This window comes from Paenibacillus polymyxa (assembly GCF_018614975.1).
GTDB lineage: Bacteria > Bacillota > Bacilli > Paenibacillales > Paenibacillaceae > Paenibacillus > Paenibacillus polymyxa_E.
Map to the genome: position 1 here is coordinate 115,343 of NZ_JAGGNR010000012.1, position 57,671 is coordinate 173,013.

Annotated in this window: 56 protein-coding genes (1 of these 56 cut by a window edge); 43 read left to right on the plus strand and 13 right to left on the minus strand. The window is 45.4% G+C overall.

Annotated elements, in window-relative coordinates:
• Positions 1-180: 180 nt before the first annotated feature.
• From J7E78_RS11425 to J7E78_RS11435, 3 genes are all read left to right on the plus strand, one after another.
• Entirely contained in the window at positions 181-693 is a 513-nt protein-coding gene (locus tag J7E78_RS11425) for a pilus assembly protein (RefSeq protein WP_215076317.1), read from the plus strand.
• A gap of 85 nt (positions 694-778) precedes the next feature.
• Entirely contained in the window at positions 779-1,306 is a 528-nt protein-coding gene (locus tag J7E78_RS11430) for a hypothetical protein (RefSeq protein WP_215076318.1), read from the plus strand.
• A 79-nt stretch (positions 1,307-1,385) separates the two neighbouring features.
• Positions 1,386-1,589, plus strand: a complete 204-nt coding sequence (locus J7E78_RS11435) for a hypothetical protein (protein ID WP_047843932.1) — start codon at positions 1,386-1,388, stop codon at positions 1,587-1,589.
• A gap of 106 nt (positions 1,590-1,695) precedes the next feature.
• On the opposite strand, the gene J7E78_RS11440 is transcribed toward J7E78_RS11435, so the two are convergent.
• Positions 1,696-1,914, minus strand: coding sequence for a hypothetical protein (locus J7E78_RS11440; RefSeq protein WP_215076319.1), 219 nt, complete (start codon positions 1,912-1,914; stop codon positions 1,696-1,698).
• Between the two features lie 150 nt (positions 1,915-2,064).
• On the opposite strand from J7E78_RS11440, the gene J7E78_RS11445 reads away from it, so the two are divergent.
• Positions 2,065-2,490, plus strand: coding sequence for a hypothetical protein (locus J7E78_RS11445; protein WP_215076320.1), 426 nt, complete (start codon positions 2,065-2,067; stop codon positions 2,488-2,490).
• A gap of 153 nt (positions 2,491-2,643) precedes the next feature.
• Here J7E78_RS11445 and J7E78_RS11450 read toward each other — a convergent pair whose 3' ends face one another.
• Positions 2,644-3,018 carry an iron-sulfur cluster biosynthesis family protein gene (locus J7E78_RS11450; protein WP_311517027.1) on the minus strand — a complete coding sequence of 125 codons (375 nt, stop codon included), beginning with the start codon at positions 3,016-3,018 and terminating at the stop codon, positions 2,644-2,646.
• A 277-nt stretch (positions 3,019-3,295) separates the two neighbouring features.
• On the opposite strand from J7E78_RS11450, the gene J7E78_RS11455 reads away from it, so the two are divergent.
• The 8 genes from J7E78_RS11455 (at position 3,296) to J7E78_RS11490 (ending at position 16,376) form a co-directional block, all read left to right on the plus strand.
• The gene (locus J7E78_RS11455; protein ID WP_215076321.1) at positions 3,296-4,324 is read left to right on the plus strand and encodes a LacI family DNA-binding transcriptional regulator; all 1,029 of its coding nucleotides are present in this window, start codon (positions 3,296-3,298) and stop codon (positions 4,322-4,324) included.
• Between the two features lie 181 nt (positions 4,325-4,505).
• Positions 4,506-5,777: an ABC transporter substrate-binding protein gene (locus J7E78_RS11460; RefSeq protein ID WP_215076322.1), complete on the plus strand. Its 1,272-nt coding sequence runs from the start codon at positions 4,506-4,508 to the stop codon at positions 5,775-5,777.
• Positions 5,778-5,878: 101 nt separating this feature from the next.
• Entirely contained in the window at positions 5,879-6,766 is an 888-nt protein-coding gene (locus J7E78_RS11465) for a carbohydrate ABC transporter permease (RefSeq protein WP_036668619.1), read from the plus strand.
• Positions 6,759-7,604: a carbohydrate ABC transporter permease gene (locus J7E78_RS11470; RefSeq protein WP_017687022.1), complete on the plus strand. Its 846-nt coding sequence runs from the start codon at positions 6,759-6,761 to the stop codon at positions 7,602-7,604. Before J7E78_RS11465 ends, J7E78_RS11470 begins: the two co-directional genes overlap by 8 nt.
• Positions 7,605-7,694: 90 nt before the next feature.
• Complete coding sequence (locus J7E78_RS11475; protein WP_251034976.1) at positions 7,695-9,191, plus strand: glycoside hydrolase family 30 protein; 1,497 nt, start codon at positions 7,695-7,697, stop codon at positions 9,189-9,191.
• A gap of 263 nt (positions 9,192-9,454) precedes the next feature.
• Entirely contained in the window at positions 9,455-12,493 is a 3,039-nt protein-coding gene (locus tag J7E78_RS11480) for a beta-galactosidase (RefSeq protein ID WP_215076323.1), read from the plus strand.
• A gap of 489 nt (positions 12,494-12,982) precedes the next feature.
• Positions 12,983-14,323 carry an AbfB domain-containing protein gene (locus J7E78_RS11485; RefSeq protein ID WP_215076324.1) on the plus strand — a complete coding sequence of 447 codons (1,341 nt, stop codon included), beginning with the start codon at positions 12,983-12,985 and terminating at the stop codon, positions 14,321-14,323.
• 208 nt (positions 14,324-14,531) lie between these two features.
• Positions 14,532-16,376, plus strand: a complete 1,845-nt coding sequence (locus tag J7E78_RS11490) for an RICIN domain-containing protein (protein ID WP_215076325.1) — start codon at positions 14,532-14,534, stop codon at positions 16,374-16,376.
• A 131-nt stretch (positions 16,377-16,507) separates the two neighbouring features.
• Here J7E78_RS11490 and solA read toward each other — a convergent pair whose 3' ends face one another.
• A complete protein-coding gene (gene solA / locus J7E78_RS11495; protein WP_215076506.1) occupies positions 16,508-17,641 on the minus strand; it encodes an N-methyl-L-tryptophan oxidase in 1,134 nt (377 codons plus the stop codon).
• 131 nt (positions 17,642-17,772) lie between these two features.
• On the opposite strand from solA, the gene J7E78_RS11500 reads away from it, so the two are divergent.
• The 5 genes from J7E78_RS11500 to J7E78_RS11520 all read left to right on the plus strand — a co-directional run bounded on the left by J7E78_RS11500 (position 17,773) and on the right by J7E78_RS11520 (position 22,145).
• A complete protein-coding gene (locus J7E78_RS11500) occupies positions 17,773-18,330 on the plus strand; it encodes a GNAT family N-acetyltransferase (RefSeq protein WP_215076326.1) in 558 nt (185 codons plus the stop codon).
• A gap of 112 nt (positions 18,331-18,442) precedes the next feature.
• Entirely contained in the window at positions 18,443-19,198 is a 756-nt protein-coding gene (locus tag J7E78_RS11505; RefSeq protein ID WP_215076327.1) for an exodeoxyribonuclease III, read from the plus strand.
• Between the two features lie 231 nt (positions 19,199-19,429).
• Positions 19,430-20,413: an alpha/beta hydrolase gene (locus tag J7E78_RS11510; protein ID WP_215076328.1), complete on the plus strand. Its 984-nt coding sequence runs from the start codon at positions 19,430-19,432 to the stop codon at positions 20,411-20,413.
• Positions 20,414-20,463: 50 nt separating this feature from the next.
• Complete coding sequence (locus tag J7E78_RS11515) at positions 20,464-20,610, plus strand: hypothetical protein (protein ID WP_215076329.1); 147 nt, start codon at positions 20,464-20,466, stop codon at positions 20,608-20,610.
• Between the two features lie 557 nt (positions 20,611-21,167).
• Positions 21,168-22,145, plus strand: coding sequence for a diaminopimelate dehydrogenase (locus tag J7E78_RS11520; protein WP_372238418.1), 978 nt, complete (start codon positions 21,168-21,170; stop codon positions 22,143-22,145).
• 78 nt (positions 22,146-22,223) lie between these two features.
• Here J7E78_RS11520 and J7E78_RS11525 read toward each other — a convergent pair whose 3' ends face one another.
• The 3 genes from J7E78_RS11525 to gdhA all read right to left on the minus strand — a co-directional run bounded on the left by J7E78_RS11525 (position 22,224) and on the right by gdhA (position 25,635).
• On the minus strand, positions 22,224-23,078 hold the full coding sequence (locus tag J7E78_RS11525; RefSeq protein WP_215076330.1) for a pentapeptide repeat-containing protein: 855 nt from the start codon (positions 23,076-23,078) through the stop codon (positions 22,224-22,226).
• A gap of 444 nt (positions 23,079-23,522) precedes the next feature.
• Complete coding sequence (locus J7E78_RS11530; protein WP_215076331.1) at positions 23,523-24,095, minus strand: DUF421 domain-containing protein; 573 nt, start codon at positions 24,093-24,095, stop codon at positions 23,523-23,525.
• Between the two features lie 154 nt (positions 24,096-24,249).
• Positions 24,250-25,635 (minus strand): NADP-specific glutamate dehydrogenase, encoded by a 1,386-nt coding sequence (gdhA, locus tag J7E78_RS11535; RefSeq protein WP_215076332.1) that lies wholly within the window; start codon positions 25,633-25,635, stop codon positions 24,250-24,252.
• Between the two features lie 388 nt (positions 25,636-26,023).
• Between gdhA and J7E78_RS11540 the strand changes: the two genes are divergently transcribed.
• The 5 genes from J7E78_RS11540 to J7E78_RS11560 all read left to right on the plus strand — a co-directional run bounded on the left by J7E78_RS11540 (position 26,024) and on the right by J7E78_RS11560 (position 30,310).
• Positions 26,024-26,497 carry a GreA/GreB family elongation factor gene (locus J7E78_RS11540; RefSeq protein ID WP_215076333.1) on the plus strand — a complete coding sequence of 158 codons (474 nt, stop codon included), beginning with the start codon at positions 26,024-26,026 and terminating at the stop codon, positions 26,495-26,497.
• A complete protein-coding gene (locus tag J7E78_RS11545; protein WP_215076334.1) occupies positions 26,487-26,993 on the plus strand; it encodes a cation:proton antiporter regulatory subunit in 507 nt (168 codons plus the stop codon). Before J7E78_RS11540 ends, J7E78_RS11545 begins: the two co-directional genes overlap by 11 nt.
• Before the next feature lie 3 nt (positions 26,994-26,996).
• Positions 26,997-28,202: a cation:proton antiporter gene (locus J7E78_RS11550; RefSeq protein WP_215076335.1), complete on the plus strand. Its 1,206-nt coding sequence runs from the start codon at positions 26,997-26,999 to the stop codon at positions 28,200-28,202.
• A gap of 333 nt (positions 28,203-28,535) precedes the next feature.
• On the plus strand, positions 28,536-29,252 hold the full coding sequence (gene exlX, locus J7E78_RS11555) for an expansin ExlX (protein WP_036668609.1): 717 nt from the start codon (positions 28,536-28,538) through the stop codon (positions 29,250-29,252).
• A 110-nt stretch (positions 29,253-29,362) separates the two neighbouring features.
• On the plus strand, positions 29,363-30,310 hold the full coding sequence (locus J7E78_RS11560; protein ID WP_215076336.1) for an alpha/beta hydrolase: 948 nt from the start codon (positions 29,363-29,365) through the stop codon (positions 30,308-30,310).
• Between the two features lie 69 nt (positions 30,311-30,379).
• On the opposite strand, the gene J7E78_RS11565 is transcribed toward J7E78_RS11560, so the two are convergent.
• Positions 30,380-31,258, minus strand: coding sequence for a PhzF family phenazine biosynthesis protein (locus J7E78_RS11565; protein WP_215076337.1), 879 nt, complete (start codon positions 31,256-31,258; stop codon positions 30,380-30,382).
• Between the two features lie 196 nt (positions 31,259-31,454).
• On the opposite strand from J7E78_RS11565, the gene J7E78_RS11570 reads away from it, so the two are divergent.
• Positions 31,455-32,381 carry an NADP-dependent oxidoreductase gene (locus J7E78_RS11570; protein WP_215076338.1) on the plus strand — a complete coding sequence of 309 codons (927 nt, stop codon included), beginning with the start codon at positions 31,455-31,457 and terminating at the stop codon, positions 32,379-32,381.
• On the opposite strand, the gene J7E78_RS11575 is transcribed toward J7E78_RS11570, so the two are convergent.
• Positions 32,365-33,000 carry a type 1 glutamine amidotransferase family protein gene (locus J7E78_RS11575; RefSeq protein WP_215076507.1) on the minus strand — a complete coding sequence of 212 codons (636 nt, stop codon included), beginning with the start codon at positions 32,998-33,000 and terminating at the stop codon, positions 32,365-32,367. The two genes, J7E78_RS11570 and J7E78_RS11575, sit on opposite strands and share 17 nt — an antisense overlap.
• Before the next feature lie 201 nt (positions 33,001-33,201).
• Here J7E78_RS11575 and J7E78_RS11580 point away from each other — a divergent pair, with 201 nt between their 5' ends.
• The 3 genes from J7E78_RS11580 to J7E78_RS11590 all read left to right on the plus strand — a co-directional run bounded on the left by J7E78_RS11580 (position 33,202) and on the right by J7E78_RS11590 (position 35,224).
• Entirely contained in the window at positions 33,202-33,939 is a 738-nt protein-coding gene (locus J7E78_RS11580; protein WP_215076339.1) for a cyclase family protein, read from the plus strand.
• 215 nt (positions 33,940-34,154) lie between these two features.
• Complete coding sequence (locus J7E78_RS11585; RefSeq protein WP_215076340.1) at positions 34,155-34,709, plus strand: hypothetical protein; 555 nt, start codon at positions 34,155-34,157, stop codon at positions 34,707-34,709.
• Positions 34,710-34,738: 29 nt separating this feature from the next.
• Positions 34,739-35,224: a hypothetical protein gene (locus J7E78_RS11590; RefSeq protein ID WP_215076341.1), complete on the plus strand. Its 486-nt coding sequence runs from the start codon at positions 34,739-34,741 to the stop codon at positions 35,222-35,224.
• A 273-nt stretch (positions 35,225-35,497) separates the two neighbouring features.
• Here the strand turns inward: J7E78_RS11590 and J7E78_RS11595 are convergent, their stop codons facing one another.
• Positions 35,498-35,698 carry a hypothetical protein gene (locus tag J7E78_RS11595; RefSeq protein WP_215076342.1) on the minus strand — a complete coding sequence of 67 codons (201 nt, stop codon included), beginning with the start codon at positions 35,696-35,698 and terminating at the stop codon, positions 35,498-35,500.
• Between the two features lie 347 nt (positions 35,699-36,045).
• Here J7E78_RS11595 and J7E78_RS29370 point away from each other — a divergent pair, with 347 nt between their 5' ends.
• The 8 genes from J7E78_RS29370 (at position 36,046) to J7E78_RS11630 (ending at position 45,487) form a co-directional block, all read left to right on the plus strand.
• Positions 36,046-36,471, plus strand: coding sequence for a protein kinase family protein (locus J7E78_RS29370; protein ID WP_251034978.1), 426 nt, complete (start codon positions 36,046-36,048; stop codon positions 36,469-36,471).
• Positions 36,468-37,010 carry an ROK family protein gene (locus tag J7E78_RS29375; protein ID WP_311517042.1) on the plus strand — a complete coding sequence of 181 codons (543 nt, stop codon included), beginning with the start codon at positions 36,468-36,470 and terminating at the stop codon, positions 37,008-37,010. Before J7E78_RS29370 ends, J7E78_RS29375 begins: the two co-directional genes overlap by 4 nt.
• A 185-nt stretch (positions 37,011-37,195) precedes the next feature.
• Complete coding sequence (locus J7E78_RS30010; protein ID WP_215076343.1) at positions 37,196-37,438, plus strand: antitoxin Xre/MbcA/ParS toxin-binding domain-containing protein; 243 nt, start codon at positions 37,196-37,198, stop codon at positions 37,436-37,438.
• A gap of 178 nt (positions 37,439-37,616) precedes the next feature.
• Entirely contained in the window at positions 37,617-39,074 is a 1,458-nt protein-coding gene (locus J7E78_RS11610) for a glycoside hydrolase family 1 protein (protein ID WP_215076344.1), read from the plus strand.
• 158 nt (positions 39,075-39,232) lie between these two features.
• Positions 39,233-40,921 (plus strand): S-layer homology domain-containing protein, encoded by a 1,689-nt coding sequence (locus J7E78_RS11615; protein ID WP_215076345.1) that lies wholly within the window; start codon positions 39,233-39,235, stop codon positions 40,919-40,921.
• 21 nt (positions 40,922-40,942) lie between these two features.
• Positions 40,943-42,367 carry a glycoside hydrolase family 1 protein gene (locus J7E78_RS11620; protein ID WP_397330537.1) on the plus strand — a complete coding sequence of 475 codons (1,425 nt, stop codon included), beginning with the start codon at positions 40,943-40,945 and terminating at the stop codon, positions 42,365-42,367.
• 232 nt (positions 42,368-42,599) lie between these two features.
• The gene (gene licT, locus J7E78_RS11625) at positions 42,600-43,451 is read left to right on the plus strand and encodes a BglG family transcription antiterminator LicT (RefSeq protein ID WP_036617363.1); all 852 of its coding nucleotides are present in this window, start codon (positions 42,600-42,602) and stop codon (positions 43,449-43,451) included.
• Positions 43,452-43,579: 128 nt separating this feature from the next.
• Positions 43,580-45,487 (plus strand): beta-glucoside-specific PTS transporter subunit IIABC, encoded by a 1,908-nt coding sequence (locus tag J7E78_RS11630; protein WP_215076346.1) that lies wholly within the window; start codon positions 43,580-43,582, stop codon positions 45,485-45,487.
• A 72-nt stretch (positions 45,488-45,559) separates the two neighbouring features.
• On the opposite strand, the gene J7E78_RS11635 is transcribed toward J7E78_RS11630, so the two are convergent.
• A complete protein-coding gene (locus J7E78_RS11635) occupies positions 45,560-46,462 on the minus strand; it encodes a LysR family transcriptional regulator (protein WP_215076347.1) in 903 nt (300 codons plus the stop codon).
• Between the two features lie 184 nt (positions 46,463-46,646).
• Here J7E78_RS11635 and J7E78_RS11640 point away from each other — a divergent pair, with 184 nt between their 5' ends.
• Positions 46,647-47,234 (plus strand): ankyrin repeat domain-containing protein, encoded by a 588-nt coding sequence (locus J7E78_RS11640; RefSeq protein ID WP_215076348.1) that lies wholly within the window; start codon positions 46,647-46,649, stop codon positions 47,232-47,234.
• Positions 47,235-47,283: 49 nt separating this feature from the next.
• Positions 47,284-48,627, plus strand: coding sequence for a uracil/xanthine transporter (locus J7E78_RS11645; protein WP_251034979.1), 1,344 nt, complete (start codon positions 47,284-47,286; stop codon positions 48,625-48,627).
• A 62-nt stretch (positions 48,628-48,689) separates the two neighbouring features.
• Here the strand turns inward: J7E78_RS11645 and J7E78_RS11650 are convergent, their stop codons facing one another.
• Positions 48,690-49,067 carry a PilZ domain-containing protein gene (locus J7E78_RS11650; protein WP_215076349.1) on the minus strand — a complete coding sequence of 126 codons (378 nt, stop codon included), beginning with the start codon at positions 49,065-49,067 and terminating at the stop codon, positions 48,690-48,692.
• Between the two features lie 188 nt (positions 49,068-49,255).
• Between J7E78_RS11650 and J7E78_RS11655 the strand changes: the two genes are divergently transcribed.
• From J7E78_RS11655 to J7E78_RS11685, 7 genes are all read left to right on the plus strand, one after another.
• A complete protein-coding gene (locus J7E78_RS11655) occupies positions 49,256-49,723 on the plus strand; it encodes a DUF6386 family protein (protein WP_251034980.1) in 468 nt (155 codons plus the stop codon).
• Positions 49,724-49,751: 28 nt separating this feature from the next.
• Positions 49,752-50,432, plus strand: coding sequence for a hypothetical protein (locus J7E78_RS11660; protein WP_215076351.1), 681 nt, complete (start codon positions 49,752-49,754; stop codon positions 50,430-50,432).
• A 28-nt stretch (positions 50,433-50,460) separates the two neighbouring features.
• The gene (locus J7E78_RS11665; RefSeq protein WP_215076352.1) at positions 50,461-51,105 is read left to right on the plus strand and encodes an SMI1/KNR4 family protein; all 645 of its coding nucleotides are present in this window, start codon (positions 50,461-50,463) and stop codon (positions 51,103-51,105) included.
• Positions 51,106-51,178: 73 nt separating this feature from the next.
• Positions 51,179-51,580 carry a hypothetical protein gene (locus J7E78_RS11670; RefSeq protein WP_215076353.1) on the plus strand — a complete coding sequence of 134 codons (402 nt, stop codon included), beginning with the start codon at positions 51,179-51,181 and terminating at the stop codon, positions 51,578-51,580.
• A 279-nt stretch (positions 51,581-51,859) separates the two neighbouring features.
• A complete protein-coding gene (locus tag J7E78_RS11675) occupies positions 51,860-52,903 on the plus strand; it encodes a pectate lyase family protein (RefSeq protein WP_215076354.1) in 1,044 nt (347 codons plus the stop codon).
• Positions 52,904-53,207: 304 nt separating this feature from the next.
• A complete protein-coding gene (locus J7E78_RS11680; protein WP_215076355.1) occupies positions 53,208-54,686 on the plus strand; it encodes a methyl-accepting chemotaxis protein in 1,479 nt (492 codons plus the stop codon).
• A gap of 180 nt (positions 54,687-54,866) precedes the next feature.
• A complete protein-coding gene (locus J7E78_RS11685; protein ID WP_215076356.1) occupies positions 54,867-56,090 on the plus strand; it encodes a GNAT family N-acetyltransferase in 1,224 nt (407 codons plus the stop codon).
• 115 nt (positions 56,091-56,205) lie between these two features.
• Here J7E78_RS11685 and J7E78_RS11690 read toward each other — a convergent pair whose 3' ends face one another.
• Together J7E78_RS11690 and J7E78_RS11695 are read right to left on the minus strand one after the other, a co-directional pair.
• Entirely contained in the window at positions 56,206-56,571 is a 366-nt protein-coding gene (locus tag J7E78_RS11690) for a VOC family protein (RefSeq protein WP_215076357.1), read from the minus strand.
• Between the two features lie 164 nt (positions 56,572-56,735).
• Positions 56,736-57,671, minus strand: the 3' portion of a protein-coding gene (locus J7E78_RS11695; RefSeq protein ID WP_251034981.1) for an alkaline phosphatase. Its footprint extends 717 nt past the window's final position; the window shows 936 of its 1,653 coding nt (coding positions 718-1,653); the start codon falls outside the window, past its right edge; it ends in the stop codon at positions 56,736-56,738.

Here is a 57,671-nt window from a genome sequence, read left to right on the forward strand (position 1 = left end):
TCAATAAACCTCAGAAAGTAGCCGATCAACCTGATCGGCTGCTTTTGCTCAGCAACGGGCAGGTAACTCAATGCCATCTTGTGAATTACAGGTGTAACTTTTATTGATTGATAGCGTTGTTCATAACGAGGAACTTCTATAGGTTTTTAGAATAACTAAAAGAATACGAGGAATGAAGTAATGAAGAAAAAGAGACTATTTTTTACTGTTGTAGCATTAGCTTTAACAACAGCGACCGTAACTGCCTGTGATTCCACAAGTCCAACTCAAGAGAATATGTCTACTCCAAAATCTAGTGTATTATCAAGCAAGTCTGAAAGTACAACGATTTCTAATTCTTTAAGCGAACAAGAGAGCAAACCCTCCCACTATATTGCTTCTGGAGGCGCAACGGTACAGCAACCCTTTTCCGTAAATCCGGAATTTGTACACATAAAACTGCTTATGAAGAACAATAGTAGCCATGAAGTCAATGTTAGTTTAACGCACTTAGATACTAGTAAAGTGTATTTCGCTAGAACGATTGCTGCCGGGGAATCTTTGGATTGGAGGAATAGTAAAGAAGGTTTCACCCAAGGTATGAATACTGGAGGTTACTTGCTTCAATGGAGTGGTGGCGGTTATCGCGTTGAAGGGGAAGTATGGGGATCAGCTGGTTCAGACCCGGACGATACTGTTCATCTAACTTATTGATTTAAGGAGCAGTTTAGTGTAAAGACAATGGAATAACATACTATCTCATATAGAATACTTTATCTTTAAAAGGGAGGGGAACACATTGCATAATATGATGAATAAGAGACAATTTATTGAGATGACAGTTAAAGAACAACATTCTGTAGTATTTAAAGTTAATAATCGAGATGAATTTTTCCGTGGTGTTGCTAAAGGATTAAATGAAGGCTACTTATTTGTTGAAACAGAAGAAGGTATAAACATTAAATTTAAAGTGGATGACATCATTGAGATTTATGCTATCAAGTCTTCATCTCCAACGCATAGTGCTATCCAATCCCACAGTTTGATGAAAGGTAGCGATGATGACCTTGAAAATCTTGTACTCCAGTTTGAAAGTTTAAATGACGATGTAAAGAAACAAATTACCTCTTCCTTATCAAAAGTGCTTGGTAAGCAAGTGATCATTTCGAAAATGGATATAACTTCATACAATGTATCTGAAATAGAAATGATTGCTAACATGATAAATGGATATCTACTCACTATTAAAACACTGGATATTCATTCCGAATTTTTCGAATCATACAACCAAAAGACTTGTTTTGGGAAAGGGCTAGATAACAATTGAGAATAGCCTAAGGGAGCGAAAATTATAAACGCTAAAATAGCAGGTCGGGAACTGTAAAAAATTTCTGGGAGGTGAGTATGTGAAAGAAGGAATTAAAAATGTTCTGTTAGGTACTGTAGTTTTTGTTGTTGGCTTTTCCATTATTCTGCTTCTTACAAGCTCCGATATTGAAGCTGAACTTACATATTATGCTGCCATAGCATATGCTCTTTTATATTTAGCCAGTGTTATATCTGTTTGCACTGCGGTACTCCTGAAAAAGATGACTCAATTAAAAAAGTGAAATTACTCTTAAGCTAGCGGGAAACGTTAGCTGAATAAAACAAAGAAAGTAGCCGATCATTTTGATTGGCTGCTTTTATTCAACTTCTCTTACAGGTATCTGCTATCTATGAAATACTTACTTCAGCTCTATCATGTTGTAATTTGCCACCTTCTCTTGCTAAATAATTCTGCACTATTTGATTTTTATCTGATTCATGTACAAATATTGATTTCACCTGTGGGTTATCAAAAGATAATGTTAATTCGGGATAGATAAAATCGCCTTCAATAATGATAGGTAATTTATCTTCAATATGCCGGTGTGTAAGCTCTTTTTGTGCCAACTTGATGATTTTGTTGAAAACGATGGAGCTTCTTCAATTATCCTTTGGGATGGTACATCAGAAAGTTCAGGAAAACCTAGGAACAAATTGAGCAACCCTTTCTACGTATCATTCGTTTGAGTATGAAAGAGGTGATACGAAATTAATAAAATGAGTAATAACATCTTAATGTTGGTATTAGTGGTATCCATGATATTTGCGGGATGTTCACCAAAAGAAAAAAATGAAGATACAATTACTGAACGTGTAGTAACATCTGATTTCGTTCTTGAAGTAACAACACCAACAGTTTTAAGTACGGGTGAGACATTGAAAGTAAAAGGAACTTTAAAATATACAGGTATTAAACCTGTTGAAGTATCTCATGGAGAACCAATCATTCGTTTTTCCTTTTCCGGTAGTGACGAGGAGCGTAATTATAAGGATGTGGGATATGTAACTGAATTTAAATCAGGTCAAGTAGTTGAAGTTGAAGATGAATTTATGGTAACCAAGAAAGGGAAACAAAATCTCATTGTGGATATGACCGCGGATATCTCTATGACCATGAACTCAATTGAAATTCTTGTGAAGTAATCTGAGTGATATTGAACTGACAGAAAACTCTAGATTAAAAATGAAATGTTACAAGAATAATACCTAATGAACTCGTTCGAAATTGATAAAAAACCTCCCGTCCCACATAACATCTGGGCTTGGGAGGTTTTGATTATAGTGCGGATTCAACGTTTATCGTACAAACCATCCAGTAGGCTGAGGGGCTACGTCTGCGGTATCTCGTAAATCATGGACTTTGACATTACTGCCATAGATCATGGAATCGCTACTCAGTCGGAACGAAGGGAAACTGTGCTCGGATTGCAGACGCAAACAGGGTTCAAAGTAAATCTGCTGCTGTTTGTTGATTACAAAGGGAAGCGACCCCGCCTCTATGGTAACATCATCGCTATCCGGCTCGTTTAAGATCAGAAGTACCGCAATTCCGTCACAACCGCATCCATCGGTATCATAAAACAATTTGAAATAGCCTGGTCGATCTCTCAGCTTTTCAGTAAGTCTTGCTTCTGCCAGCGGACTGACTTGAATGATCATGACGTTGTTCACACTCCTCTAATCTCCAATGAATTCGCTTACAATTTAATATATGGACCATAAACGCAGATTAGAAGGTGAAATAAAGAAAAGCAAACGTGTCCTGTGAAAATATTGACGCTAAAGCGTAATGTAACGAACAATTCACGTATGAATGTTATATCCGGAACTTCTATGGATTCAGTGTGAAATCATTCGCCCGTCACTGAAACCCATTTCATCGTCATTCCTTATCTGGTATGATAAGCAGGGAAAATAGGGAAAATTAGAGAAAAAGGAAGGTTCCGCTATGACACCGATCACCATATACGACATCGCCAAAGAAGCAAATGTATCTGTAGCGACAGTCTCCCGGGTGCTGAATGATACGGCACCTGTGCGTGCAAGCACCCGAGAGAAGATTATGTCCATCATTGAAAAACACCAGTTTCAGCCCAACGCGCAGGCGCGCAGTCTGATCAAGAAAGAGACGGGCACCATTGCCATCATCCTGCCGGACATTACAAATCCTTTCTTCCCGGAAGTGTTCTGGGGCGCGGAGAATGAGGCACGCGGATTGGGATATACCTTCTTTCTGTGCAATACCGCCGGTGACTACAACAGGGAATCTGAATATTTGTCCATCCTGCGAGAGAAGCGGGTAGACGGGATTATTTTTCTCGGCGGGCGTATTAACATGCAGGTCTGTCCGGATGATATGGCGCAGGAATTGATTGATATGGGCAAGCGTATGCCAATCGTGCTGGTCAATGGCAATATTGCCAAAGGCGGGTTCCACCGGGTGTACACGGATGAAGGTGCAGGGGCATCCCTTGCAGCTGAGCATTTGCTTGAACTGGGGCATCGCGATATCGCCTTTGTCGGCGGTCTGAAAGAGTTGTCCACCACCATGGTCAAAGTCAGAGCTGTGCAGAAAAAACTCCGGGAGCATGGGCTCGAAATCCCGAAAGAACGGCAGTTGCTCGGAAGCTTCTCCATCGACGATGGTAAACGTGAAATGTCCAAACTGCTGGATCGTGACAATCCGCCAACCGCAGTCATTTGTGTGAATGACAACACGGCAATTGGTGCGATCAAGTCAACGATTGAGCATGGGCTGTCCATTCCGAAGGATATGTCCATCGTGGGCTTTGATGATACACCGCTTGCCACTGCCGTTATACCGGAACTGACAACGGTATCCCAGAACACGTATCAGCTTGGCAAACAGGCTGTGGATGTGCTGCATGAGCTGATTAACCAAGGCAAACCGAAGAAGCAGATTATTCTGCAACCGGAGCTAATTGTGCGTCAAAGTACGGGACCTGCTGCAAGATAAAGGGCCTGTAATTGGAAAAAGAAAGCGTTGACATTTCCTCGAAGGGTGAAATATAATGAGTGCGTGAATGAAACCCCTTTCATAAAGTGGAACGGGTTTTATGTTTCAGCTTAATGAAACCCATTTCATGAAACGGGTTTCAGTGTAGTCATCTATTCATTAGTTCAAGGGGGCGTAACGTATGAGAAGAAGTCTAAAGGTCATTTCGTTATTGATGCTGGTCATGGTAATGGGTCTTACAGCCTGTAGCAGCGGGAGTAAAAGCGGTTCTTCCGGCGAGTCCGGCGGCAAGGTTGATCTGAGCATGACAATCTGGGGCTCGGAGGATGAGAAGAAGATTTATCAGGAACGACTCGACATTGTGAAGCAGACGTATCCCGATATTAACGTGAAGCTGAACGTGGTTGCAGGGGATTATGACCAGAAGGTACAGACCATGATCGCCGGGGGAACGGCACCGGACATCATGATGATTGCCGAGAACTATCAGGCTTACGCCTCCAAGAATCAGATTATACCGCTGGATGACATGATTAAGGCCAACAATGTGAACATGTCTGAGCGTTATTCCGATGATATTGCAAACCTGATGAAGTATGATGGCAAACAATTTGGTTTGCCGGATCGGGCAGGTGCGATGGTCCTCTTTTATAACAAAGATCTGTTCGACAAGGCTGGGGTGGAATACCCAACCAAAGATTGGACACAGGACGATCTGATGGCGGCAGCTCAGAAGCTGACGGTGAAGGAGAACGGCAAGACGACTCAATGGGGTTACTATCCGGGTAGCTGGTGGCCGCAATGGATGCAGCTGATCTACCAGAACGGTGGCTCATTGTTTGATGAGAGTGGTAAACCGACCTTCAATACAGAGCCTGTGCGTAAAGCACTGCAATTCATGAATGACCTGACCTTCACACACGGTGCGGGACCAACGCCAACCGAGATTGCCGACATGGGGAATATCGGAGCTGATCCGCTGTTCGCTCAAGGCAAAATCGCCATGGAAACGACAGGGTTCTGGAACATCGGATCACTTGCCAAGGTGGAAGGCATTAATTGGGATATCTCTCCGGTATGGGGCGAAACGAACGCATTCTTTAACGGGTTAACGATTACCAACGCTTCCAAACACAAGGAAGAAGCATTCAAAGTCATCGAAGCACTGACCACACCGGAAGCACAGATGCCAATGGTCAAAGCTGGTCAGGATGCTCCTGCAACCAAAGCGGGTCTGTCCAGTGATGAATTCCTGAATGCTGAATATGGCGGCAAAAAAATCAACATGGCTGCGTTCAGTGAATCAACGATCTATGCAGAACCGTTCAACCCGCAATGGAACGAAATGATGAAGCTCATTAACGATAAGCTGGGTGTGTACTTCAACAACAAAGCCTCGCTTGATGATACCGTAACCGAAATTCAGAGTGGACTGGAAAGACTCTACAAATAGAGGTTTTTTCTGAACATGCACAAATAGCAGCGACAGCAGGACAGGTGGAATCGGCGTGAATGCGGGTTCCATCTGCTCTCTGCGTCATGGGAGGGCTTAACGTGAGAAAAAAGGACGGGAAATGGTTCTACATCTTCATCTCGCCTTGGCTGATCGGGTTTCTGGGGCTGACCCTGGGTCCGATCCTGTTTTCCATCTATATGAGCTTCACGAATTGGGATCTGTTCCAGTCCCCTGAATTCATCGGTATCGACAATTACAAAACACTACTGACCGATGATCCGATCTTCTGGAAATCCGTCGGCAATACATTCTTCTATGCACTGATATCCATTCCGCTGGGCATGTCGATCTCGCTCTGGATTGCATATTACCTGAACAAAAAAATCAAAGGGATCACCTTCTTCCGTATTCTGTTCTATCTGCCTTCCGTTGTTCCGGTGGTTGCGAGTTCATTGCTCTTCATCCACTTGCTTGCACCGACTGAAGGATTGATCAACCAGGCACTTGCGATCTTCGGTATTCAGGGTCCTGCCTGGCTTCTTGATCCGAACTGGGTTAAGCCTGCATTGATTCTCATGTCCTTATGGGGTGTGGGGGGTGGCGTGGTATTGCTGCTTGCAGGGATGAAAGGAATACCGCAGGAGCTGTACGAGGCCGCTGCCATCGATGGGGCGAAGAGTACACAGTCGTTCTTCCATATTACATTCCCAATGCTTACGCCCGTCATTTTCTTCAATCTCGTGACTGGCATGATTGGAGCGCTCCAGACCTTCGCGCAGGTATTCATTGTTACTGCCGGGGGACCTGACAATTCAAGTCAGATGGTTGTGCCCTACTTGTTCCAGAATGCGTTCCAATTTTACAAAATGGGTTATGCATCGGCGATTGCCTGGGTATTATTCATCATCATCATGGCGCTCACCCTAGTTGTATTCCGTTCATCGGCGCTATGGGTGCACTACGAGGAGGGAAAAGCCAATGAGTAATCCATCGACTGTGGAGAAGACGATATCCTATATTTTTCTGATTCTGGTCGGGGTGCTGCTTGCTTCGCCTTTCCTGTACATGATCTCCATTGCACTGGCAAGTGACGCAACAACCGTCAAATCAGCCTTTACCTTCGTTCCAATGGAGTTCCAATGGTCGAACTTTTATACCATCTTTACGAACAATAATCTTGGCACGTATCTCAAAAACTCGGTCATCATTACCGTCTTTACGATTGTCGGATCGGTATTATCAGCTTCGATCGTATCCTACGGCTTTGCCCGAATCAAGGCAAAAGGAAGCCGTTTCCTGTTTATTGTATTGCTCAGTACGATGATGATTCCGGGTGAGGTGACGATGGTACCGCAGTTCATCATCTTCCGTCATCTGGACTGGATTAATACATTTTACCCGCTGATCGTACCAAGCTTTTTCGCCGGAGCGTTCAACGTATTCCTGATTCGGCAGTTCGTCATGAGCATTCCAAAATCACTGGATGAAGCCGCCATGATCGATGGTATGGGGCACCCGGGAATCTACTGGAAGATCATCATGCCACTGACTTATCCGATACTTGCTGCCATTGCGATCTTCTCATTCTCCTATAACTGGGGTAACTTCATGGGGCCGCTCATCTATATCAATGATCCGGAGAAAATGCCGCTGGCACTCGGAGTGCAGCTGTTGACTACGGTAGGTGGCGGGCAGATGCCGCCATGGAACCTTGTTATGATCGCTTCCCTCTTCCTCACTATTCCGATGGTGCTGGTATATCTGTTCGGACAACGTTATGTCTATGAAGCCAACATTAGCGGCGGAAGCAGCGGAATCAAGTAATCGAGGTGTCTGTAGTGGTTGTATGTACTGAACCTGATGTTCAAGGTCAATGAAGTAATCAACGTACATGGAGAAAGGATTGTATAGCCCATGGCGCATAAAGAACAACGCAGCAGAGGCAAACGGAGTTATATCCTCATGGGTGTCGCCCTGATTGCTCTGCTGGCAGGAGGAGGAATTGTTATCAATCATTTTGCCAATGAATCATCCAAAACAATTGAGTTCCAAGGGGAACCAGTACGTCTGAAGCTGGATCAGTCCTATAATCATTTTGAAGGTTGGGGTACGTCACTTGCCTGGTGGGCCAACGATCTTGGCGGATGGAAGGATCAGACAAAGGTTAGTGAAGTGATGGATCTGGTCTTTGATCCGGAGAAAGGATTAGGTCTGAACATCGTTCGTTACAATATTGGCGGTGAGGAAAATCCGGAGATGAAAGCTCTTCGTCCCGGCGGGGATGTACCTGGTTTCCAGCCTGAACCTGGAGAGTGGGACTGGGATGCTGATGCAGGTCAGCGTGCTGTATTACAGGGTTCGATGGAGCGCGGCGTGAACATTGCCGAAGCATTCTCCAATTCACCACCTTACTGGATGACGATCAGTGGATCGGTTACCGGAGCCGTAGATGGCAGCAATAATCTGCGTGACGATCAGTATGATGCGTTTGCCGATTACCTGACCGAAGTTGTGAAGCATTATCGGGACGAGTGGGGGATCACCTTCCGCACACTGAATCCGCTCAATGAACCTTCCTCCGACTGGTGGAAGAAGGGCAATATGCAGGAAGGCAGTCATTTTACGAATGAGAAACAGGCCGAGATTATCAAGAAAGTTGCTGCATCGTTGAAGAGCAAAGGACTGGATAGAACCGTCATTAGTGCCGCAGACGATAACAGCATTGATGAGACGGTGTTTAATTTCAACCTCTATGATCAGGACACGCTGGACGTAATCCAGCAGATCAATACCCACTCCTATAATGGTAGCAAAATGGAAGAGCTGCGCACACTGGCAGAACGCCATGGCAAGAAGCTGTGGATGTCCGAGTACGGAACAGGGGGCAGCGAGCCGCACAGTCATGAGGATATGACCTCGGTGCAGGAACTGGCAGAGCGGATCATGTTCGATCTGAAAATCATGCAGCCATCCGCCTGGGTATACTGGCAGGCCGTTGAAGATGAAGGCGCCAATAACAACTGGGGCTTCATTCATGCCAATTTTAACGGTGAAGAGCAGTATGAGATGACCAAGCAGTATTATGGCATGGCCCAGTTCACAAAGTTTATTCGTCCAGGCGCAACGATTATTCCAACGGATGGTGGACGCACGCTGGCTGCCTATGACGCAGAACGTCAGAGACTGGTGCTGGTGATTCGTAATGAATTGTCAGCGGGTACAACAGCGTTTGAATTGGAAGGGTATACGTATGGAAAATCAGCCACCGCTCAGGTGTATCAGACTTCACCGGATCGGAACATGGAACAGCTTGAAGACATTCCGGTGTATGCCAACGGACTTGAAGTGCCTACGGCCGACAATTCCATTACAACGGTTGTACTGGAAGGCGTGACGTTGCAGGCGAACTGATGATTAAGGAATATAAATTGAACTAAATATTTACATCAAATGGAGAGGACAGAAAAAACCTGAAAAAGCGGAGCGTGCGCCTACAAGCTTTCTGCAAGAAGGCTACATCGGAAGCATACGCTATCCCCGGATTTTCCCTTTGAGAGAAAGGGAATCAAAAAATCTGGGGATAACAGCGATTGGAAGGTTGTTCTGTCATCGAAGTGTGCAGTGTAAATAATTTTAGTTCAATTTATATCAATAAAGAGAAGGAGGGTATATCTTTGTCAGAGAAAGCATCCCTTTTGCTGCAGGAACAGGAGAAGAACATCGCCAGGGCTGAGAACGGTGTTCCATCTGAATTAACATACGATGCACGCAGCTTTTTCCTAAACGGAGAGCGTGTATTTCTGAACAGTGCCACGATCCATTATTTCCGTATGCCGAAGGAAGAATGGCGTGAAGTTCTTTTGAAGGCGAAGCTGGCAGGCATGAACTGCATCGATACCTACTTTGCGTGGAATGTGCATGAACCGGAAGAAGGACAGTGGTTCTTTGAAGGGGACAACGATTGCGGAGCATTTCTAGATTTGTGCGCAGAACTCGGCATGTGGGTCATCGCGCGTCCGGGTCCGTTTATCTGTGCGGAATGGGATTTTGGCGGGTTTCCATACTGGCTTGGTACGAAGGACGGCGTGAAATTCCGGGAAAATAATGAGACGTATCTGCACTATGTGAATTTGTATTTTGACCGGATTGTGCCGATCATTCGGAACCGCCAGCTGTCCGCTGGGGGCACGGTCATTCTGGTTCAGGTGGAGAATGAATACGGGTACCTGATGGATGACGCTGCTGCAAGTGACCATATGAATACGCTGAGGGATGGATTGTTGGAACGTGGCATTGACTCTACGCTGATCACTTGCGTTGGCGGGGCGGAAGGCACGATTGAAGGGGCTAATTTCTGGTCAGGTGCTGACGGGCATTATGAGAAACTTCGAGTCAAACAGCCGGACACCCCGAAGATGGTCACGGAATTCTGGACCGGATGGTTCGAGAATTGGGGTGGGCCTTCGGCCATTCAGAAGACAGCGCCTTTGCTGGAAAGACGGATCATGGAGATTCTGCGTGCCGGGTATACCGGGATCAGCCATTACATGTTCTACGGCGGCACAAATTTTGCTGGATATGGCGGCAGAACGATGGGGAGCAGTGACACCTTCATGATTACTTCCTATGACTATGATGCACCGCTGAACGAATATGGACGGGTGACACCAAAATATGCAGTAACCAAGAATCTGTCCTATTTCGTCCATGCTTTCGGGGCCCTTCTGATGGAAACAGAGGAAATTCCAGAAAGACAGAGCGTTGTACGTCATCCTGAAGGCATATCTGTGCGAGGCAGACAGGCTGATAACCAGAAGATTTGGTTCCTGGAGAGTCACAAGGATGAACGGGAGACGATGCACATTACGCTGGAGGGAGGCCGGACTCTTCCCGTATCGCTGAATCCGGGACAGATTGTTCCGTTGCTGGATCGAGTACAGATTGCTGAACACGTATACCTGACTGCGGGTACGATGATTACGGGCAATGAAATGATAAACGGAGAATTGACCCTGTTCATCGTGGCCGCTGCCGGGCAGCGTTCTGTTGTTGAACTGGAAGCAGGGGCACTAAACGTCACGGGCAGTACGGTGCAAGTGCTGGTCGAGCATGATTCAGCAAGGAACGTATACCGCTTCGATCTGTTCCATTTCCAAGAGCCGGGCATGATCCAACTGGAAGCAAACGGCATACCGATCCGTTTCGTCATTCTGGATCAAGAAACGATGAATCGAACATGGCGATTGGAAGCAACAGATCAGAAGGGACTACGTTATGTGATCGGGTTTGATGATGTGGACGTGTTGCCATCTGATCAGGTCAAGGGCATGATCACGGATCCGGATCGCACAATTATGCTGCTTGGTGACTGGACCGATGGAGAACGGACGTTAACAGGTCACGAGTTCTATGCCAGCGAGAAGCCTATTGCAGGCAAACAGCAGCAGCTTCCGTGGACATTACCGAGTGCGCCGACATTGTCTGATTCTCCTGAGATGTCACGTGTTACGTTAACTGCGAAGCAACGTTCGGCGAGTGGACAACCCGAAGACTTTTCCCGGTATGGACAAGATTTTGGTTATCTGTTGTACGAATGTGATTTCGAGAGTTCAACCGAAGGAATCACCAGTCTCATTTTGCCAGATATACAGGATACCGCCAGAATTACAGTCAATGGAGTACAGCAGGCATTGGTTCGTCAGGTAGGTGCCGCAGGAGTGCAGTTGCAGGTGGCCAAAGGGAAGAACACACTTCAGATTCTGGTGCAACATATGGGCAGGTTGAACTTCTCTCCACATCTGGGTGAGAGCAAGGGGCTGGCTGGTGCTGTGTATCTGGATGGCCAAGTTCGGGATATTCGTCGGGATTGGCGTATGGAGAGTGGACTTGTGCATCTCGATGAGGTGAACGCTATACATGGGGCGCCACTTCTGAGCAGAAGTTTTACACTGGATGGCATGGATCGTGCGATTCTCGTGGGTGCACTGAGCAAAGGCCTTCGTATCAATGGCATCGAAGTTCCGATGGAAGGATATCAGGATTGGTTTGCCTTCCAGACGTTAGACATATCCTTGTATATCAAGCCCGGAGAGACGAATACACTGGAAATGCCGTATAGCCGTTCCTCACTGAACCGACTGGAACTGATCACGTATCCGAGTCAGGGAGAACTGAAGGATTGGCGTATGGCAGGAACGGATGCCTTACTTCCGGAACAATGGGAGAGTACTGAAACAGGGCGAGAACTGGCTCAACGTAGCGTACAGGGGTCAATCCTGCGTACGGCACAGTCTGGTGTCGCCAAAATTGGCAATGGGAATGCCAACCCGATGACCAATACCTCAGACGGTGGAGGCTCACGTGCTGCGGTGAGCGAGAAGTCTCAGCCCGCATCTAATGCTCCTCAAGTACAAGGCTCGCACGGTCAGCCTGTCTGGTACCGCTGGCGTTTCGCGAAGCCTGCGGTTTCGGAGCATCATAAAGTGAACCTGATGCTTCGCCTGACCGGGATGAGCAAAGGAACCATTCACCTGAACGGACATCATCTGGGGCGTTACTGGCAGATTGGTCCGCAAGAGGATTACAAGATTCCAGTAGCATGGCTACAGGAAGAGAATGAATTACTTTTGTTCGATGAAGAAGGCAGAACGCCAGAACGGGTACGATTCCTGTTGGATGCGTTATCCCGTTATCCGTGGGTTGTGGTGGAATAGTTCATGTATTGATCGTTAGCTGTCTTACCAATTCTACTATGGTTGAGAACAATAATTGAACCAGGAGAGTTCAAGTTGGAGCATTTTTTTAGAGAAGTGGATTAGGTCGAGAAAGCAGCATCACATACCGCATAAAGTTGATGTTTTATCGTAGCCATAACACCTCATTTTCTTAGCCAAATTCACCTGGGGTTATGAATCATCTGATTCAGTCCTTTGAGTGAATAGGGCTAAGGGAGTGGGGGGAACTATGGTCATCAGGTTTTTACAATAAGCGAGATAACCATTGCAACTTTAAATTTGTAACCGTTTACATAAAAGATGATTGTTCATCCATGATCTGTGAAGGGAGTGATGCTTCATGTAATTGGAATTTGAACAGGTAGTCGCGAGGTGTTGCTCATCAGGGACAGCCCAGAGTACGTTTTGTCTTTGGTAATACAGTAAGGTATTCCTCTGTTCATCACTCATGGATAAGGAGATGACCCAATGTTGACGAAGAAGGAAGAGGGAGTAGGAGTAGGAAAGTCCAATGGCTTCAAGGCCGGAATGATTTTGCTGCTCGGAACATTGCTTCTATTAACGATGTTATTCCCCAATACAGCCAGAGCAGCGACAAGTGTATATACGATATCCGCCTTTACGAACACAAGTGAGTCCAATATGTACATCTATGAATCGTATAATGCAACCCACTATGGTTTGCTAAAAGGGCCAGCCTATACACCTCCGGCCGATCTGATCCGTGATCCCAGCATCATGAAGCACACAGATGGTCTATATTACGTTGTTTACACCACGAACTGGTCGGGTAACACCATCGGCATCGCCTCCAGCCCGGATAAGGTAAACTGGACATTTGTCCGTAACATTACATTATCCACACCTACCACAATCGCACACACCTGGGCACCGGAATGGTTCAAAGACAGTAACGGCAGTCTGAACATTATCGTGTCCCTCTCACCAGGCAACTATCAGAATTTCAAACCTTATGTACTCACAGCTTCAGGTAGCAATCTAACATCTACCTCATGGTCTGCACCTACTGAACTGGCAGGCATTGCTCCCAATTATATCGACACTTTTATTGTGAAGACAGGCTCAACCTATCATGCTTTTACCAAAAACGAGACCACCAAATACATTGAATATGCGACATCCACCTCGCTAACGGGTCCTTATACCTTTAAAGGCACAGGGGATTGGGCAGGTTGGGGTTCTTGGGTGGAAGGACCGGCGCTTGTTCAGCTGGATAATGGTTCATGGCGAATCTACTTTGACGGCTATGCCACACAAAAATATTATTACAGCGATTCTGCTGATAACTTCCAGACTTGGGGTGCCAAACAAGAGATTGCGGGTCTTACCGGACTCGTCCGGCATATGACCGTATTGAAAGAGTCCGGACAACCGGGTGATATCCGCAAGCTGGAGTCCTTCAATGTGCCTGGCAGCTTCATTCGTCACTATAACTATCAGGCACGGATTGATGCGAGTGTCAGTCCGGCGGAGGATGCACAATTCCGTATCGTTCCGGGTCTGGCGAATGCAACAGGTATTTCGTTTGAGTCCATGAATTATCCGGGTTATTTCCTGCGCAATAATAATGGAAGCATCACACTTGTGAAAAATGACGGCAGCACTACATTCCGAAATGACGCCACGTTCAAACGTGTAAATGGACTTGCTAACGCTAGTTGGACATCGTATGCCTCGTTTAGTAACCCGAACCTGTACCTGAGACATTATAATAATGTGCTGAAATTGGAAGCTATCGTTACCGCAATAGATAAGTCAGACGCGACCTTCCGAGAGATTGGGCAATAATGGGTGTTCGTTTTCTAAAATACAAATAAGTTAAACTATACATTTACACGATAACGGAGAGGTCAGAAATAACTTGAAGAAGCGAAGCGTGCGCCTTTATCCCCGGATTTCCCCTTTTAAGGAATAATTAAAAAATCTGGGGATAACAGCGATCGGAAAGTTGTTCTGACATCGGAGTGCAAGTGTAAAATGATAAGGAGTGAAGCGGATGAAGTGGTTAAAACGAATGAGCTCGCTGCTGCTGGCAGGAAGCCTGCTAACAGGCAGCCTGGGGATGGGCAATGAGGTATCTGCTGCAGGAGCATACACGGCTGTTGCCGATCCATCGAAGCAATATCAGACGATGGAAGGATGGGGAACATCCCTCGCGTGGTGGGGCAAAGTGGTTGGAGAATATTCCAATCGGGATGAGTATGTGGAGAAAATGTTCAATGCAAATACCGGACTCGGGCTAAACATCCTGCGGTACAACATTGGAGGCGGGGATAATCCATCGTCCAATATCCTCGAATATCGCAAAGCCGTTCCTGGTTACCAGCCTTCTCCCGGCGTGTATGACTGGAATGCAGATGCAAACCAACGATACATGCTGCAAGCTGCCAAAGCTCAAGGCGTGAATGTCATCGAAGCTTTTGCGAATTCCGCACCTTACTGGATGACGATCAGTGGTAATGTGTCCGGTTCGGCCAATGGTGGGAACAACCTCAAGCCCGATTACTACGATGACTTTGCCGATTACTTAACCGAGGTTGTGAAGCATTTTCGGGATAACTGGGGGATCACATTTGATAGCGTAACTCCGCTGAATGAACCGATCTCGACGTGGTGGAAGCAGGGCAATGACCAGGAGGGCATGCACTTTGACCGGGCGGATCAGAACACCATTCTGAGTCAGGTACAAGCTTCGTTGAATGCGAAGGGCCTGTCCACAAAGCTGAGCGCACCAGAAGAATACAGTATCGATGATACCAATGTGTCGTTCAACAGCTACAGCAATGCGGTTAAATCAGCGATTACTCAGATTAATACGCATACGTATGGCGGAAGCAATCGTACTGCTTTGCGCAACACAGCGACGTCTGCGGGCAAACATCTGTGGACCTCGGAATATGGAGATGGAGATGCAAGTGGACTTACGATGTCACGGACCATCCTCAAGGATATTCGCAATATGGGCGCAAGTGGCTGGGTGTATTGGCAAGCCGTGGATAGTGGAGAAGGATGGGGATTCTTCAAGAACGTGTTGAACAATACACAAACGACCAGCTACACCGTGAACCAAAAATATTATGTCATGGGCAATTACAGCAAATTTATTCGTCCTGGGTACAAGATTATCGGCATGAGTGATGCGAATACCCTTGCGGCTTATGATGCAGCTTCTGGCAAAGTCGTGTTGGTCACAACCAATTCGGAATCGTCGGATACAACAGTAACCTATGATCTCAGTCGTTTTACGAACACAGGCACGTCTGCTCAAGTATATCGGACCTCTTCAACGGAGAAGTTGCAGCAACTGACCAATATTTCGGTGCAAAACAAAACCTTTACCGCTACGGCCAAGGCCAATTCGGTCACAACCTACGTCATTTCCGGTGCAACTTACAATGGCGGTACAGGATATGAATCCGGGGCCATCTACAAATTAATCAACCGCAACAGTGGACTTGCACTCGATGTTAACGGTGCTTCTTCTACGGGTGGAGCAACAATCATTCAGTGGAATGATAATGGAGCAGCCAACCAGCAGTGGAAGCTGGAGTCCGCAGGTAACGGATATTACAACATCCGCAATGTGGGCAGTGGGCTTTTGCTGGATGTGAATTCAAGTTCTACACAAGGCGGAGCCGCTCTGATTCAGTGGCAGGATAACGGGGGCCACAATCAACAATGGCTGCCCATTGATGTGGGAGGATATGTGGTACTTGCGAATCGAAACAGTGGCCTGACGGTTGACATCAATCAAGGTTCTATGACCGCAGGTGCCTCCACGATTCAGTGGGCCGACAATGGCGGAGCCAATCAGCAATGGAGTCTCGTCAAAGTTAATTAGTGTGTGAGTGGGCATGAGTTAACGCTCTTACGTGTCCTTCTTTCTTGGAGGTGCAGTGCTCTAAGCAACACTGCATCCTCTAAGAAAGTAGCTATTTTAGACATACATATATTTATCCACCCGGCAGGTACTTAACGAAAACGGGATAGGGCGAATCTGCTAATATCCTGATCCGTGTGCCCCGTTTGCACCAATTCGGATAGAATCTGTCCAATGGCACTTGCGAACTTAAAGCCATGACCGGAGAAACCACCTGCGAGCCACACACGTTCATGGGCAGGGTGTCGGTCGATAATAAAATCTTCATCCGAAGTGAATTCATACTTGCATACACTACCACGCTTCAATTCTCCTGCTGCCTGAGGCATATGAAGTTCGAGCAGCCTGCGCAGATCCCCCTCGTCCGTTTCTTCCGTACCAAAAGGAGCCATTGTACTTCCTGGTGTCCACACCTGACCAGTATCATGACGACCCATCTTCAGACCTGATCCGCCAATGCTTGGAAATCCATAATATGTACCTTCTTTTCCTGCGAGTGTGAATCCGGGGAAGTGTGCCTCGCCATACAAGGCTTCTGGTGCATCAAACCATCCAACCGTTTTACGCACTGCCTGGATCGGGAGATCTACAAAAGGTTTCAATGTCTGAAACCAGGCACCAGCGCTCAGGATGATTTGTTTGGCATGGTATGTCTCACCACTTGAAGTCTGAACTGCCACGGAATGTGGTCCGTATTCGATATGCTCCACACGAGTGTGAGTTAGCAAGGTGGCACCATGGGCCACGGCTGCCTGGCAAAAGGCACGAATACAGGGTTCACTATACAGATAACCCGCATCAGGCTCATACATGCCCTCGTAATGTTCAGGTACTGTAATACCTGGCCAGCGTTTCATCACCTCGGCTGCGTGCAACGTTTCATACCGAATGCCTGCATCATCTGCATGGCTCAATCGGTTGTGGAAGGAATGAATCTCCGGATCAACCACATTTATTACACCGGAAGGAACAAACAGTTGATCGCCAGTCGTTTCCTCCAGCTCGTGCCATAACTTCTGCGCAAGTAATGCCATGGCAATATAGTCAGGCCCACCACTGTACACATGGCGCATCAGTCTGCTATCCCCGTGATGACTTCCTTCCGTATGCGGAGGATCAAAGGCATCAATTAATAAAGTTTTGCATCCACTGCGCGATAAATAATATCCTGCACTCATACCCATGGAGCCGGCTCCAACGATAATAACGTCATATGATTGTGTGATAACAGCACGTCCTCTCCTATGTATCCTTTTCTACAGTAATGCCTTAATAGAACATATTAATAGTAAAAGCTTGATGAAGGCAAGTGTAGTAAAATGGACTCTTACAATGAATGTTGCAAAGGAGACCAACCATGAGTGAGCAATTTAGGTTTGATCTATTTCCATTAATTCAGACAGAACGATTCATCCTCCGGTCGGCAGAGGCTAGAGACAGCCATGATCTGCTCGCGTTATATTCCGATGAAGCTGTGGTTCAATATATGCCATTCACTCCCTTTGAATCCGTGGAGGATGCGCAGGGTGAGATGAACTGGTATACGAAGATTTTCAAGGAACACACGGGTTTACGCTGGATGATTGAAGACCGTGAAACTCGTAAAGTGATCGGAACCTGTGGGTTCCTGAACTATGAAGTTGTACATAACCGTGCAGAGATTGGATACGACTTGCGTTCCTCTTTCTGGGGCCGCGGTGTTATGACTGAAGTGGCCCGTGCTGTGTTACATTTTGGATTCACAAGCATGCAGCTCAACAAGATCGAAGCAAAGGTTGAACCGGAGAACGAGGCGTCAATTCACCTGTTACATAAACTTGATTTTCAACAGGAAGGTGTACTGCGGCAGCATGAGTTTGAGAAAGGCAGATATATTGACCTTGCGGTGTTCTCCAAGTTACGAAGCGAAATATAGGCAAGCTAGAGCCCTATAAGGAGTTCAATGACTCCATCTCATCCCAAATTCGTAAGGCTTGTCCCCCGGAAGTGGCCCATGCTATATTGGAGAGATGTGAGGAGATGAGGATATGAAGCTGGTGTCCTGGAATGTGAATGGCTTAAGGGCATGTGTAACCAAAGGATTCATGAATTATTATCAGGAGAGTCAGGCGGATATTTTCTGCCTTCAGGAGACCAAATTGCAAGCCGGACAGATTGAGATGGACCTGGGGGAAGATGTCTATCAATATTGGAATTATGCGATCAAAAAAGGATATTCCGGTACGGCTGTATTTAGCCGAATCAAGCCTATATCCGTTCGTTACGGGATGGAGGAGGACAGTGAGCCGGAAGGCCGGATGATTACACTGGAGTATGATGAGTTTTATCTGGTGAACGTTTATACACCTAACGCGAAGCGGGATCTGACCCGACTGCCTTACCGTCTGGAATGGGAGGATCGATTCCGGGGATACATTCTGCAACTGGAGCAGACCAAGCCGGTTATCGTCTGTGGTGACCTGAATGTGGCTCATCAGGAGATCGATCTGAAGAATCCGAAGCCCAATCTGGGCAATTCCGGATTTACGCTTGAAGAGCGTGGCAAGATGACTGATTTGCTTGCTTCTGGTTATGTAGACAGCTTCCGCCATCTGTACCCGGATCGTACGGATGTATACAGCTGGTGGTCTTATATGCCGAAGGTTAGGGAGCGGAACGTGGGCTGGCGCATTGATTATTTTCTCGTATCCAATCAATTGGCACCTAAGGTGGCAGATGCGCATATCGACTGCCATGTAATGGGCAGTGATCATTGCCCGGTGGGTCTTACTTTGCAACTATAGGTAAGGATCATCGTGAGTTAGATTGAGGTATGAGTTTTAGAATACAAATATAGAAGAACTGCAAGTTTCCTTAATTGGAGATTTGCAGTTTTTTGCGTCACAGGTAGGGGAAGGACACTGGACTTTGGTTGGGGAAAGAACTGGACTCGGGATTGTTTCAATCCCGCTATTTCTTGGGTACGATTGAAGCATACATATATAGATGAACCTTTGGGGTAAGGGGTAGAGAAGATGAAGAAGGGGTTACGGAGAGGGTTAAAAGTGCTGGGAGGCATCATGCTTGCCACAGGACTTTTGCTGATGGCAGGTACAGCGTATGAAGCGTATCAATCCACGCAGGATATGAAGTCCTATCCCCCGCCAGGCAAGTATTATGAAGTGAGTGGTCGCAATATGCACCTCTACACTGCTGGCAAAGGAGAGGTAACCGTGGTGTTTGCCTCAGGCTGGGGTACACCTAATCCGTATGTGGATTTCAGTCCGCTGTATGACAAGTTGAAATCACAGGTAAAAATTGCGGTATATGATCGGTTCGGGTATGGATATAGCGACTATACGGATGAACCTCGTGATGTCGATACCATCTCGGAAGAGATCCACCAGTTGCTGCGAACATCCGGTCAACGTCCACCTTACATCATGGTCGGTCACTCCCTGGGTACGCTGGAGACACTGCGGTTTGCGCAAAGGTATCCTGATGAGGTGGCTGGCATGGTCATGATCGATGGAGGCAGTCCGGAGTATTACAGTACGGTGGAAATGGATACGCCCGAATGGTATTTTACTTCAGTCCGATTCCTGGTTAAAACAGGCATTGCGCGTACATTACTGCATTCGGATCAGATGATGGCGTCTCTGGTCATTGATCCAAATCTGGTAACGGAACCGATGAAAAAGGCCGTCACGATATCCACGCTGAGACATGCGTACAATGACAATGTCATGGAAGAGGTTCGGAATTCCAGAACAAATGCAGCGTGTGTGCTTGAGAACAAAACGAAGTTTGAATTTCCCCTGACGATCCTGACAGCAGGTTCGGAGGAGTTGGATGAGGACAGTCGGGCATGGCAGGCTGACCAAGCGGATTTTGCTTCATGGTCAAGACACGGAACACAGCTGACGGTTCCACAAGCGACACACAGTATCCACAACAGTCAACCGGATATTGTCGCTGCCGAAATCATGAAATTAGTGACAACGTCCAGTGACCTGTGAGTAAGATAATCCCACAAACACATGATGAACAGGATGAGGAGGAGGGATGGATGAAAAAGTTTAGAGTGATCACCCGATTCCTCTCCATTCTCGTAGCCAGTTGTCTATTGTCTTTATGTGTATTATCTGTATCTGTGATATGGGTCAAGAATAACGTTCATGCCGTGCCTGTGATCCAGCCGTTTGAACGTGATTAGCACATAAAATGAAGAAGAAGGAGTGGTAACGGATGGTGAAGAGAAGGACTATTTATTGGCCTGTGCGGCACTGGCGATGATGGTGGCCTTGAGTGCTTGCTGCAGCGCGGCAGACGAACCAAGTAATACGGTTCTCCACTGAACAAGATATGAAAACCGTATCCCGGCTGTATAAAGATTACTTCAACGCCAAAATTTGACGGATGCGGGTCAGACGATCGATGACAAAAATATTATCATTCAGGAAACCGATCCAAAGACGCAGGATGTCTGGTCCTTGATTGGAGGAACATTAACGTGACAGGAAGGCGTCATTGAACTGACGTTGACCTGGACAGAATCATAAGCAGAAGATAAGGGCTATTTTTCTTTCCTGCTTTCTGTCTTCCTGAAATAACGAATGAACGCCATAATACCTTGCATACGGAGCCGCATTATTGCTGCACCGCTGCAAGGTATTTTTATTTCGAACTGGAAACCTGACAGGTTACATGGTATGTTATATCATTATAATAGATTAATAGACAACTATAGAAGAAGACAGGAGAGGATTGAACATGATTAGAGTGGGTATTGTGGGTTACGGTAACTTGGGTAAGGGTGTAGAGAAAGCCATTTCCCAGAACGAGGATCTGGAACTGATTGCTGTGTTTACACGTCGGAATCCGGAGCAGATGGTCGCTGAAAGCACAGAAGTACGTTTTGAGCATATCTCTGCAGCGGAGCAATACATAGGCAAGATTGATGTGATGATCCTCTGTGGTGGCTCTGCAACCGACCTTCCAGAGCAGACACCAGCCATCGCCAAGTTGTTCAATACGGTAGATAGCTTCGATACACATGCGAAGATTCCTGAATTTTACAAAGAAGTGAATGCTGCGGCAGAGCAAGGCGGTCACGTAAGTGTTATCTCCACTGGTTGGGACCCAGGCTTGTTCTCCATGAACCGTCTGCTTGCACAGTCCATCCTGCCAGAAGGAAAAGAGTACACGTTCTGGGGCAAAGGTGTGAGCCAAGGCCACTCGGATGCTATTCGTCGTGTTCCGGGTGTTAAGGCGGGTGTACAGTATACTGTACCTGTTGAAGAGGTGATCAACCGCATTCGTGCAGGGGAGACGCCAGAGTTGTCTACACGTGAGAAACATCTGCGTCAATGTTATGTGGTAGCAGAAGATGGTGCCAATCAGGATGAGATCCGTGAGACGATTGTGTCGATGCCTAACTACTTTGCAGATTACGATACAACTGTAACGTTCATTAGCGAAGAAGAATTGAAATCCGAGCATGAAGGTATGCCGCATGGTGGATTTGTAATTCGCAGTGGGGTTACAGGTGCCGGTCAAAAGCAAATTATTGAATTTGGTCTGAAACTCGACAGCAATCCTGAATTTACAGCAAGTGTACTTGTGGCGTATGCAAGAGCCGCACAACGCTTGAGCGTGGAAGGACATAAGGGAGCGAAAACGGTATTTGATATTCCGCTCGGTCACCTGTCCCCGAAATCGGCTGAAGATCTTCGCCGCGACTTGTTATAATTCTGCTTCGTTCTTGTAGTTTTCAATAACAAACAGCTCGTCCTTGGATATATAGGACGAGCTGTTTTTTGTTTTTTGCTACACCCAGTGTGAGGGAATGTTGAGATGATCAGGTAACTTGGTATTCACATTACCTTTGGCTGCATTAATCTGGGATTGCGTCAGGAAGATGCCACCTCTCAGGTCTGCATCGCCCAGATCCGTATCCCGCAAGTCCGCGCCAATCCAATCCGCATTTCGTGTGTCTGCATTTCGGAGATCGGCTGCGATCATTAAAGCCCCTCGGAAGCTTGCCCCCCGCAGGTCAGCCCCGTTTAAATTGGCACCAAAAAAGTCACTTCCGGTACGTTTTTTACTCTTCTTCGACTTCCCTTGTCCATGAGCGGTGGGGGGCACATTCGCACGTACCATCTCACTTGCCTGGACCAAGAGTTGATTCACACTGAATCGATAATTGGCGATGTCCAGACGGAGGAGTGCAGCAGGCTCCAGATTGCTCAAGTGCTCAATCTCCTCATATAACTTACCAAATGCCGAGTGAAGGGATGACGTCTCCGGTCTCATCATCATTTCCTTCATATAACTGAGCAACTCGTGAAGTTGTCGCAAGGCAGGCAGACACTCGAACATCTCGTTTGCAGACTCTGGATGATCACGCCAATCTTTTCCCGCGTAGGTCACTTGAGACAGCTTCTGTCCAGCTCCGAAACAGTCATATACCGTGCAACCTTTGAACCCTTTCTGCCGAAGCTGGGTATGGATACCGCAGCGATTGTCCGTGCGCAGATTGGGACAGGGTGTGCCGCTGGCTTTATCAAAAGCAAAGTCAGATGACTTGCCATAGGGCAAGGCAACACAGCACAGGCCAAAACATTGCTCACAGTCTGCGCTAAGATGAGGACTCGCAGTGCTGGCAAATGGTTGGTTAGACAATGTAAACACTTCCTTATAATAGTACAAATAGATGGAATTACGTCAGTACCACTTTACCATTGCCTTGCGATTAGAGCAATTCTAATCAGTTTTCTCGTTCTATCCATCGAAGGTATGGAAGAAGCCGAGTGAGTTGCCTTTACAATTGAGTTACTCAAGGGAGAAAGGATATGAGCTACTCCTCATGTGGAGGACAACAAATGCATACAAGGAAGATGGGAATTCGTGTATGGATTGCAGTATTGATAACGAGTTGTTGTGTGGCTATAGGCAGGATGGAAGATATGCGATTGATCATGCCCTAGTGAACATATAGATGAAACAAACCGCCTTCCATCATCGGGGAGAGCGGTTTGTTTCATCTCATGTGGTTACCCTATCAAGAGGGAATACAGATGAATTATCATGCATGGTAGGTCAGCAGATCAGTATATCCGCACAGGGTTATTCTAGCTTGGGATCGATAGGATACTTATGACTGCCCGTACTTACTTCCTGAAAGATATCATTCGAATTGGTATTTGTTAGATTGGGAGTACCTCCCAACAGTTTTTCCAAATCACCCATGGTGACGGGACGAGCGTGCGGCTTTAGAGCATAAGCAAGTTGGCCATTCGGTTCCAATGTTGCTATCTCCAGATCGCTCAGGTTGGATATTCCATTTAGTCGTAACTGGGTTTCTAACTGATCTACGGTGTACCGCATTTTTTTTAAATTTGTAATGCTGATCTCACCATTCTCTACCACGATTTTGGAGCTTCCGCTCAATAACTGTTCGAACAGATTAAATTTAATCTTTAGTCTCTCTACCAAGAGCAGTGTTGCAAAAAAAATGGTGGCTGATCCAATTGCCTTTCCTAGTTCTTGATTTGCAACAGGTTGCACAATGGTTGTACCGATTGAGATCATGATGACTGTAGTAGCGACATTCATTTGTGAGATTGATTTGCGCCCTGCAATTCGTAGAAGAATCATACCTACGAGTACTAACAAAATGGATTTCCATATCCAGTCCATGGTGATTCTCCTTTAATTCAAATATTATCTTTTTTCGTTAAAGGTAGCTTGTTCTGGAGATGGAATGTTTATACAACAAATCAGCAAGCGTTTCTCTGTTGATTACTGAGAGACGCTTGCTGATTAAAGTTATTTTATATCATTCCTATTAGTATCAGACTACACCTTGAGCAATCATGGAATCGGCTACCTTGAGGAAACCGGCGATATTCGCTCCGGCAACGAGGTTGCCTTCACAACCATACTCTTCTGCAGCTTCTACACAGCTGTTGTAGATGTTCTTCATGATGTCATGCAGCTTCGCGTCTACTTCTTCAAATGACCAGGACAACCGCATGCTGTTCTGTGACATTTCAAGAGCAGACACGGCTACACCGCCAGCATTCGCCGCTTTGGCTGGACCGAACAGCACACCTGCGCCGTGGAAGACGTCAATGGCAGCCAGGGTGGAAGGCATATTTGCGCCTTCGCCAATGGCCTTCACGCCACCTTTGACCAGAAGGGCCGCAGCTTCTTCATCGATCTCATTTTGCGTTGCACACGGAAGAGCAATATCACAAGGAATAGACCAGATGCCTTCACAGCCTTCGGTATATGTTGCATGCGGATGTTCTTTGATGTATTCACTGATGCGAAGACGATCAACCTCTTTCAGACGTTTCACGGTATCCAGGTTGATGCCTTGTGGATCGTATATGTAGCCGCCTGAGTCACTGCACGCCACGACTGTAGCTCCAAGCTCCTGGGCCTTCTGAATAGCATAGATGGATACATTACCAGAGCCAGAGACAACAACTGTGCTGTCTTGGAAGCTGAGGTCTTTGGATTGCAGCATCTCCTTCACGAAGTACACACAGCCGAAGCCAGTTGCTTCCTTACGTGCCAAGCTTCCTCCGTACAACAGACCTTTTCCTGTCAACACGCCTGCTTCATGCCCGCCATGGATACGTTTGTATTGGCCGAACATGTAACCGATTTCCCGTGCGCCAACACCAATGTCACCTGCCGGTACATCCGTATCGGAACCGATATATTTGTACAGCTCTGTCATGAAGCTTTGTGTGAAACGCATGACTTCCAGATCCGATTTCCCTTTGGGATCGAAGTCAGAACCGCCTTTACCACCACCGATGGGCAGACCGGTCAACGCATTTTTGAAGATCTGTTCGAAGCCAAGGAACTTGATGATGCCCGAATATACAGAAGGATGGAAGCGAAGTCCGCCTTTGTAAGGGCCAATGGCACTGTTGAATTGCACCCGGAATCCACGGTTAACCTGAACTTTGCCCTTATCATCTACCCATGGGACACGAAATGTGATTACACGTTCGGGTTCAACAAGCTGTTCCAGCAGACTATGGTTCCTGTATTTGGGGTGTGCTTCAATAACAGGAATAAGGGAATCCAGAATTTCTTTGACAGCCTGATGAAACTCATCTTCATACGGATTTCTGGCGACAACCGACTCATAAACGGAATGAACATATTCTGCGGCAGTAACTTGAACGGACTCTGTAGTTTCTTTTGTTATCGTGGACACTTTTTCGATGCACTCCTTTATTGTGTTAAAGTCTGTAGATGCTTATTTGCATAAATTGAATAAAAGTTTGTAGTTAAATATACAGGAAAGCAAATAAAAATACGAGATAAAAAACTATAAAATGTTTTTTATGCAGTAATTAAAATGTTCTATGGATCTACCACATGATGTGAAGAATTAAGTTATTAAATGGAAGATATGACCACAAGTGATAATAAAAAAGCAAGTTAGACGAATATACTGGATTAAAATATTAGTTTTGGTAAGATGGTAAGAAGGTCTCGTATCCCGGGGTCTTTTTATAATAAAAAGGAGGAAAACAAGATGATGAAGAGAAACATGCCAATTAACATGGAGAACAAGGCTTGTATAGGGGGTGAAATCTACTATGAACCATAGGACTTCCCGCCATAATTGCAGAGAGAAGCTGGTGAGCCAGCTATTTACATTCGGTGAAGAGAAAAGAACATTTCTCGACGCCTATTTCGACGTGCGCGATCCAGAGCGTGTACAATTGGAAAAACAACTGTCGGCGTATACAGAGTATGTGGAAAAACTGCTCCTGGGTCCTGATGAAGATCTGGATTCGGCTGTATTGATCGGCAGTCATATTGATTTTGAATATCTCGATTTTCATACGTCAGATTCGTTCATGATTGTTATGCCAGAAGATACCAATCCTGATGAGGGTCGTATTTCCTTCCTCTCTCCAGTAGGGAGTCAATTACTGCTTGGCAGTAAAGGGGAAGTTAGGTCTGTTCATACACCATCAGGTTCCATGAGAATCCGCATTACGAGGATTGAGCTGAGGAGCGAAACCTTGAACGAGCCGGCCCTAGGGGGTGCAGATCATGCACTTTAAAGAGACAGACTTACCAGGGATTGGACGTAAATACTGGCTGCACACCCGTAGTGGTGAGCACTTGGTCATTGTGATCCATAACGACGAAAGGCGTGACCTGTTCCATATGGAGTCAGGGGATACGCCTGAAGAGGTGGGTGATATGGTATCTCTTGTCACCTTGGATGATGATGAAGCTCGGGCAGTAGCCGCCATCGTTGGTGGTATGACCTATAAACCGAAGTTTCAGGATGAGCGTGAAGTGATGCTTGAAGGGTTGCTAATCGAATGGCTACGGATTGAGCCTCACGCCGCAAGCGTAGGCATGACGATTGGTGAACTGGATATCCGTCAGGTTACGGGCGCCGTTATTCTCGCTGTTGTAACCAGGGATAAGGAGAAGCATTTTAATCCAGGTCCGGATTATGCTTTTACCGCTGGAGCTACAATTGTAGTTGCCGGTGAACGGAATCAGATCAAACATCTCAAACAATTGTTGACTGATGGACGGACTTAGCCTATGGATATGCTCATATTCGAAGTGGGAATTGCCGTTGCGCTGATTACACTTACTGGGCTGATATCTTCACGATTACGATTTTCGGTCATTCCTTTTTATATCCTGATTGGTATGGCTGTTGGACCACATGCACCACAGATCGGCATAGTGGATTTACGTTTTATCGAAAGTTCGACCTTTATTGAATTTATGGGTAGACTTGGCATTTTGTTTTTGCTATTTTATCTGGGTTTGGAATTCTCGGTCTCCCGGTTATTAAAGTCTGGTAAAGCCATTCTGACCGGGGGCATGTTCTATGTTGGTCTGAATTTTGTCTCTGGATTGTTGTTGGGATGGTTCATGGATCTGCCCCTGCAGGAGACACTTGTTGTCTGCGGGATCATGACCAGCTCTTCTACAGCCATTGTAGCTAAAGTGCTCGTTGATCTGAAACGCACGGCAAACCCTGAAACAGAGATTATTATGGGCATGATCATGTTTGATGACTTGTTCATCGCGATTCATATCTCCATCCTGACCGGGCTTGTGCTCAGCGGGGCAACTTCATTCTTAAGTGTTCTACTGGTATCGCTGTCTGCCCTGCTGTTTATTGTGCTGTTCCTGATTATTGGCAGGAAAAGCATCAAATATATTGATAAGGCACTGAATATCAAGTCATCAGAGTTGTTTCTGCTTACCGTCATGACACTGCTCTTCCTGGTGGCTGGTTTCTCGGAGACACTGCATGTAGCAGAAGCCATTGGAGCATTGATGATGGGGCTTGTGTTGGGCGAATCAAGACATGTGAGTCGGATTGAACATCAGATCATGCCTTTCAAAGATTTTTTTGGTGCAATTTTCTTCTTCAGTTTTGGGCTGACCATCGAGCCGGCTTCACTTGGCGGAGCTATTGGGATGACGATTATTGCCGTTATTCTGACGATCGCCAGTAACTATGGTGCAGGTATGATCGCTGCCAGACTGGCTGGAATGAGCCCTAAAGCATCATTAAATGTGGGCTTTACCCTGGTCTCGCGGGGCGAATTCTCCATTATCATGGCGAACATCGGCAAGGCCGGAGGGCTGATGGCATCCATCCAATCGTTTGCCGTATTGTATGTGTTAATTCTGGCTGTGCTGGGGCCGATCCTGACAAAAGAATCTCCACGGATCTACGCTCAGTATGCGCGACTAAGGAAGCGGATGAAACGAAGGGGAACGGGTTGAGTCAAACGCTGACTGTCCTTGGACAGACGGGGTATTCTGACCGTAGTGTTTAAGCGTCACACCATTCGGAGAGCGAAATTACTCCGGGGTGTGGCGTTTTTTTATTACTGGGAACCCATCCATACAGCCTTGTTATTATACCTATTTAACCATTTTATGGTATGTATCCATATCTTGTGCGTGGTCGTGAATGTTTAAGTCTAGAGGCAGGACTTTGGATGTAATTTGGCTGAAATAGATTGAAAATAAGAAGTTATTATGTAAAATAATGTTATATTCATTTCTAGCAGTTGAATGGATATTTTACACGAGAACGTAGAGGAGGAATAGCTCATGAACAAGAAAAGTAGATTTCAACGGTTAAAATGGGCCGGTACAGGAATGTTGCTCAGTCTCGTATTATTTGCTCTGCCTGCATCTGCTGCATGGAACGATACATATCAGGGTTACGCGACGTATACAGGCTCGGGTTACTCGGGAGGTGCAGTGTTGCTTGATCCCATCCCAGCGGACATGAAGATTACTGCACTTAATCCGTTTCAACTCAATTATAATGGTGTCAAAGCCGCTTTAGCGGGAGCCTATCTCGAGGTGCAGGGTCCTAAAGGCAAAACAACCGTCTATGTAACAGACCTTTATCCAGAAGGCGCCAGCGGAGCGCTGGATCTCTCACCGAATGCCTTTAACCTGATCGGTGACCCAAAGGCAGGCAAAATCGATATCAGCTGGAAAGTGGTCAAAGCTCCAATTCAAGGCAATGTCTCTTATCGGATCAAGGAAGGCAGCAGTCAGTGGTGGGCAGCCATTCAGGTTCGTAATCACAAATATCCGGTGCTAAAGTTCGAAGTGAAACAGAAGGATGGTACGTGGCTCAATCTTGAAAAGCAAGACTATAATCATTTCCTCGGAACTGGACTGGGCAAAGAAAAACTAAACGTTCGTATTACCGATATTCGCGGTCAGGTATTGAATGACACGATCCCGGCTCTGCCTAATGATGGGTCAGGCGGTGCATATATCGTACCGGGCAATGTACAGTTTCCCGATTGACAGATATACGGAAGGTGTTATAAAAAGAAGTATGGTCATAGACGTATTTTTAACGAAAAGTCGTACACTGTACGGCTTTTTTTGTATACGAAAAGAGGAGAATGTACCGTATGAAAAAAAGTTTGCCTTCATATCAGTCAACACATCCCTATTGGAAACAGTATCAGGCCTTTTTCCCGGAAGAAGTGAGGCTAGGGGAGCATACAGCTCCTGAGGAGGAATGGTGGGAGTCAAATGGGGTTCATCTGCATATCGATCGCTTACCTGCATCGGAGTCTTCAATCAAAATTCTGTTCATTCATGGTGCGGGAGGCAATGGCAGGTTGCTCGCTCCGTATGCCCGCATGTTGCAGCGACATGGATATGAGGTGGTATCGCCTGACCTTCCACCGTATGGGTTGAGTTATGCAATGTCTGGTACACGAATCAACTACGAACTATGGATAGAGCTGCTTGTTTCACTCATCGAACGGGAATACAAGAATGACGGTAAGCCAATCGTTGTATTGGGAAGTAGCATCGGAGGTATGCTTGCCTATCACACCAGTGCACGCAGCAAGCGCGTTAAGGGCTTGATCGCAACTACATTTGTAGATACGAGTAACCCGGAAATGCGTGACCAGCTTGCGCCGAATCGTCTGGTGAGCCGGGCGGGAAAACGGTTGATGGATCTGTTCCCTGGTCTGCTGGATCATGTACGTATTTCGGTCAAACAGGTATCCCGAATGCAACTGATTACTAATAACAAGGACCTAACCCGGCTTATTATGAATGATCCACAAGCGGCAGCTACACGTATTCCGTTGGAATTATTAAGAACATTCCTTAATAAAAAACCGGAGGTAAGCCCGGAACAGTTCAGCCAGTGTCCGGTCCTGCTGGTTCACCCTGAACTGGACCCCATGACACCGATCAGGTTCAGCCAATCTTTTTTTGATCGTCTGGTGGTGGATAAGGAATGTGTGATTTTGGAGGGTGCAGGCCATTTTCCTATAGAGCAGCCAGGACTGAACCAGTTGGAGGTAGCGGTACTACGATTTTTACAACAAATTCAATGATGACCACAGGCTGCTACACTGCTTCGCACAAGTTAGTTTACATATCTTTAGTACGGACAACACCTCCCATTATGGGAGGTGTATTTGAATGTTTTCGATATGAACTGCGCTACCGCCAACCTGAATCTGTGTGATTTCATTGGAATTGTCCAAAGTTAATCTGGCTCGGATCTCGGAGGGGCGGTTCATAGTATACCCTTGTCTGATCGTGTACGTGTGAAGATGAGGATCTGTAAGCTTGTTGTACTGGGATAGATAACAGAGCATGGCACCATTGGATGTGCCCGTTGCGCTCTCTTCCGGTATATCATAAAGCGGTGCAAAATTACGGCATTCTGCCAGAACGTCCATAACATCTGATTCGAGTGTAAACACGTGATAACCTATGGCAGAATGAGCCTTGCATATTTCAGTGATACGCTGGAAGTCAGGATCGATTTTGGTCAGAACATCAACATCTTTAACGGCTATCATGATATCGGGTAGCCCGGTCGACATAATCTGTACAGGTAGTTCGGAATGCAAATCCTCCATAGAAATACGTAACGAATCGGCAATCTGCTGTCGATCCACGATCTCCCCAAACTCCGGCAACGTCTGAGACAGATAGACTTCTCCATTGACTGCGATATCAACTTTAAGAATCCCGGCCAGAGTCTCCAGTGTATATGTACCAACATTAACGAGATGTTGTGTCTTCATTAGATGAAATAAAGCAATTGTGGCATGTCCACATAGTTCGACTTCATCACTTGGGGTAAAATAACGCACTTTGAAATCAGCCTGATCCGACGGCATAACAGATGCAGTCTCTGAAAAACCGACTTGTCTGGCAATCTCCTGCATCTGGGTTTCAGACAAATGCACTGCTTGTAAAACAACACCTGCAGGGTTTCCGCCATGAGCCTTGTCCGAAAACGCATGTAATGTATGTACTTCTACTTCCATCGTGTTACCTCGCTTGTTCAGTTATTGGGTTAAATTTAACATAATCGATAATCGACATTATATCACGATTGTTGAACTGGCTTGTGAATCTCAGATTGCTGTGAATTTTTGAATGAATAGGTCAAGTGATCGCTGGGAAAGGGTAATGAAGGGAGAGAGAGTATAACGATAATCAATGGAAAGGCTGGGATTTCTAATGAAAGCAATTGTGATTGAGGAATTTGGTGGAGCGGAACAATTGAAGGAACAGGAAGTAGCCAAGCCAACATGTGGAGTGAATCAGGTGTTAATCCGAACGCATGCAACGTCGGTGAATCCGGTAGACTTCAAAATCAGACAAGGTTATATGAAAGAAGCAGCAGAGAATTTTCCGTTGATTCTGGGCGGAGATGTTGCCGGTATTGTGGCTGAAGCGGGCTCGAATGTCACGCGGTTCAGAGAAGGTGATCGGGTATTTGCCCGTCCGCGTCAATTCGGAACCTATGCAGAATATGTTGCTGTTGATGCAGATATTATTGCTCGTATACCGGAGAACTTGAGCTTCGAGGAAGCAGCAGCGATCCCGCTGGCGGCGATGACGGCCTGGCAGGCCCTTGTGGATCATGGACGTTTAGGCAAAGGGCAGAAGGTACTCATTCATGCTGGTGCAGGTGGTGTGGGAACGTATGCAATTCAGATCGCCAAATCCCTCGGCGCTAAGGTGGCTTCCACGGCAAGTGAATCAAACGAAGCGTTGCTTCGCTCGTTGGGTGTGGATCATTATATCAACTATAAAAAAGAAGACTTCTCGGAGATTCTCTCCGGTTATGATGTTGTGCTGGACACCATGGGCGGTGATATTCAGCGCGATAGCTTCAAGGTGTTAAAGTCAGGCGGGCATCTGGTATCCTTGGTGGAACAACCGGATGAGAAGCTTGCCAAGGAAGCCGGAGTAACGGCCAACGTCTTCATGATGGAACCCAAAGGGGATCAACTGGATCAGCTGGCTGAACTGGCTGCGGAAGGCAAGCTCAAATCGGTTATTGATGGAACCTACCCGTTAACTGAACAGGGAGTAAGGGAAGCACACGAGAAAAGTGAAACCCATCATACGCGTGGGAAACTCGTTATTCAGGTGCAATAGAGTTCATTAACTCATAGAAGTATGTTGACTCTTGAGTCCGATACAGATTGTACCAAGCCTGTAATGTTTCTGGTGCGAAGACATCGAGCTTCTTCAGTACATGCATCGTAAATTCTAACGGAGCTATTCCAGATGCAGTAACTACATTTCCATCGGTTACTGCTGGCTCCGTTTGATAATATGTTGCTCCAGTATAATCTGGGCATATCATCTTCAGGTATTCTAAATCATTGCTTGTATGCTGTCTGGAATCCAGTATTCCTATTTTTGCAAGTGCAACTGTCGCACCGCAAATCGCCGCAATAACCGTACCCTCTTCTATAGAGGCAGCAACTTTTTTCAATAGGGGATCATGGATGGTGTCCATCCAGGTGTTTCCTCCCGGAAGAATGATGAGGTCGTCACCTTTCAATGTACATTCATCAATAGAAATATGAGGAAGGATGTTCAATCCGCCCATGGTAGTTACCGGATGTTTATCCACACCTACGGTTACGACCTGTAAAGGCTTGATCTCTTTCCTAAAATACCTTCCCGAGTTCAATTCAGCAGTTAGATATCCTACCTCCCAGTCTGCCATCGTATCAAATACATATAGATATACGTTCTTCGTTTGCATCATACATGCTCCTTTTGTTTTCATGATTGAATGGATTACTCTTGTATTATAAGTTAACTTCACTGACATCTACGGTCAGTGAAGTTTATTAAATTTGAAAATTAACAGCCCTAAGAACCAATATAGGGACTGCTCCCCAATTGTAGTGGAATAAGATATAATAGGAGAAATTTATTCCATTTTGTGCATGAGGTGATTAGGATGTCCAAGGAACTCATTCAAGCCATTCAATTGTTAAAAGAAAAGAAATGGGTGGATCTGACCCATGCGTTTGGTCCAGGCTCTCCACATTTTTCAGCTTTTGAGGCAGCACAATTCGATACACTGTTTGATCACGATCAAGGTTTCTTTGCCCAGAGCTTCAAGTTTCCCGGTCAATATGGGACACATCTTGATGCGCCGATTCACTTCGTTCGGAATACCCGGTATCTGGATGAGTTGGGCTTGAAGGAGCTTGTATTGCCACTTGTGGTCATTGACCAGTCCGCCGAAGTAGAGAACAATCCGGATTTCACGCTGGATGTGGAGCATATTCTTGCATTTGAAAGACAGCATGGCGTGATTGAAGCTGGAAGTTTTGTAGCCTTACGTACCGATTGGAGCAAACGCTGGCCTAACCATGAAACATTTGATAACAAGGATGCGGAGGGCGACAGCCATGCGCCTGGATGGTCGGTTAGTGCGCTCATGTTTTTATTTGAGGAAAGAAAGGTACAAGCCATTGGGCATGAAACCTTTGACACGGATTCGGCCGTGGATTATCAGAAGAATGGAGCACTTCTGGCAGAATATTATGTACTCGCCCAGGATACATATCAAGTTGAGCTGTTAACAAACCTGGATCAGGTGCCGGCCAAGGGAGCTGTTATTTTCAATATTGTACCCAAAGCGGAGAAAGCTTCTGGTTTTCCAGTCCGGTCTTTTGCCATTTTGCCGTAAAACGGGGGGATCAAAAGCTGAAATAGATAAATCAGGAACAGAACCCATAATGATACTCAAGCAGACAGCCGGCTAAATAGTCGGCTGTTTTTTAGTTAAGCTAACGGGCAGGTTAGTTCCAGTATGTGTTAAAATTGAGTTTGTTAGAGCAGTACCCTGCTTTACTACCTACTGATTCAAAGAGTTTTTAAATTGATTTAAGGGAGCGGAAGAAAATGGGGGCAGATTTCACAGCTTTCTTAGGCCATAAGTTGAATAGAGTTGAAATTGAAATATTATGTCACGCACTAAATTCTAGATCATTAAAGCACGTTGATGAATTCATTAACTTCCTGCTCCCACATAACCCTAAGGATGAGGATAAGACATTTACGATTCATGAAGGAATTGGTGGTACTGTGGAAGTCAGTGGACCTTGCGGAATGGATTTTACATTCTCGGACAAGGTTTGTTATTTTCATCATTATATAAGATGGAGAAGCTTTCTCCTAGAGAAGGAGCTTCAACTTTATCTAAAGAGAGTTACTTTCGATTTAGCCCGTTATTTTTCATCAGAATTTGCAGTTTATGTACCGGACAGTGGATCAAGAGAGTCAGGGGTTCTAGATTTTATTTGGGAAGATGAAAATAAAGATATTTATTATATAAGGAATTGGCTTCTTGAGCGTTGCGGAAGACCAAAAGAGAAGATTATTGAAATTTATAAAGAATACGAAGATTACTGGGATTCTGAAGGATATTACGTAGATTATTTTAGTGATTTAAAGTAGGGTTCTCATTCATCAAACGGGAACTGTTAGTGGAAAACAGCTCCTTTTTTTTCGTTAAGCTAACGGGCAGGATAGTTCGAAGAGTCACTGGTTTTGGTATTGGTTATTTTAATATAATTTTGAGCTATGAGACAACTGGGTACGGTTTCTTTATCTTATTGATGTTTGGATGTGACGTTAAACTAATGCAAATCGAAGACACAATCTATGGATATTACGAAAACATGTTACAAGGGGATATGGATGAGTCTCAAGAATTTCTTGATTGGAATTCGGAAGAAGCAAGTATGATTGACTATTATGCGAGCATGGGTAAATTACGCAAAGAGTTTCATATTGTCTCAGTTGAGGACTTTCAATTAACTTTCATAAGTGAGAACGGTGGAACAGGTAAGGCAACTGTGGAAATTACTTATAAAGATAAATCTTCTAATGAAATTATTGAAACAAATTATATTAACTTGCGATTAAATGCAAATGGAAAATGGATCATAACATCAATAATAAGGGAATAGCAGACCCTTAATAAGAGTTTGATTAAGCTAACGGGTAACGTTTGTTCATAAAGCACGGGGTAGACTACAGGTTGGCAGGATACTCTTTTTTCATTTGGATAACTGGCAACAGGTAAGTAGGCTTATCAGAAACCAAGTCCAGCTAGGATTTGACCTATTGGAAGCATAATGTGAATTTTGGCAAACTTATGGATTAAGTCACAACTAACAAAGTCTAAATAATTCACATATGTAAATAACAAGGGAGGCGTATTCCGCCTCCTTTTTATGTTTTTACTTTTGATCCGAGTGAGGATCTTGATTAAATCTTTGAGAGATTTTTTTCTCTGTTTTCCTACGCCGTATCCAGCGCTTGAGTAAGCCTTCCTCTTTGCGTTCTTGCAGCGTTTCCTTCAAACCTTGAATCATAAATTCCGATCTTCGTCTGTCATCCCGACTAATCTCGCGTAATTCCTTAATAAATTTGTCGTCCATATCTGCCTCTCGCTTATTCAGGATAATCCCATTATACCGAACATACGTTCTTTTATCAAGTTTTTCCATTACGAATGATTTTCGAGATCAATGTAGTGAAAAGAAGCACAGGAACAATATGCGGCATGTGTGAGAATGAAAGTCTAGAGGAATAGTCACATGTGGTAAGTATCGCAAAACCATAATACACATCAAACAGGGAGGTAAGTATGGATGGTCTACGTTATTATGGCTTAAGTTATGATATGGTGTGAAATGACATCCATACCATTGCTTTGGCTCAATTGCCAGAGTAGAAACGAGAGGGTTATGAAAAAAGCCAACGCTACAATGAGAAATACATCAATTTGAATAATGTGCGTGAAGTCATGCAGCAGATCGAGACGGCGACCAAACCGCATTTAGCCTTACGAACCAATCTTAGTGTTGTTACCATTAATGCGCTGATTCAGGAATTATGTGATGGCGGAGAGCTGTTCCAGGATAAAGTAGTTCCCTCTAACGGCGGTCGTCCTGCTCAGGCATATCGATATAATTATAACTTCAAGCTTGCTTTGGTACTTTACATCAAAGAGATGAAAGGCCAGGAGTTGATTTCGGCAACGGTCATGAATCTGGAGAATAAGGTTGTGTTGAAGGAAGAGAGCATTTTGCCTGCTTTTGATAAACAACATGTGCTGCAACTTATCGCGCGTTTCGTTGCGGATTACCCTTCCATTGATATGATTGGCATCGGTATTCCAGGGCAAGCCTTGGATGGGACATCACGGTGAGCAGTCATGAAGAGCTTATCCATTCACATCTGATACGGGAGATCGAGAGCGAGTTCCAACTGAACGTTCTCGTGGAGAATGATGTTAAGGCAGCGATTAGCGGATACTGTACACAGCATGCGGATATGAAGGAACAGAGTGTAGCAGGAATTTATTTTCCTAACCGATACCCGCCGGGTATGGGCATGATGTTGAATGGACAGATGATCCGTGGGAAAAACGGGATGTTTGGTGAGATTAAGTATCTTCCTTATTCACCTGATTGGAAACGTGACATGAGCAAAGAAGATTTTGTAGTACAGGTATGTCATATCTTGCAAACGATTAATGCCGTCGTTGCTCCACATCAGATTGTCATTTATCAGGAACGTGTGGAGAGAGAAGAACTGGATTTGGCGTGGAAACAGTACGGGAAGGATCATCCCATGCCATCGTTGCCGGAAATTGTACATCAGGACTCGTTTCAACATGATTTTGATGCTGGGTTAAGGGGAATGGTTCTTCAGGCGTTGAAGTCAGGCATGTTATCTGAAGGCTAAGCTAACCCTTGTAGAGTAGGATTCATGATGCGTGAAGAGAGAATCATGAAGGGCGTGTTGTTTAGTCCAAGTGATCCCGAATTAAAGATCATCAAATAAAGTTAAGTCTACCTGTTACAGAAGTGGTTTCAAGCGGCTTAAGGATGAATTGTGTTAAATAGAACCACAGGGTTACAAATGGCGATATGGGGGAATATGCTTTTGAATGGATGGCGAAAGATATCAAGGCTCTAGGGGACCAAAGTCCTGCTGCTTACCTGAAAACGGAGGAAGGAGCGCAGGCATTAAGGGCAGCCATATGCGTATGCCGCGTTAATTTGTTCGATGGTGGAATGTACAAACGATCATATGATCCAGTGAAGTTGATTTTGCAAAATAGATATGTTACGCTTACATTACAAGAGCAAAGACAACAGAATATGCAATAACATCTTTTGATGGATTGTAACTGTGAAGACAGGCAAAACCTAAACTGATGGTGAAATGAAGGCCCCTTTTTTTGGTGCTATTTTACCTTGAGTTTAGGTTTTTCTTGTTTTCTGCTCTGAATTACACCATGTCTCACCTGGAAAAACCAAAATAAATTTCGAAAAGAGGTTGTTGTTCATGACCACGGCACAAAAAGGATTCCCCGAAAACTTCCTATGGGGCGGCGCTACAGCTGCCAATCAATTGGAGGGTGCATTCGATAAGGACGGCAAAGGCCTCTCCACAGCGGACATGATCGCTCATGTTCCCAAAGAGAAGCGTACAGGCGGACATGCTATGGAAATTTCCTCTTCCCGAATTGAAGAGATCCTCTCCGGTAAAATCGAAGAACGTTTCCCTAAACGTTTTGGTATCGATTTCTACCATCACTTTAGAGAAGATATCGCTTTGTTCGCTGAAATGGGCTTCAAAGTATTTCGTTTGTCCATTCACTGGGCACGTATTTTCCCGAACGGTTATGATCAAGAGCCAAATGAAGCAGGCTTGAAATTCTACGATGAAGTATTCGACGAATTGTTGAAATATGGCATCGAGCCGCTTGTTACATTGTCTCACTATGAGACACCGCTTGGCTTGACGCAAAAATATAACGGCTGGGCTGGCCGTGAAGTCATCCAGCACTATGTTCGATATGCAGAAACGGTGTTCAACCGTTACAAAAATAAAGTAAAATACTGGCTGACGTTTAATGAAATTAATGTAATGCTGTTCAGCCCGTACACTGGCGGCGGCATTCTAATTGATAAAGTGGACAACAAGCTGCAAACCACTTATCAAGCGCTGCATCATCAATTTGTAGCAAGTGCATTGGTTACGAAGCTTGCTCACGAGATTATCCCTGGTTCCCAAGTGGGTTGTATGCTTGCTCGTATGGAAACCTATGCAGCAACATGTAATCCGGTAGATGTTCGTCTGGCTCAACACGAGAATCAGATCAACCTCTTCTTCACGGACATGCATGCTCGTGGTAAGTACCCGAACTACATGGCTCGTTATTTTGAAGAGAACAATATTGTGATTCAAAAAGAAGCAGGGGATGATGAAATCCTGCTCAACAATACAGTGGATTTCATTTCCTTCAGCTACTACATGTCCGTAACCAAATCGGCATCTGCCAGCGAGGAAGAAACTACAGGTAACCTAACTGGCGGCGTGAAAAACCCTTATCTGGAAGCGTCCGACTGGGGCTGGGAGATCGATCCGATCGGTCTGCGCGTAACCCTGAACAACTTCTGGGATCGTTACCAGAAACCATTGTTCATCGTAGAAAATGGTTTGGGTGCATATGACCGTGTTGAAGAAGACGGTTCGATCCATGACTCCTATCGTGTGGATTACCTCAGAAAACACATCGAACAAATGAAAGAAGCGATCAAAGACGGTGTCGATCTGATTGGATTTACAGCATGGGGCCCGATTGACCTTGTGAGCATGTCCACTTCCGAAATGTCCAAACGTTATGGTTTCATCTACGTGGATTTGGATGACGAAGGTAACGGAACTCTCAAACGTTCCAAAAAGGATTCATTCGACTGGTACAAAAATGTAATCTCCAGCAATGGTGAGCAGCTGTAGTTCTCTCGTTTCCAGGATTGTTACCGCATAAAAAGAGCGGGCAAAACCTAACGCGAAAGTAGGTATCTCAATGAGCCTCATGGTTTTGAGAGCCCTTTTGGTTAGTGCTTGTCCGCTTTTTCATGTGTTGCCCAACATTACATTGGAGGGATTGTCGTTTGAGAAGATGGAACATGAGCACACAGAGTACGAGATGGATGCTAGCATTAACCCTGTGCCTAACTACAATCTGGCCTACAGCAGCGATTGCGGAAAGTATTGAGGTCAGTCGGATTCAGGCAAATACCTATGTAGGTGATCCGGGAGAAATGGTCGAATCCTTTGATATTACCATTGCCAATCCCGTGAAATATCAGAATCTAAAAGCTTCTGACTTCGAAATTACAGGCAATTATGATGGTTATCCATTAAATGAAGCAGAAGAAATTGTACAAACTAACTATGCAGACGACGGGATAAAATTGACGATTCAGGATCATACCATCCATATGGAGGTCGAGCCGTTTAAATATCCTGGAGGTATGATTTCAAAATTTAAGGTAACGAACAAAACGTATCCAGAGCTATCTTTTGATGAGACCAATGTGGATAAGGTTGTTACCCGAACCGTCGATGATTTTGAAAAAGGTACGTACACGGGCAGCAACGGTGAAGCGTTGTCTTACCGTCTGAAGCGTAGTCCTTCCACCAACGCACAACCGCTTGTCGTATGGCTTCATGGCGGAGGAGAAGTAGGTACGGATGGTAGAAGTCATCTTACGGCTAATCGTGGAGCAGTAGTCTGGACAGAATCGGGGTATGATACTTCCGTGCTTGCTGTACAGTATCCCGAGAATTACAGTTTCAAAATTTACGATAACCCTGAACAACTGGCTAAAATGCAAGCATATTTTGTTGCACAGTATGAGCTGATCCAGAAGCTTGTAGCTGAAGGGGAAGTTGATCCGGATCGGATTTATTTGGCTGGTGTATCTAGTGGGGGTGGCGGAGCCCTTCGGTTTATGATGCAATATCCGGATCTGTTTGCAGGAGCTGTTGTCATTGCGGCCAAGGATACAGTTGCAGATTATACGGGGTCTGTGGATGGATTTAAAGATGCACTTAAAGATATTGTGAATGTTCCTATTTGGCTTCACCATGCTAAGGGTGATCCTACAACAGATAGTCGTACAAGTATACTTGCGTATGAAGCGTTGTTGGAACTAGGGAGTGATCCGGACATTTTCGTATACGATGATGATTTCATGGAAGGAAATAATCTCTATGGTGGATTGAAACATTGGTCATGGGTTCCTGCTTTGGCAAGTTATCAGACACCTGACTTTTTGTTTAATCAAGACAAAGGAATATCTGCTGTCGATATATATACCCAGATGGACCGGAGAATTAAAGCGCATGAAATTGTGGATCGGACTCAGCTTGCCGTATGGATTGCTGATTTTTTGAAACTCCCAAATCCTCAATATGAAGAGAGTTATAGCGATACGTTTGAGCGATGGTCTCAAAAGGCTATCTCGCAGGTTACAGAAGCAGGTGTAATGCAAGGAACGGGGAATAATAAATTTTCCCCATTAGGTGATATAACACGAGCTCAATTAGCGGTTATTTTGGACAAAATGAAGAAAAACTTGGGTATAGAACCTGATCAATCAGAGGCGGCTATGTTTGATGACGTACCTCCGACTCATTGGGCATATGAAGCAATACGCAACAGCTCACAATACGATATTATGGGCGGCAAAGAGGCACAACTTTTTGCACCTAATGATATGGTTGATGGAGAAGAATTTCATGATATTATGGACCGCTTGTATCTGACAAAGGCAAATCGACACTTAGAAGACTAAATATTGAGAGGAATGATTGATATGACTACACCATTTCCGAAAGACTTCCTATGGGGCGGCGCTGTAGCAGCCAACCAACTTGAAGGAGCTTATAATACAGATGGCAAAGGTCTGTCTGTTCAAGATGTAATGCCACACGGGATTACAACGCCTAGAACGGAAGCGCCTACAGAAGATAACCTGAAACTGATCGGTATCGATTTCTACAACCGCTACAAAGAGGATGTTAAACTGTTTGCTGAAATGGGCTTCAAAGTGTTCCGTACATCTATCGCTTGGTCCCGTATCTTCCCTAAAGGTGATGAATTGGAGCCAAATGAGAAAGGTCTGCAATTCTACGATGACCTGTTCGATGAGTGCCACAAATACGGGATTGAACCACTCGTAACGATCTCTCATTATGAGACACCGCTGCATTTGTCCAAAACATATGATGGCTGGGTTAACCGTAAAATGATCGATTTCTACGAGCGTTATGTAACAGTGCTGTTCAACCGTTTCAAAGGCAAAGTTAAATACTGGCTGACATTCAATGAAATCAACTCCATCCTGGAGGAACCATTCATGAGTGGCGGCATCTATACGCCAAAAGCTGAACTGTCCAAACAGGATCTGTACCAAGCGATCCATCATGAATTGGTAGCCAGTGCGTTAGCTGTGAAACTGGGTCATGAAATTATGCCTGAAGCCAAAATCGGCTGTATGGTACTGAGCATGCCTACGTATCCGTTGACTCCAAACCCAGATGATGTGGTTGCAGCTATGCATGCGGAACAGCGCAATGATATCTTTGCTGATATCCATGCACGTGGTTATTATCCGAAATACATTAATCGTTATTTCAAAGCGAATAATATCAATATTAAGTTTGAAGATGGCGATGCTGAAATTCTGAAGCATACCGTAGACTTTATCTCGTTCAGTTATTATGTAAGTATCTGTGAGACTGGTGATCCCGAGAAACGTATCGAAGGCAAAGGAAACCTGTTCGCGGGTGTGCAAAACCCTTATCTGAAAGCGAGTGAGTGGGGCTGGCAGATCGATCCGCAAGGACTGCGCGTAACCTTGAACAAATACTGGGACCGTTATCAAAAACCATTATTTATTGTCGAAAATGGTCTGGGTGCAGTCGATGAGCTGATTACAGACGAAAATGGCAATAAAACGGTGAACGATGATTACCGTATTCAATACTTGAATGACCATCTGGTACAGGTGGGCGAAGCTCTTGAAGATGGCGTAGAAGTGATGGGTTATACGTCATGGGGCTGTATTGACCTGGTTAGTGCTTCAACAGCAGAGATGAAGAAACGATATGGTTTCATCTATGTTGACCGTAACAATGACGGTTCAGGAACATTGGATCGTTACAAGAAAAAGTCATTCCACTGGTACAAGGAAGTTATTGGTTCAAATGGCGCAAGTCTTAAGAACAACAACGAGTGAATAATAGTTCTATAAGCATGTTGTACAGACACCTTCTTATGTCACATTAGCGCACATTAACCGCTTTCACAAAAACATTGTCATATGGATAATTATATGGTAAGATGGGCCTAAGGCTAATGAATACTGGATTGTTACTGTTCAATCAGGCAAAACCAGAAGCGGGGCATATTTTGTGACCTGCTTTGGTTTTGCCTTTTACTACTTTGACGGTGCAAGGTGATGTGAAGAAATGAAAATTGAGAAGGTGCTGAACAACAACGTAGTTACCGTAATTGATCCGGGAGGAAACGAACTGGTCGTTATGGGACGTGGAATTGCCTTCAAAAAGCATACTGGTGAATCGATTGACGAGAGTCTCGTCGAAAAAATATTCTCGCTTGAAAGTAAGGAAGTATCACAGAAACTTAAAACACTTCTGTCTGATATCCCGGTTGAATATGTCGAGTGCTCGGATGAGATTATCCGTTATGCCGAGACGGTGTTAGGTGAGAAGCTGCATGAAAGCATCTACATTTCACTGACGGATCATATTCATTTTGCGATTGATCGACATCGTCAAGGATTGCAGATCCGTAACGCATTGTTCTGGGAGATCAAGCGCATGTACCGGAAGGAATATGCCATTGGACTCAAGGCGCTACAGATTATTGAGGAAACGTTAGGTGTCCTGCTTCCCGAAGACGAATGCGCATTCATTGCAATGCATCTGGTTAATGCCCAGATGAACGGTGAGATGAGGGAAACGATCAGTATTACGAACATTGTTAAGGACATACTTAACATCGTAAGACGTAGCTTTGTGATTGAACTTGATGAAGATTCATTGAGTTATTATCGATTTTTAACTCATCTGAAGTTCTTTGCCCAACGTGTGTTGCAAGGAACGGCGATTGAAGATAAAGAAGTAGATAATCCGCTTCATGACTTGGTGAGCAAGCAGTATCCGGAAGCACATGCATGTGCAGTAAGGATCAGTGACTATACGCGTAAGATCTATAATCGGGTGTTGTCCAAGGAAGAAATACTGTATCTGACCATTCATATTGAACGAATTGTCAGAAATGAACAAACAATTGAATAAAGTTGGGATTGTTACTGCTAAAAAGGCAAAACCTAAACGTTGAATAATGATAAGCTTTTCTGCTTTGTCATTATTCAGTGTTTAGGTTTTTTTTTAACCTTCATTACACATAAAAGGAGCAAAACACAATGGATACACAACAATTGTCCAAGGATATTTTGAAGCTTGTGGGTGGCGAAGAGAATATCGATCAAGTCACACACTGTATGACAAGACTTAGATTCAACCTCAATGACAACAAAAAAGCGGACAAAGCGACGCTGAAAAATACACCAGGCGTGATGGGCGTTATGGAGAACGGTGGACAGTTCCAGGTTATCATCGGTAACGATGTGCCTATCGTGTATAACGCACTCGTTGGCAACATGTCCAAATCACCAAACGCAGATAATGCATCATCAAGTGCTTCAACTGGAGAAAAGAAAAAGAGAAATCCAATAAGTGCATTATTCGACTTCATTTCCGGTATGTTTACACCAATCCTGCCTGCGATTACGGGTGCAGGTATGATCAAAGGGATCGTGGCTATCCTGGTAGCCCTGGGGTGGTTGTCCGATACTAGCTCAACCTATATCATTTTGTCCGCGATTGGTGATGGTGCTTTCTACTTCTTGCCGATTATTCTAGCAATAAGTGCTGCGCGGAAGCTGGGTAGTAATATGTATATTGCCGCAGCGCTTGCAGCAGGCATTATGCACCCGACCATTACAGCATTGCTGGCTGATGGTCACAATTCATCATTCATGGGGATTACAGTCATAGGGGCAACGTATTCTTCTACAGTTATTCCGATTGTTCTGGCCGTTTGGATTGCTTCCTATGTAGAGAAAGCCGTTGATCGTGTTGTACATGCTTCACTTAAGTTACTCATTGTTCCAACAGTTACCCTGTTAATTATGGTTCCACTGACGTTGATGACAGTAGGTCCATTGGGTACAGTTCTTGGTAATGGTTTGTCCGGTGGTATCTCATGGTTGTTCGACAACATGTCCATCTTCGCAAGTATTCTGATTGGTGGTACGATGTCATTGCTGATCATTACAGGTATGCACTATGCGTTGCTGCCAATCGTTGTTGGTTCAATGACAACACTGGGTTACGACTTTATTATTCCACTGATGTTTGCAGCTAACTTGGCACAAGGTGGTGCAGCATTTGGTGTAGGTCTCAGATCGAGAAATAGCAAAACCAAATCCCTGGCCTATTCCACAGGTCTTACGGCTATTATGGGGATCACGGAACCAGCGATGTATGGTATCAACATGAAGTTCAAAAAACCATTTATCGCAGCTCTCAGCGGGGGTGCTATTGCTGGTGCATTCATGGGAATCTTCAATGTTAAATCGTATGTTATTACAGGACTTGCAGGTCTGCCGAGTATTGCGGCATTTGTCAGTCCAGCAATTAGCACATTGATTTATGCTTTGGTTGGTGGTTTGATTGCCATCGTAGCGGCAGCAATCATTACGTATATCTTGGGCTTCCAAGAAGAAAATGCATCGGAGCCAGTAGCTGCACCAGCCGCTGAGCCGGCAACACCAGCAGCAACAACTTCTGCTGTAACTGAAGAAGCAAAAGCACAAGATGAGCAAGTATTCAGCCCGATCACAGGTGAAGTTAAACCGCTGAGCGAAGTGCCAGACCCTGCGTTCTCTGAAGAGATTATGGGTAAAGGATTCGCGATTCAACCATCTGAAGGTCGCGTCGTATCTCCGATCAACGGAACCGTGTTCTCGTTATCGAAGAGTGGACATGCCATTGGTCTGGTAAGTGATACAGGCGCAGAGATGTTGATTCATATCGGGATTGATACCGTGAAGCTGAAAGGTCAATTCTTCTCTCCTAAAGTTCAAGCAGGTGCGAAGGTTGCTGTAGGTGATGTACTGATGGAGTTTGACCGGGAACAGATCGAAAAAGCCGGTTACACAACGATTACACCAGTCATTATTACAAATATGCATCAGTATGAGTCGATTGAGTCTGCTGGTCGCACTACGATCAAAGAAAAAGACTTGTTGTTCACAGCTAAAGCTTAACCATAAAAATGTAACAGCAGCTTCACCGGAATGTAATCCGGTAAAGCTGCTGTTTTTTTTGTTTATAGCCTTTTACACGGGAAGCATACCCTGCACCAGTTGCACAAAGTGTTGTGCAGGCTTGGACAGATAACGGTTCTGCAGCCAGACCAGCGCCGAACCGACCGTGGAATGCTGATCCTGGATGCGATATACGTGGAATGGGTGCTCGTGATATAGCTGTAGTACCGTGTGAGGCACGATGGAACTGGCGAAGCCGAGTCGGACCAGCTCGAGTAACATATTAATGTCTGAGCACTCACCCATGATGGAGGGGGTAACCTGATGCTCCCGAAACTTGTCCAAAATTAGCTCGAACATACCGAGTCCTTCTGTGCTTGGAAGCAGTAGAGGGATACCTCTAAGCTGCTCAAAATAAGTCCCCATTTCCGTTCCTGGTCCCATCTCTGTCGGACTATCAATCGGTGTTGAAGAAATATAGAAAAGGGGCTCCTGTGGCAGATGCAGCACCTCATAACGTTCAGTCTGGACAGGCATGCGTACACAGGCAAGTTCAACTTTGCCATCTTCCAGCAATCGGCATAATTGCGCAGATTCATTTTGTTGAATTTTATAGGTAACCTGTGGGTGGGTGGTGCGAAACTGTTGCAGTGCTTGCGGGATCAGGCGATCCGAGATGGTATTGATGCCGATGGCGAGTTTGCCCCGTATGCCGTGACGGAAACTTTGCATCTCCATTACAGCTTCCTCCATATATTTGGTCAAGGTAACCGCATAATCATAGAAGCTGCGACCCGCTTGCGTTAGCTCCATCATACGTCCTTTGCGTTCAAATAGAATCACGCCAAGCTCTTCTTCCATTAACTTAAGCTGCTGACTTAAGGGTGGCTGAGCCATGTGCAGTCTTCGAGCTGCGGCTGTAATCTGTTTCTCCTCAGCAATGGCAATGAAATAGCGACATTGTTTGATATCCAAGTGGTTGTTCTCCTTCGCCTGCAATGTATATGTAATTCGTATGGAAAGGCAACAAAACATGTATTTTTAATATACTACGATCTTATGTTACCATACATTAGATTTGCATACCTGACTAACAGGGTTTGGTTTCTATATAAATATTACTGCATGAGAAAGACCTTGAATTGGAGGATAAAATAACGTGGTTAGAACAATACATGATGCTGCTCAAGCGGGCCATACCGATGAGGTCATTCGATTTATCACACAACAGGGTAACTGGTTGAAAGAACGGGATACATTGGGGCGGACACCTCTGATGGCCGCGGTGCACGGTAACAAGATAGACACGGCAAGGATGTTAGTGGACGCCGGAGCCGACATTAATCTTCGGGATGCACGATTGGACAACCTGCTGTTATACGCGAGTGCTGAGGGTATGTATGACATGGTCGAATTGGCGATTACAGCAGGTGCAGATACGAGGTTAACAAATCGTTTTGGCGGCACAGCTCTTATCCCAGCAGCGGATCGAGGCCATATGGACATTGTGGAGCTTCTGCTGACACACAGTGATGTGGATGTGAACCATATCAACAACCTGGGGTGGACAGCCTTGCTGGAAGCGGTCATTTTGGGAGATGGTGGGCCGCGTCACCAGCAGATTGTTGCCTTGCTTTTACAATATGGTGCAGATCCAAAGATTGCGGATCGGGACGGGATTACACCGCTTGCACATGCGAGCCGGCATCGGTATGCCGAGATGGAACGACTATTAACCCAAGTCTGAAAAGGCTATACATTTATGATACAGAACAGTGAAAGGATGTTCCAAACGAATGAACAGACATCAAGAGCATTTTTTACAAAAGAATATGAAGGACGTATCTTCACTAATTTTGGCAGGTATACAGTGGTTTTTCTTCCTGTTTACCAATACCGTTGTTGTTCCGCTATCCATTGGACATAATTTTCATCTGTCTCCGGATGCTATAGCTGCCTCGATGCAGCACGCATTTATCCTTACCGGAGCAGTGTGTATTCTTCAAGCCGTATTTGGTCATCGATATGCAATTATGGATGGTCCGTCAGGGTTATGGTGGGGATTGACGCTAAGTTTGACGGTATCTGCTTCATCGGCCGGTATGAGTCTGGAGCGTATTGGCGGTGGACTGGCTGCAGGTTTTCTGTTAGCAGGACTAACGATGGTGATTCTGGGTTGGCTGGGAGCAGCGCAAGTGCTGCAAAAGCTGTTCACACCTATGGTGAAGAGTGCCATGTTGTTTCTAATGACGATTCAATTAACGATGAATTTTTTCAAAGGTATGATTGGATATACGGAGTTTGGTCGCTTCAATCTGCCTGTCGCCGCATTGTCCGTTGTCATTGCATTTTTGGTGGCATGGATTCAATTAAAAGGTAGGGGGAAACTGGGAAACTACGCGATCCTGATTGGGATTGTGGCAGGCTGGATCGCTTATAGTCTATTGTTTCCTGGACAACATAGCGGACAGCCGAATCAGGCCCCCGCTGGTCTCGAACTGTTCCCGTGGGGAGCACCCAGATGGGAACCGGGTATTGTCATTACTGCATTTTTCGTGGGACTGGTGAACATGACGAATTCGATCACCACATTAAGCACAGTTGAGAAACTATACCGGACAGAAACAACAAGCCGTCAGTATAGGCATTCCTATGCGCTAACGGGTCTGTTCACGATGTTGTCAGCCTGTGTAGGTGTGCTGCCCTTTGGTTTATTTGCATCATCGATCGGATTCCTGGAGAGTACTCGCATTCTGCGTCGTGCTGCCTTGATAATTGGAGCGGGGATGTTATGTGTGATAGGTCTTACACCTTCAGTGACAGCATTTTTTGCACAAATACCACCAAGCGTTGGCAGTGCTGTTTTGTTTGTGGCTTATCTTCAGATGTTCGGCACGGCACTTAGAACGCTTGAAGGTACAACGTTTAATTCTAAAACGATCTATCGTGTAGCGCTGCCGGTCCTCACGGGAGTTGCGGTCATGAATATTCCTGCGGAGGCCTTTCAAACCTTACCCATGTATCTCATTCCGATCATAAGCAATGGTCTCGTCATTGGGGTATTGGTCTCACTGGTTCTTGAAAAAACTGTGAACTGGTCCAAAATGGAACAACCAGCGACAGTTAGTAAAGTGGCATAAAGAGTTTCATCTTGCGACAGTCCAATTTGATTGGGCTGTTTTTTTGTTATCAGGCTATATGGCTATTTCACGATAATTTTGCCTTGGCCTGCAAGCATACGCATCTCTCGGGAGAGACGGTCCTGGTTCCCATCCTGCATTTCGAGTTGAACACCATAGTGCCATGAGGTATTTTTTTCTTGACCCCAGCGGAGAGTGCCTTCCATATATAGAGGGTCTTCAAAAAGCAGCATATTCATTCCAATCCGAATATCGTTATTCTCTACAGGCAGGGATAGCGGAAATGACAGCTGACAGCCGGATCGACTGATATCGCAGAGTTCGGCCTGAATGGGTTTGGCTGGTGCGTTAACCCCGTTGATGCTGAGAATATAGATATCAAAGTGGATCGGTTCCTTCAATGTGTAACGAAAGGGTTCTTTTCTATTGTTAATTGACATGGCTTGGCTTCCTCCATCAGGTTCAAAAAAAGTCAGTTATGCTTATATCGACCATTTGGAGGGAGAAATGAAGAGTTGCGCAAGCAGAGATGGTCCATGGGTTCCTTTTACACGTGTATCAGGCTTGATATAATGATGGAATATATTTCTGAGGTTAGACCTGGATCAGACAGAAGGGACGGGTGAATATGAGAGGAAAATTTCAAATGGTTACAGATACGGCAACATTGTGCCTGTATGATCTGGCAGCGTTAAAACATCGGCTTGAGGATACTTCGGACTGGTGGTCCATTCCAGTGGATGAGCTGGCTGAGGTGAATGCAGGTCATTGTCTGTTCTTGAATCTGGGTACAGATGGAGTGTATGAGGTGGAATGGAGCCTGGAGGATGTAGAGGAGGATTCAGATCCAGATCTCGAAGCGGAACGGGACAAGATGTATCATCTGCAAGTTCCGTCTGGGCACGTCTATCTGGGAGCGGCGGATGATGTCACTGGCGGTGAATTGGAGCCGGATGAGACGTGTGAAGGGGTTCTGTTTCAGTTAAAGCCCGGAAATTATGCGTGTATCGTCTCCAGAGAAGCCAGTCGGATCACCATTGTCATGACACCAAGTATTCAGGGAAATAACATGCTGGATGAATTAATCCGGATCTAGTGTACATATACGAACAGGAGGGATTCATATGCAGGAATGGAACGAGATAACGATGATGAATGCAGATGCCCTGCGTAAACAAATGAGAATACTCGCTGCTTTGGACATCATCTTTTCGGAGGAAGAATGGCTACGCGTTCATCATTATGAAGCTGAACTTCAACCAGGTGTGGCATGGGGAAGCATCAATAACGGCGCAGGTGATCATCTGCATGTCTTGTTCACGAACTCAGGCACGTTGATCAAGGGATTTGATCATGAGTCACCCTTAAGTCCGCATGCTCGTGAGGATGGTGAGATCTACCCGGGCATGTACGATGAAGTGCCGGAGACGTTGATGGCTGTTCTGCGAGATCAGGAGGAAACATTGGATCTGGAGGATGTGACCTTCTGTCTATGGCAGGAAGGGAACGACTCGTCATGGAAGGTTGGTAACTGGATTCAGCTGGCGATGGCCGAGGAAGACAAAGCGGACGCCAGAGGTGGCGCAGAATTTTTGCTGGGATATTTGAATAAGAACTCGGAAGATTACGCTGATTGGGCCAAAGGGTACTATGACTTGCCGAATCTGCCGTTGGAAGCCGTAGCTGAAGTATATGAAGGTAAACCGGTGACCGCCAGACTGATTAAGCAGTTGTGTCCTGAACGAGATGTGGCAGCCACACTGGGTGAGTTGCAGCAACGCGGGTACGCCGTGGAACAAACGTAATGGAGTAACGAAGGGAGAAAGGGAAGCCATGTATAATGTACAACTGGAACGTATGCGTGAAAAGTTGATCACTCTCCGAAGTCTGGACCCGGATCTGGAGCTGTTTGGCGCAGAAAACCATGAATATGAATTGGCGTCTGTGTGGACGCAGAAGGATATTGCGCAATTTGAACAGAAATGGCGAATTGAGTTGCCTAAGGACTATAAGGTATGGCTTCTTCATATGGGAACGGGTGGAGGGCCTTATTATGGTTTGGAAAACCCGAATGACGGTGTATACGCTGTGCTGGGTTATGACGATGAGCTGAACGCGGTCTCGGACCCTTTCCAATTCACGGAAGCATGGAACTGGAACTATGACTGGTTCGATGACAGCAAGGAAGAAGAGGAATGGGAAGTGCTGGAACACGAATATTTTGATCCAAAATGGTCGGCAGGCATGCTGCGCATCAGTGATTTTGGTTGTGGCATCTCCATGAATCTGATTGTTAAGGGAGCCTCCTACGGAGAGATCTGGGTTGATGACCAGGCTAACCGCAATGGAATCTATCCTGATCAGTATTGGGGCAATACGAATCGATTACATTTTCTGGACTGGTATGAGTTGTGGTTGGATCGTTCAATCCATCAAATGCATGAACAAAAGCAACAATCTGGAGCGAACGAAGTCTGAAGGAGGTTGTACATATGGGCTGGGAATATGGCTCTGAGCGGTAAGAGATTTGCCTGAAACAGGAGGAGCATATATGGCTAAAAAATCAAAGAGAACAATTCCTGCGCTCATGTATCAGTATCAAGGTCCGCAGCGAAATGTGGGTTTTGTTTTATGCCCTTTATACATAGAAGAATCGGTTGAAGTAGAGATGGAAGACATGCTGTTCATATATAATGAAGACTTTGTCCACATTCGTCCTGCATTGGATCACGCATTTCCCGTAACTGACCCGCGAACTGGAGAAGAGATGAAGGCACTTGATCCCTGCTGGGAGAATCCGATTACGAAGGATGTGTGGGTGGGGAATTTATCAGAGCTGGATCAACAGGTGGTGGCAGAGCCTGAATTACGGATGTTTTTGGATCAGTTCACAGCTTGGGTGAGACACCATCTGCAATGGGCTGACGGGATCGAAGTCACCGGCAATTTGTAAATTAGTTGATCTTGGATTGTTCATGTTTGTGTGTAATTCAGTATATCTTCAGGGTGAACTGAAAATCAAAATTAAATAGAATAGGTTCGTTTTGGTGGGATGAAGTCATGGCAATAGCTGTGGCTTGATCTCATTTTTTTGTTTTTTCACTATATCTGATCTGCTGTTGCACAAAAGATAATATTGTTGTCATTTTGCAATTATTGTATTGTCACAACGAAAGTTACACGATATAATCGAGTTGTCTTTGAGGATAATATTATAAAGGATGGTGAAATTTTGAAGAAATTTTCGATACTTTTACTCGCTGTAACTCTATTGTTGTTAACTGTCTCCACAGCCCCGTCGACATATGGTGCGGCCAGTTATCCGAACACAGGTACGAATGGGTTGACTGGTTTTGCAGGCAGTGCCAAGAATGAAAGTGGTGTATCCAAGTCAGCTACGACAGGTGGCAAGAACGGACAGGTGGTTTACGTTAGTAATCTCAATGACTTGAGAACACATATGGCGGGCTCTACAGCCAAGATTGTCGTCGTTGAACAGAATATTTCTTCCTCTACGCTGCAAAAGGTTGAATTCGGAGCGAACAAGACACTTGTCGGTTCCTTTGGCAAACATACATTAACGAATATTCATTTCAGATCCACAAGCAGTTCAAGCAATGTCATTTTTCAGAATCTGACTTTTGAACACGCTCCCAATATCAATGCCAATGACGATATCCAGATGTATATCACTTCAGGCTCCAATTACTGGATCGATCATGTGACGTTTGCTGGTCATAGCTACAACTCTGGCGGTAGTGATCTGGACAAACTTCTGTATATTGGCGATCGCGCCGACTATATTACGATTAGCAATTCCAAATTTGCGAACCATAAGTATGGCGTTATCCTTGGTCATCCGAATGATGGTAACAGCAGTTACAATGGAGTACCTCATGTGACAATGTCCAATAATTACTTCGAAAATTTATATGTACGTGGTCCTGGACTTTTAAGATATGGTTACTTCCATCTCAAAAATAACTATGCAAACAACTTTAATCAGGCCATCACAATTGGTGAAAAAGCACGGATTTATTCCGAAAACAACTACTTTGGTGCTGGTGCTGAAAAGGGTGGCATCCTGGATGACAAAGGAAAAGGTGAGTTTACGGATACGGGCAGTACACCAGCGCTTAATAGTCCAACTTCTCCTAAAACGAACTGGAGACCAAGCTCCAATTACAGTTATCAGGTAGAGAGTGCCAGCTACGCGCGTGAGTTCGTCACCAAGTATGCAGGCTCCTCCAATACAACACTTGTATTCGGAAAGTAACAGTTGCTGCACATCCATTCACGACTAAAAAGGCCTGTCTTGTGCGCTATAACGCATAAGACAGATCTTTTTTTTGATTGTAAAATGATATGCTTACATATCATTTTACATTTCATATTCATTTTAAATGTTGAATACCGATATACATAAAGTAGCGCTGGTTTCATACTTATGAAGTTAATATGTACTATGTTAAGGCGCTGTGTATTTGCGATTTGCACATAAGCAGGACCAAAGACTACTAGATGTAGTACAGAAAGGCCCTACAGCTTACATTTAACCTACATAAAAGGACGGGGTATGCATGAATCGTATGGACGAAATTATTTGGAAAAGGAACAAATTAATCGGTATCATTTTGTGGATTATTATTGCCATTGGTATGGGTCTGGCCTTTACGATGCCGAAGTTACTTGTGTCCAATGGAGTAGCTCTGATCTTTGTAGTATGGATTACATACGCTAATGCGAAAAAGAAACATATTCATCACATTCCATGGCTGATTACCGTATTACTGACAATATGTGGGGTCTATGTCGGTTGGGGAACGGTCAATTTTGCGTTAAGTTTGGTCATAACCGCAGTTCTACTGTTATTTCCTAACAAGAAATTTTTTGTGGTTGGATTTTCGGTATTACTAGTCAACAGTGTTCTTCAGTTATTTGTTATAAATACCGTTGACTCCGTTGAGCTAATAGGTAATATCGTTAATGTGGGACTATTCGCTCTCACGGGAGCCATTCTGATGCTGGTCTCACAGCTGAATCAAAGGCTCTTCCATGAAAGTGAAGTACGCCAGAATGAGGTAGAACATTCTAAGCAAAGAGTGGAAATCATGCTGGAGCGTGTGAAGGAATCGGTCGAAGGTTTATCACGTTATACAGATCAATTGAAGCAAAAAGTGAATGCGACTGGCTCCATCACCAAGGAGGTGACGCTTGGGTTCAGTGAGGTTGCAAAAGGTGTTGAGTTCCAGGCGACCAGTGTAGCCGAGATTTCGGAATCCTTGTCTGTGTCGGATCAGCATATCAAGGACGTTGCTTCGTATTCCCAGCAGATGAAAGAGTTGTCCGCAAGTATGGCAACGAGCACGCGAACTGGAAGCACACAGATGGACCAGCTAAACATCCAAATGCAAGAGCTATATGAGACAATCGATACAACTGCAAATGACATGCGAAAGTTCAACGAGGAAAGTGAATCCATGACGCTTATGCTGAACAGCATAGCGGATATTGCGAGTCAGACCAACCTGCTCGCACTCAATGCAGCCATTGAAGCAGCTCGTGCAGGCGAGCATGGACGCGGGTTTGCCGTTGTATCGGAGGAAGTTCGCAAGTTGGCAGAAAACTCGGGTCAGTCCGCAAGTGATATTGCAACCATCCTGTCTCGATTAAAAGGACAGACGCAGGCACTGACGGATCGATTTGAACGTATTCGTCTTTCGTTACAACAAGGAAGAGATAGCGTGCATACGGCAGAGGAAGTGTTCCGTACGATCAACAGCAACTCTCAGCATGTATTGAATCAAGCGACCGATATTGAGACTAGTTCGGCGACCATGAAGGAATCTTCCACCAGAGTAGTGAATGAGGTTTCCGAAATCTCGAGTGTGACTGAGGAATCCAGTGCAGCGACAGAAGAGATTCTGGCAAGCATGGAAGAACAACGTAACCTGACACAAAAGATGGTAGAGAGCTTTGAAGAACTGGAGCAACTGATTGTCAACCTGAATGAATTGGTGTCGGATCATCAGGTTTCTTCCATTGAGAATAAACTTTAATATTAATAGTGAGAGCCTGTCGGTGCGTATTTGGCGTACTGGACGGGCTTTTTTTCATCTGCAAAACAGCTTGATGCCGACATTTTTTTCCTATACAGTGTTGTGTAGAGTATGAAGAGGTAGCCATTGAACTGGAATTGGTAGTTTAACAGATGATGTTACCTCATGGGGGAGTAAAGGTTGAAGAATAAAGGAATGAAAGACAGCTCGGCCTACGATGACGGTACATATGAAGTTAGGAATGATAACCGCGCTGCACGCGTGCGTCTTTATGATCAGGATTCGTTCAAAGACATGGACTGGCCCGATACGGAGGATGGCAGATATGTGAGAGCTTATCTGGAACCTATGATGCTGGACGGGACCCAACGCTTTATGTCCAACGTGGAAACGACATTGTTGCTCGCCCGGATTGATGATCTCGTTCTTCCGCTGACGGTGAATGATACAGAGTATGATAATGCTTACGTCTGTTCGCCATATACGCATTATGTGAGTTACGCCAAGCAGGAATTGACCATGTTGCAGAAGCCTGTGTTGGAAAAGGGTCTTTCTGTGCTGCTCAGTCTAATAGGTTGGGGAATGAAGCAATCGCAGATCAACAAAGTTGTGCATGTGAACAACTGGTTGTTGTCCACCAATCTATATCCAGCCATGTCTGGTGAACAGGCAAAATGCTTGCTTGCAGCGGTACAAGAGCGATACCCTGAGCATGTCATTGTGTTTCGCTCCTTGTGTCCGGGACTTCATCCCGATCTAACGGCGAGGCTAACGGAAGCGGGCTGCCGATTAATCCCGAGCCGACAAATCTATTTGTATCAAGCGCATGATCCGAATTTTGGCAACTCGAAGTCACGCTGGCTGTTGAAGCGGGATTACGAATTATTAGCCAAGCACGATTACGAATTCGTTTCCGAATCAGATATGACGGATGCGGATATTCCGCGAATCGTTGAGCTGTACAAGCTGTTATACCTTGAAAAATACTCCTACCACAATCCCCAGTTCACCGAGCGGTTCATTGCTGCTGCGATGGCATCAGGAACACTCAGGATCTATGGACTGCGAAAGGAGGGGTGCCTGGACGCGGTGATGGGTTATTTCTGTCGAAATGGAATCATGACAACGCCGCTGTTTGGTTACGATACAGCGGTGCCCCAGTCCGTCGGACTATACCGCATGTTATCGGCTTGCCTGATCGGACAGGCTCGCGAGAACGGCCATCTGTTGCATGAGAGCGCCGGGGCGGCGCAGTTCAAACGCAATCGGGGTGCTGTGGCGGATTTTGAGTATTCCGCAGTGTATGAGCGCCACCTTTCGTGGGGCAGACGCTGGTGCTGGCTGCTACTTGATCGGTTGTTGAATCGCATAGGTGTGCCGCTGATGCGCCGCATGAAGCTGTAAACAGACACAATAACGTTTTTACGCTACCCTATGCGGGGGTGTGCGTGAGGTTTTACCACACACATGCACACCCAACTGATCATCGTGAACCGCACAGTTATGTACGGTCGCCTAATTAGACATGCTCTGCGAGTTGTACCTCGAAGCCGTCTGGATCTGTAATGTAAATAAACCGCAGATGCGGATTGGGCTGGATGGGGCCGCGTACAATCGGAATATTCAGTTCTGCCAATCGTTCCATGGCTTCATCCAGAGAGTTAACCTCATAACCGATCGACACGCCGGCTTCTGGTTTAAGAATGTATTCACTGCCCTCAATCAGTTCCAGCTTGGCTTCATTCTCCATGCCGAGCATGGCAATCTGCCGTCCACGGCTTTCGAATCTGCGCTGAATTGGGAGTCCAAGCATGTCGTGGTAGAACCCGAGTGAAGCTTCCAAATTACTAACCCTCAGCGTGACCCAGTTTAATTTGATCAACATGGGTGAATCTCTCCTTTTTCTTGCATGATATGTATTTTTGTTACGTTCATTATACGATAGGTGTTAGCAGGAACCTACTCCTTATCAGTAAACAATGAAATAGCTGCCGAAATATTCGGCAGCCAAATGGTGTAATCTCCTTGTGGTTCCGTAGTTCTAACGAATTATTGAATCAGATCAACGGCCGTCTGTGGTACAAATGCTTCTACACCGTTATAGACAATGACACCCTCCAAAGTTGTCTTTTTGCCGTTTACCAGTGCAATATTTTTGTAGATTTGCAGTTCCAGTTTGGTGTTACCTTTTGTTACGAGGATCTTCGGATTTTTGGCGTCCGTCAGGTCCAGTTTGTACGTCGCGCCTTTGGCTGTAAATGCCTGTTTGGCAGGTACAAACAATTGTTTGCTCACGCTGTCGAGATCGAGATCCAGTACCCGTGCCATATATTTGGCGACATCCGTGTTGTCAATCACACCGAATGGACGGTCATTGTTGGGAGCGTACGTGTACAGTACGACATCTCCACCTGTATGACCACCGGTTGTCCAACCGATTCCAGCACGCTTGCTGATCATTGGACCGATTGCATAGTTAAGACTGCCCGGCTCGGCCGCTTTAATGGTCGCAATCTCTTCGGAAGTCAGATCGGTAATGCCATAGTACTGTTTCATCACTGCTTTGATGTTTGTGCGCTTGGCATTCAGCTTCGCTTCAACGCCCTCGCCTGTCAGCTTGGCCTTTTTCAAAGGTCCGATAAATGTAGACAACGGCTCTTTATCGTACGTGCCGCTAGTTGCGTTGTTACCAATGGTGAGTCCACCATTACCATGGTCCGTAACAGCCACAACGGCAGTTTCTCCATCGGCTTTGGCAAAATCCATCGCTACTTTTACGGCATCATCAAATGCCAGCACATCACTGATAATACCAATCGGATCATTGGCATGAGCCGCCCAGTCCACTTTGCTGCCTTCGACCATCAGGAAGAAGCCGTCTTTGTCTTTGGACAGAACTTCGATAGCTTTGGATGTCATCTCGGCAAGGCTTGGCTGCTTTGCAGGGTCACGGTCCATATTGTAAGCCATGCTCGTGGGAGCGAA

Bases quoted from the DNA above. Each gene is read 5' to 3' on its own strand.
- J7E78_RS11425 (WP_215076317.1), top strand. From the start codon at position 181: ATGAAGAAAAAGAGACTATTTTTTACTGTTGTAGCATTAGCTTTAACA.
- J7E78_RS11445 (WP_215076320.1), top strand. From the start codon at position 2,065: ATGAGTAATAACATCTTAATGTTGGTATTAGTGGTATCCATGATATTT.
- J7E78_RS11455 (WP_215076321.1), top strand. From the start codon at position 3,296: ATGACACCGATCACCATATACGACATCGCCAAAGAAGCAAATGTATCT.
- J7E78_RS11460 (WP_215076322.1), top strand. From the start codon at position 4,506: ATGAGAAGAAGTCTAAAGGTCATTTCGTTATTGATGCTGGTCATGGTA.
- J7E78_RS11470 (WP_017687022.1), top strand. From the start codon at position 6,759: ATGAGTAATCCATCGACTGTGGAGAAGACGATATCCTATATTTTTCTG.
- J7E78_RS11475 (WP_251034976.1), top strand. From the start codon at position 7,695: ATGGCGCATAAAGAACAACGCAGCAGAGGCAAACGGAGTTATATCCTC.
- J7E78_RS11485 (WP_215076324.1), top strand. From the start codon at position 12,983: ATGTTGACGAAGAAGGAAGAGGGAGTAGGAGTAGGAAAGTCCAATGGC.
- J7E78_RS11490 (WP_215076325.1), top strand. From the start codon at position 14,532: ATGAAGTGGTTAAAACGAATGAGCTCGCTGCTGCTGGCAGGAAGCCTG.
- J7E78_RS11500 (WP_215076326.1), top strand. From the start codon at position 17,773: ATGAGTGAGCAATTTAGGTTTGATCTATTTCCATTAATTCAGACAGAA.
- J7E78_RS11505 (WP_215076327.1), top strand. From the start codon at position 18,443: ATGAAGCTGGTGTCCTGGAATGTGAATGGCTTAAGGGCATGTGTAACC.
- J7E78_RS11510 (WP_215076328.1), top strand. From the start codon at position 19,430: ATGAAGAAGGGGTTACGGAGAGGGTTAAAAGTGCTGGGAGGCATCATG.
- J7E78_RS11515 (WP_215076329.1), top strand. From the start codon at position 20,464: ATGAAAAAGTTTAGAGTGATCACCCGATTCCTCTCCATTCTCGTAGCC.
- J7E78_RS11520 (WP_372238418.1), top strand. From the start codon at position 21,168: ATGATTAGAGTGGGTATTGTGGGTTACGGTAACTTGGGTAAGGGTGTA.
- J7E78_RS11530 (WP_215076331.1), bottom strand. From the start codon at position 24,095: ATGGACTGGATATGGAAATCCATTTTGTTAGTACTCGTAGGTATGATT.
- J7E78_RS11540 (WP_215076333.1), top strand. From the start codon at position 26,024: ATGAACCATAGGACTTCCCGCCATAATTGCAGAGAGAAGCTGGTGAGC.
- J7E78_RS11545 (WP_215076334.1), top strand. From the start codon at position 26,487: ATGCACTTTAAAGAGACAGACTTACCAGGGATTGGACGTAAATACTGG.
- J7E78_RS11550 (WP_215076335.1), top strand. From the start codon at position 26,997: ATGGATATGCTCATATTCGAAGTGGGAATTGCCGTTGCGCTGATTACA.
- exlX (WP_036668609.1), top strand. From the start codon at position 28,536: ATGAACAAGAAAAGTAGATTTCAACGGTTAAAATGGGCCGGTACAGGA.
- J7E78_RS11560 (WP_215076336.1), top strand. From the start codon at position 29,363: ATGAAAAAAAGTTTGCCTTCATATCAGTCAACACATCCCTATTGGAAA.
- J7E78_RS11565 (WP_215076337.1), bottom strand. From the start codon at position 31,258: ATGGAAGTAGAAGTACATACATTACATGCGTTTTCGGACAAGGCTCAT.
- J7E78_RS11570 (WP_215076338.1), top strand. From the start codon at position 31,455: ATGAAAGCAATTGTGATTGAGGAATTTGGTGGAGCGGAACAATTGAAG.
- J7E78_RS11575 (WP_215076507.1), bottom strand. From the start codon at position 33,000: ATGCAAACGAAGAACGTATATCTATATGTATTTGATACGATGGCAGAC.
- J7E78_RS11580 (WP_215076339.1), top strand. From the start codon at position 33,202: ATGTCCAAGGAACTCATTCAAGCCATTCAATTGTTAAAAGAAAAGAAA.
- J7E78_RS11585 (WP_215076340.1), top strand. From the start codon at position 34,155: ATGGGGGCAGATTTCACAGCTTTCTTAGGCCATAAGTTGAATAGAGTT.
- J7E78_RS11595 (WP_215076342.1), bottom strand. From the start codon at position 35,698: ATGGACGACAAATTTATTAAGGAATTACGCGAGATTAGTCGGGATGAC.
- J7E78_RS30010 (WP_215076343.1), top strand. From the start codon at position 37,196: ATGGGGGAATATGCTTTTGAATGGATGGCGAAAGATATCAAGGCTCTA.
- J7E78_RS11610 (WP_215076344.1), top strand. From the start codon at position 37,617: ATGACCACGGCACAAAAAGGATTCCCCGAAAACTTCCTATGGGGCGGC.
- J7E78_RS11620 (WP_397330537.1), top strand. From the start codon at position 40,943: ATGACTACACCATTTCCGAAAGACTTCCTATGGGGCGGCGCTGTAGCA.
- licT (WP_036617363.1), top strand. From the start codon at position 42,600: ATGAAAATTGAGAAGGTGCTGAACAACAACGTAGTTACCGTAATTGAT.
- J7E78_RS11630 (WP_215076346.1), top strand. From the start codon at position 43,580: ATGGATACACAACAATTGTCCAAGGATATTTTGAAGCTTGTGGGTGGC.
- J7E78_RS11645 (WP_251034979.1), top strand. From the start codon at position 47,284: ATGAACAGACATCAAGAGCATTTTTTACAAAAGAATATGAAGGACGTA.
- J7E78_RS11650 (WP_215076349.1), bottom strand. From the start codon at position 49,067: ATGTCAATTAACAATAGAAAAGAACCCTTTCGTTACACATTGAAGGAA.
- J7E78_RS11655 (WP_251034980.1), top strand. From the start codon at position 49,256: ATGAGAGGAAAATTTCAAATGGTTACAGATACGGCAACATTGTGCCTG.
- J7E78_RS11660 (WP_215076351.1), top strand. From the start codon at position 49,752: ATGCAGGAATGGAACGAGATAACGATGATGAATGCAGATGCCCTGCGT.
- J7E78_RS11665 (WP_215076352.1), top strand. From the start codon at position 50,461: ATGTATAATGTACAACTGGAACGTATGCGTGAAAAGTTGATCACTCTC.
- J7E78_RS11670 (WP_215076353.1), top strand. From the start codon at position 51,179: ATGGCTAAAAAATCAAAGAGAACAATTCCTGCGCTCATGTATCAGTAT.
- J7E78_RS11680 (WP_215076355.1), top strand. From the start codon at position 53,208: ATGAATCGTATGGACGAAATTATTTGGAAAAGGAACAAATTAATCGGT.
- J7E78_RS11690 (WP_215076357.1), bottom strand. From the start codon at position 56,571: ATGTTGATCAAATTAAACTGGGTCACGCTGAGGGTTAGTAATTTGGAA.